This is a genomic window from Alphaproteobacteria bacterium (genome assembly GCA_002869105.1).
GTDB lineage: Bacteria > Pseudomonadota > Alphaproteobacteria > UBA7879 > UBA7879 > UBA7879.
Genome location: PKTP01000002.1, coordinates 1 through 57671, shown reverse-complemented (window position 1 = coordinate 57671; position 57671 = coordinate 1). Strand labels below are relative to the sequence as shown.

General features: G+C 43.7%; 50 protein-coding genes, 2 rRNA genes and 1 pseudogene (1 of these 53 running past the window's edge). 24 read left to right on the top strand and 29 right to left on the bottom strand.

Features of this window, described 5'->3' with window-relative positions; translation table 11 throughout:
* The 3 genes in view from rpiB to C0582_00565 are tightly spaced (at most 31 nt apart) and all read right to left on the bottom strand, a layout consistent with a single transcriptional unit that may run on beyond the window.
* A protein-coding gene (gene rpiB, locus C0582_00575) for a ribose 5-phosphate isomerase B (GenBank protein PLX30402.1) crosses the window boundary here: on the bottom strand, positions 1-252 show its 5' portion. 180 nt of this gene lie to the left of the window's left edge; only the first 252 of its 432 coding nucleotides appear in the window; its start codon is at positions 250-252; its stop codon lies off the left edge, out of view.
* Positions 253-283: 31 nt separating this feature from the next.
* The gene (gene rsmA, locus C0582_00570; GenBank protein PLX30401.1) at positions 284-1096 is read right to left on the bottom strand and encodes a ribosomal RNA small subunit methyltransferase A; all 813 of its coding nucleotides are present in this window, start codon (positions 1094-1096) and stop codon (positions 284-286) included.
* A 4-nt stretch (positions 1097-1100) separates the two neighbouring features.
* Complete coding sequence (locus C0582_00565; GenBank protein PLX30400.1) at positions 1101-2360, bottom strand: hypothetical protein; 1260 nt, start codon at positions 2358-2360, stop codon at positions 1101-1103.
* Between the two features lie 105 nt (positions 2361-2465).
* Between C0582_00565 and C0582_00560 the strand changes: the two genes are divergently transcribed.
* From C0582_00560 to C0582_00530, 7 genes are read left to right on the top strand one after another with little or no spacing between them, the layout of a single operon-like run.
* Entirely contained in the window at positions 2466-3587 is a 1122-nt protein-coding gene (locus C0582_00560; protein PLX30399.1) for a hypothetical protein, read from the top strand.
* 6 nt (positions 3588-3593) lie between these two features.
* Positions 3594-4679, top strand: a complete 1086-nt coding sequence (locus C0582_00555) for a hypothetical protein (GenBank protein PLX30398.1) — start codon at positions 3594-3596, stop codon at positions 4677-4679.
* Complete coding sequence (locus C0582_00550) at positions 4676-6964, top strand: hypothetical protein (GenBank protein ID PLX30397.1); 2289 nt, start codon at positions 4676-4678, stop codon at positions 6962-6964. The genes C0582_00555 and C0582_00550 overlap by 4 nt, the downstream gene beginning before the upstream one ends.
* Positions 6961-8274: a proline--tRNA ligase gene (locus C0582_00545; protein ID PLX30396.1), complete on the top strand. Its 1314-nt coding sequence runs from the start codon at positions 6961-6963 to the stop codon at positions 8272-8274. The genes C0582_00550 and C0582_00545 overlap by 4 nt, the downstream gene beginning before the upstream one ends.
* Entirely contained in the window at positions 8267-9529 is a 1263-nt protein-coding gene (locus C0582_00540; protein PLX30395.1) for a lipoprotein-releasing system transmembrane subunit LolC, read from the top strand. Before C0582_00545 ends, C0582_00540 begins: the two co-directional genes overlap by 8 nt.
* Positions 9522-10232 carry a hypothetical protein gene (locus tag C0582_00535; GenBank protein ID PLX30394.1) on the top strand — a complete coding sequence of 237 codons (711 nt, stop codon included), beginning with the start codon at positions 9522-9524 and terminating at the stop codon, positions 10230-10232. The genes C0582_00540 and C0582_00535 overlap by 8 nt, the downstream gene beginning before the upstream one ends.
* The gene (locus tag C0582_00530; protein ID PLX30393.1) at positions 10223-13666 is read left to right on the top strand and encodes a DNA polymerase III subunit alpha; all 3444 of its coding nucleotides are present in this window, start codon (positions 10223-10225) and stop codon (positions 13664-13666) included. The genes C0582_00535 and C0582_00530 overlap by 10 nt, the downstream gene beginning before the upstream one ends.
* A gap of 45 nt (positions 13667-13711) precedes the next feature.
* Here the strand turns inward: C0582_00530 and C0582_00525 are convergent, their stop codons facing one another.
* The 6 genes from C0582_00525 to fabD form a co-directional block, all read right to left on the bottom strand.
* On the bottom strand, positions 13712-14818 hold the full coding sequence (locus C0582_00525) for a hypothetical protein (GenBank protein PLX30392.1): 1107 nt from the start codon (positions 14816-14818) through the stop codon (positions 13712-13714).
* A 74-nt stretch (positions 14819-14892) separates the two neighbouring features.
* Complete coding sequence (locus C0582_00520) at positions 14893-15921, bottom strand: endolytic transglycosylase MltG (protein PLX30391.1); 1029 nt, start codon at positions 15919-15921, stop codon at positions 14893-14895.
* The gene (fabF, locus tag C0582_00515; GenBank protein ID PLX30390.1) at positions 15890-17167 is read right to left on the bottom strand and encodes a beta-ketoacyl-[acyl-carrier-protein] synthase II; all 1278 of its coding nucleotides are present in this window, start codon (positions 17165-17167) and stop codon (positions 15890-15892) included. The genes C0582_00520 and fabF overlap by 32 nt, the downstream gene beginning before the upstream one ends.
* Positions 17168-17175: 8 nt before the next feature.
* Positions 17176-17412 carry an acyl carrier protein gene (locus C0582_00510; protein ID PLX30389.1) on the bottom strand — a complete coding sequence of 79 codons (237 nt, stop codon included), beginning with the start codon at positions 17410-17412 and terminating at the stop codon, positions 17176-17178.
* A 99-nt stretch (positions 17413-17511) separates the two neighbouring features.
* On the bottom strand, positions 17512-18252 hold the full coding sequence (fabG, locus tag C0582_00505) for a 3-oxoacyl-[acyl-carrier-protein] reductase (GenBank protein ID PLX30388.1): 741 nt from the start codon (positions 18250-18252) through the stop codon (positions 17512-17514).
* Positions 18253-18262: 10 nt separating this feature from the next.
* On the bottom strand, positions 18263-19213 hold the full coding sequence (gene fabD, locus C0582_00500) for a [acyl-carrier-protein] S-malonyltransferase (protein ID PLX30387.1): 951 nt from the start codon (positions 19211-19213) through the stop codon (positions 18263-18265).
* Between the two features lie 79 nt (positions 19214-19292).
* Here fabD and C0582_00495 point away from each other — a divergent pair, with 79 nt between their 5' ends.
* From C0582_00495 to secF, 5 genes are all read left to right on the top strand, one after another.
* A complete protein-coding gene (locus C0582_00495; GenBank protein ID PLX30386.1) occupies positions 19293-20003 on the top strand; it encodes a hypothetical protein in 711 nt (236 codons plus the stop codon).
* Positions 19966-20799, top strand: coding sequence for a hypothetical protein (locus C0582_00490; protein PLX30385.1), 834 nt, complete (start codon positions 19966-19968; stop codon positions 20797-20799). Before C0582_00495 ends, C0582_00490 begins: the two co-directional genes overlap by 38 nt.
* 108 nt (positions 20800-20907) lie before the next feature.
* Entirely contained in the window at positions 20908-21216 is a 309-nt protein-coding gene (gene yajC / locus C0582_00485; protein PLX30455.1) for a preprotein translocase subunit YajC, read from the top strand.
* Positions 21197-22798 carry a protein translocase subunit SecD gene (gene secD, locus C0582_00480; protein PLX30384.1) on the top strand — a complete coding sequence of 534 codons (1602 nt, stop codon included), beginning with the start codon at positions 21197-21199 and terminating at the stop codon, positions 22796-22798. Before yajC ends, secD begins: the two co-directional genes overlap by 20 nt.
* A gap of 14 nt (positions 22799-22812) precedes the next feature.
* Entirely contained in the window at positions 22813-23709 is an 897-nt protein-coding gene (gene secF, locus C0582_00475) for a protein translocase subunit SecF (GenBank protein PLX30454.1), read from the top strand.
* 2 nt (positions 23710-23711) lie between these two features.
* On the opposite strand, the gene C0582_00470 is transcribed toward secF, so the two are convergent.
* The 8 genes from C0582_00470 to C0582_00435 are packed head-to-tail and all read right to left on the bottom strand — an operon-like array spanning position 23712 to position 29427.
* Positions 23712-25052 carry a hypothetical protein gene (locus tag C0582_00470; protein PLX30383.1) on the bottom strand — a complete coding sequence of 447 codons (1341 nt, stop codon included), beginning with the start codon at positions 25050-25052 and terminating at the stop codon, positions 23712-23714.
* A complete protein-coding gene (locus C0582_00465; GenBank protein ID PLX30382.1) occupies positions 25053-25376 on the bottom strand; it encodes a hypothetical protein in 324 nt (107 codons plus the stop codon). It lies immediately after the preceding gene.
* Between the two features lie 51 nt (positions 25377-25427).
* Positions 25428-25805 (bottom strand): hypothetical protein, encoded by a 378-nt coding sequence (locus C0582_00460; protein PLX30381.1) that lies wholly within the window; start codon positions 25803-25805, stop codon positions 25428-25430.
* Between the two features lie 57 nt (positions 25806-25862).
* The gene (lptB, locus tag C0582_00455; GenBank protein ID PLX30380.1) at positions 25863-26594 is read right to left on the bottom strand and encodes an LPS export ABC transporter ATP-binding protein; all 732 of its coding nucleotides are present in this window, start codon (positions 26592-26594) and stop codon (positions 25863-25865) included.
* Between the two features lie 24 nt (positions 26595-26618).
* Positions 26619-27512, bottom strand: a complete 894-nt coding sequence (locus C0582_00450; protein PLX30379.1) for a hypothetical protein — start codon at positions 27510-27512, stop codon at positions 26619-26621.
* Positions 27487-28140, bottom strand: coding sequence for a hypothetical protein (locus C0582_00445; GenBank protein PLX30378.1), 654 nt, complete (start codon positions 28138-28140; stop codon positions 27487-27489). Before C0582_00445 ends, C0582_00450 begins: the two co-directional genes overlap by 26 nt.
* Positions 28137-29123 carry a KpsF/GutQ family sugar-phosphate isomerase gene (locus C0582_00440; GenBank protein PLX30377.1) on the bottom strand — a complete coding sequence of 329 codons (987 nt, stop codon included), beginning with the start codon at positions 29121-29123 and terminating at the stop codon, positions 28137-28139. Before C0582_00440 ends, C0582_00445 begins: the two co-directional genes overlap by 4 nt.
* A 7-nt stretch (positions 29124-29130) precedes the next feature.
* Complete coding sequence (locus tag C0582_00435) at positions 29131-29427, bottom strand: hypothetical protein (protein PLX30376.1); 297 nt, start codon at positions 29425-29427, stop codon at positions 29131-29133.
* A gap of 72 nt (positions 29428-29499) precedes the next feature.
* On the opposite strand from C0582_00435, the gene C0582_00430 reads away from it, so the two are divergent.
* Together C0582_00430 and C0582_00425 are read left to right on the top strand one after the other, a co-directional pair.
* On the top strand, positions 29500-30333 hold the full coding sequence (locus C0582_00430) for a sulfurtransferase (protein ID PLX30375.1): 834 nt from the start codon (positions 29500-29502) through the stop codon (positions 30331-30333).
* A gap of 4 nt (positions 30334-30337) precedes the next feature.
* Complete coding sequence (locus C0582_00425) at positions 30338-31411, top strand: dTDP-4-amino-4,6-dideoxygalactose transaminase (GenBank protein PLX30374.1); 1074 nt, start codon at positions 30338-30340, stop codon at positions 31409-31411.
* Here C0582_00425 and C0582_00420 read toward each other — a convergent pair.
* Positions 31408-32094, bottom strand: coding sequence for a hypothetical protein (locus C0582_00420; GenBank protein ID PLX30373.1), 687 nt, complete (start codon positions 32092-32094; stop codon positions 31408-31410). The genes C0582_00425 and C0582_00420 overlap by 4 nt on opposite strands.
* Before the next feature lie 13 nt (positions 32095-32107).
* Positions 32108-32848, bottom strand: coding sequence for a cytochrome c oxidase subunit 3 (locus tag C0582_00415; GenBank protein PLX30453.1), 741 nt, complete (start codon positions 32846-32848; stop codon positions 32108-32110).
* Positions 32849-33053: 205 nt separating this feature from the next.
* Between C0582_00415 and C0582_00410 the strand changes: the two genes are divergently transcribed.
* The 3 genes from C0582_00410 (at position 33054) to C0582_00400 (ending at position 35200) form a co-directional block, all read left to right on the top strand.
* Positions 33054-34238: a hypothetical protein gene (locus C0582_00410; GenBank protein PLX30372.1), complete on the top strand. Its 1185-nt coding sequence runs from the start codon at positions 33054-33056 to the stop codon at positions 34236-34238.
* Between the two features lie 73 nt (positions 34239-34311).
* Positions 34312-34593: a 50S ribosomal protein L28 gene (locus tag C0582_00405; protein PLX30371.1), complete on the top strand. Its 282-nt coding sequence runs from the start codon at positions 34312-34314 to the stop codon at positions 34591-34593.
* A 79-nt stretch (positions 34594-34672) separates the two neighbouring features.
* The gene (locus tag C0582_00400) at positions 34673-35200 is read left to right on the top strand and encodes a hypothetical protein (GenBank protein ID PLX30370.1); all 528 of its coding nucleotides are present in this window, start codon (positions 34673-34675) and stop codon (positions 35198-35200) included.
* Here C0582_00400 and C0582_00395 read toward each other — a convergent pair.
* On the bottom strand, positions 35187-37139 hold the full coding sequence (locus tag C0582_00395; protein PLX30369.1) for an RNA polymerase sigma factor RpoD: 1953 nt from the start codon (positions 37137-37139) through the stop codon (positions 35187-35189). The two genes, C0582_00400 and C0582_00395, sit on opposite strands and share 14 nt — an antisense overlap.
* A gap of 203 nt (positions 37140-37342) precedes the next feature.
* On the opposite strand from C0582_00395, the gene C0582_00390 reads away from it, so the two are divergent.
* A complete protein-coding gene (locus tag C0582_00390; protein ID PLX30368.1) occupies positions 37343-39103 on the top strand; it encodes a hypothetical protein in 1761 nt (586 codons plus the stop codon).
* A gap of 33 nt (positions 39104-39136) precedes the next feature.
* On the opposite strand, the pseudogene glmS reads toward C0582_00390, so the two are convergent.
* The 3 genes and pseudogenes from glmS to C0582_00375 all read right to left on the bottom strand — a co-directional run bounded on the left by glmS (position 39137) and on the right by C0582_00375 (position 43573).
* A pseudogene (glmS, locus tag C0582_00385) lies at positions 39137-40963 on the bottom strand (glutamine--fructose-6-phosphate transaminase (isomerizing)).
* A gap of 5 nt (positions 40964-40968) precedes the next feature.
* The gene (gene glmU / locus C0582_00380; protein ID PLX30367.1) at positions 40969-42294 is read right to left on the bottom strand and encodes a bifunctional N-acetylglucosamine-1-phosphate uridyltransferase/glucosamine-1-phosphate acetyltransferase; all 1326 of its coding nucleotides are present in this window, start codon (positions 42292-42294) and stop codon (positions 40969-40971) included.
* 1 nt (position 42295) lies between these two features.
* On the bottom strand, positions 42296-43573 hold the full coding sequence (locus tag C0582_00375) for a peptidase M16 (protein ID PLX30452.1): 1278 nt from the start codon (positions 43571-43573) through the stop codon (positions 42296-42298).
* An 89-nt stretch (positions 43574-43662) separates the two neighbouring features.
* Between C0582_00375 and C0582_00370 the strand changes: the two genes are divergently transcribed.
* The 4 genes from C0582_00370 to dnaG are packed head-to-tail and all read left to right on the top strand — an operon-like array spanning position 43663 to position 47543.
* A complete protein-coding gene (locus tag C0582_00370) occupies positions 43663-44964 on the top strand; it encodes a tyrosine--tRNA ligase (protein PLX30366.1) in 1302 nt (433 codons plus the stop codon).
* Positions 44961-45293, top strand: coding sequence for a ferredoxin (locus C0582_00365; protein PLX30365.1), 333 nt, complete (start codon positions 44961-44963; stop codon positions 45291-45293). Before C0582_00370 ends, C0582_00365 begins: the two co-directional genes overlap by 4 nt.
* A gap of 23 nt (positions 45294-45316) precedes the next feature.
* Entirely contained in the window at positions 45317-45775 is a 459-nt protein-coding gene (locus tag C0582_00360) for a glutamyl-tRNA amidotransferase (protein PLX30364.1), read from the top strand.
* Positions 45717-47543 (top strand): DNA primase, encoded by a 1827-nt coding sequence (dnaG, locus tag C0582_00355; protein PLX30363.1) that lies wholly within the window; start codon positions 45717-45719, stop codon positions 47541-47543. Before C0582_00360 ends, dnaG begins: the two co-directional genes overlap by 59 nt.
* Positions 47544-47593: 50 nt before the next feature.
* Here dnaG and C0582_00350 read toward each other — a convergent pair whose 3' ends face one another.
* Positions 47594-50302, bottom strand: a complete 2709-nt coding sequence (locus C0582_00350) for a preprotein translocase subunit SecA (GenBank protein PLX30362.1) — start codon at positions 50300-50302, stop codon at positions 47594-47596.
* A gap of 61 nt (positions 50303-50363) precedes the next feature.
* Positions 50364-51815 (bottom strand): DNA recombination protein RmuC, encoded by a 1452-nt coding sequence (locus C0582_00345; protein PLX30361.1) that lies wholly within the window; start codon positions 51813-51815, stop codon positions 50364-50366.
* A 71-nt stretch (positions 51816-51886) separates the two neighbouring features.
* Between C0582_00345 and C0582_00340 the strand changes: the two genes are divergently transcribed.
* Both C0582_00340 and C0582_00335 read left to right on the top strand, forming a co-directional pair.
* The gene (locus tag C0582_00340; GenBank protein ID PLX30360.1) at positions 51887-53074 is read left to right on the top strand and encodes a nucleoside:proton symporter; all 1188 of its coding nucleotides are present in this window, start codon (positions 51887-51889) and stop codon (positions 53072-53074) included.
* Positions 53075-53142: 68 nt separating this feature from the next.
* Positions 53143-55125, top strand: a complete 1983-nt coding sequence (locus C0582_00335; GenBank protein PLX30359.1) for an excinuclease ABC subunit UvrB — start codon at positions 53143-53145, stop codon at positions 55123-55125.
* An 18-nt stretch (positions 55126-55143) separates the two neighbouring features.
* Here the strand turns inward: C0582_00335 and C0582_00330 are convergent, their stop codons facing one another.
* From C0582_00330 to C0582_00315, 4 genes are all read right to left on the bottom strand, one after another.
* Complete coding sequence (locus C0582_00330; GenBank protein PLX30358.1) at positions 55144-55929, bottom strand: TIGR02452 family protein; 786 nt, start codon at positions 55927-55929, stop codon at positions 55144-55146.
* A 23-nt stretch (positions 55930-55952) separates the two neighbouring features.
* Positions 55953-56330: a hypothetical protein gene (locus tag C0582_00325; GenBank protein ID PLX30357.1), complete on the bottom strand. Its 378-nt coding sequence runs from the start codon at positions 56328-56330 to the stop codon at positions 55953-55955.
* Positions 56331-56504: 174 nt separating this feature from the next.
* Positions 56505-56619, bottom strand: a 5S ribosomal RNA gene (gene rrf, locus C0582_00320).
* 66 nt (positions 56620-56685) lie between these two features.
* Positions 56686-57671 (bottom strand): 23S ribosomal RNA (locus C0582_00315); the annotation flags it as partial.

Below are 57671 nucleotides of genomic sequence, written 5' to 3'. Positions count from 1 at the left end.
CAGAGCCGCTCTTACACCTTTATACCGATTAGCAGCAATGGACATACCAAGCCCCGACCCACAAATAAGAATGCCTCTGGTAACTTTTTTTTCTTGAATGGCTTGGGCAACCTTCCTGGCATAAGGGGGGTAGTCCGTTGATTCGGCCGTAGGCGGGCCATAATCCTTAAAATCAACTTTTTCTCTCTGAAAAACGTTAAGCAAGAAGCTTTTAAGCTTAAAGCCAGCGTGATCACTTGCAATGCCAATCATGTCATTCTTTTTGATTAAGGTATTAAACTCTTTAAGCAGAGGCAAAATCTTTACCCATTTCTACAATTGTTTGCACGGATAGAGATTCAGGTCGACTGGTTGGCAAAACACCATGCTTTTTTAAAAAAATCTCGGGCATAGAAACCTTACCATTTAAGATGGATTTCATCATCTTGCGTCGTTGATGAAAAATCAATTGGGTGAATTTTTCTACATTTTGAAGATCGCTTTGGACAATTTCTATGTTGCGCTTTTTCAAACGCACAACACTCGACGTAACCTTTGGCTGAGGCCTAAAACAACTTGGTCCAACATCAAAAAGACGGTCACAGTCATAAAGCCATTGCAGCATAATCGATAAACGCCCATATGTTTTGGAACCATGCTTAGCAACAATACGCTGAGCAACTTCTTTCTGCACCATCAAAATCATTTCTTCGATGTGTTGTGACTTGATCAAGCTCATGATCAGCGGCGTGCTAATATTATAAGGCAAGTTACTAATTAAGCGATAGGGCTTAGATTCTAGAGTTTTCCAATTAATCTCTAAAGCATCTGCCTGAATTATTTCAACTTTAGGATATTTGATGCCGCCAAAGACATTCTGCAAATGCTCACAAAACCGCGGGTCTTTCTCAATTAAGATAACTTTAATAACGTTCTTTTTCACCAACAAATGCGTCAGTGAGCCAACCCCAGGACCTATTTCAACAATGACGTCATCAGAATTGTAGTGCAGAGACTCGACAATTTTTGACTGTTGGTTCGGATCAATTAAAAAGTTTTGGCCCAGAGACTTTTTGGCCTCAAACTGGCGCACCCATGAAAAGTTAAAAGTTGTCATTCATTTAAATACGAACGTCGATAAAAGATCGACGGCGAAGAGAGGTTAATCTTTTAGTGGACAATTCATTAAATTTTTTCTGTTCCAGATTCTCTCTTACGACCTGCTTTTTTTCCTGAAGATCGTCTGATTGGCCTTGGGTATGCTTTTCGCATACCATAAAGAAAAGAACAGAACGTCCTTCTACAGGAAGAGGGGGAGACACAACACCAACCTCTAAATTAGCTAAGACTTCATCCAGCCCGCCACTCAATTGTTCTGGATTGATGTTTTGGTGATAATGCAACACAGCGCCCTCAATTTTATCAGCCGCTTTTTCAAATGCTTTACATGATTTAACATTTGACATAATGGCCTCAAGCCTTGAAATTTCTTCTTCTTTTTGCTGGTCGGACATCATGAGCGGGAAAGGTACTTCCATTTGACGGACGGTTAACTTTTGCCGGGCATCTTCAGGTGATTGCCGCGCCCTCACTAATATAAGGTGCACAGCACCGTCATGGTGAATTGGCTGAGTCACAGCGCCAATTGGTGTTTGCTTAACCACTTCAGCGATCGCTTTTGGTAGTTGCTCTTCTTCAACCCAGTCAATGTCGCCTCCTCTGATCGCAGAGGGATTGTGTGAAAAGTCATGGGCAAGCTGACCAAAGCTCTGGCCGCTTTGAAGAAGCGTCACAATTTCTTGGGCCTTGTTCTCAATGGCAAGAGCCTCAATTGAAGAGTCATAAGGCAAAACAATTTCTGCAAGGAGGTAACGCACGCGATCACTGTTTTGTTTCAACCGCGCCATTTGATCAATTTCTTGATCGCTCAACTCCACAGAACTGGCTAAGTATCCAATCAGTTTTTGCCACGCAATTCCTGCCTTTAGCTGTTCCATAAGGCTCTCTTTTGGAATTTGATTTTCCTTAAGCTTTTTAAGAAGCTCGCCAGGCTGTAGATTATTTTGTTTTTCAATATATTGAAACTGTCGATTGATCTCATCTTCTTGCGCAACAATGTCGTATAAAGCTGTCTCTTCAAGCTGAAGACGCTCATCAATCATTTGCCTGAGGGCTTTTCTTTTGAGAAGCTCTATCTGATTTTCATCCGGCCGTTGCGGCACGCTCATTAAAATCAATTTCATTCTGTCATCGAGATCTTTGCTTGTGATAACACTCTTGTTAACGACAGCGACAATCTGCGTTGAGGCGTTTGTCAAGAACGGCACACAGAGGAGAAATATTAAATTCAAACTTAAGAAGAGTTTTTTTAGTTTGGACATTTTGAGAATATCGTCTAAAAATTGTTATCAACACTATTGTCACTGTTTAAAAATTTGTCAAATAGAAAGCACGCAAACCTCAATTTTTATGCTTAAATTTTCACCATGCCCCGCACATTAAACCGTTATCTTTTTATGAAAATCTTGCTTACATCCCTGTCTCTTGGGATTGTCTTGATTGCGGCTATTTGGATTTTACAGTCTCTTAAGTTTGTTGAGCTTGTTCTGAGCACGAAAGCATCTATGAAAATGTTTTTTAAACTTTCTCTTCTCACCCTTCCAGATCTTTTCTCTCTCATCATCCCGATATCTGTGTTTATATCAACGTTGATTATTTTAAATCGGATGATTAATGATCGCACGTATAGCGTGATGCAAAGTGCCGGTCTTTCTCGTTTTAAAATATGCATTCCCTTTATTCAATTTGGATTAATTGTGGTGCTTGTTTTGTACAGCATTAACCTCGTTATTGCCCCAGTTGCGCAGACAAAGATGCGAAAGCTTCAAAATCAACTCAAGTCAGCGCTGCCAATTGTTCTGATTCAAGAGGGGGTTTTTAATGAAATGGGCAAAATGGTTATCTATGTTCGTGAAAAGAAGGGGAACTACTTAAAAGGGGTCTTTGTCTCAAGCACAGAGCAAAAAAACAGAAGCAAACATCACGTTATCATCAGCGCCCAACAAGGGCATTTAATCGTTGACAGCCAAGATCCAAAAATCCTCCTGTTTAATGGAATGCGTCAAAGCACAGATCCGCGCACGAACAAATTATCGACTCTTTTCTTTGAAGAGACAATTGTTGGCCTGCAAAAAGATGAAGATAAAAAAACCACGTCAACCAGGCCTCAAGACATGCCTTTTTTCAAGTTGCTTTATCCGGATTCTCGTTTCAGCCACGCAGAGAAAAAGCGGATGAAAGCTGAGGCCCACCAAAAACTAACAACACCCCTGCTTGTCATCATATTTGTGCTTATTGCTGCTTATGCACTGACATCGGGGCAATTTTCAAGAAAAGGTCAGGTGAAAAAAATTACCTATGCCGTCACAGCTGTTGTACTGGTGCAAGCCGGTGTTTTGTTTATTATCAATCAAAGTATTAAGTTCCCTGAGGCAATTTTCATCAATTACTCGATCCTATCATTACTGATTTTATTGCTTGTCAATGGCTTAACAGGTATTTTAAGTCAGAAAAATCATTTAACCCTGCCACAACAAACGCTGATGTAAACGATCATGGTTCTTTTTTCTTATATCTTCAGACAGTATTTAAAGTGGTTCGCGGTTGTCTTACTCTCTTTCTCAAGTGTGATTATTTTATTGGATTATTTTGAATTATTCAGAAGAGCCCGTAATAAAAACGATATAGGATTTGCGATCATCAGCAAGATGGTTTTCTTTCATTTTCCTGATATCATTAAGCAGCTCATCCCCTTGATCGCCCTTTTTTCCTCACTGATTTTATTTATTAACTTAGGCCGCAGCTCTCAGCTTGTTATTATGCGCATGTCAGGATCATCCCTGAGACGACTTTTAATTCCGGTATTTGCTGTTATTGCACTCTACACCTCTTTTGATTTTATGTTTCTAAACAGCATTAGCGCCCAGCTCATGCAAAAATTTGAAAGCTACAACAATAGGCTCTTCAAGGGCAATGATAATACAATACGTTTATCCTCATCCGGGTTATGGTTAAGGGAAAGCAAAGAAAATCAATATACCATTGTACAAATCAAACGCATTCAGTTGTCAAAAGGATTGCTTCATGGTTTAAGTCTTTATGTTTTTAGTGATCAGAACACCCTCTTAAAAAGAATTGATGCTGATAAGGCAATGATCACACCTGATGGATGGCTTGTTATAAATGCCAAAGTTCTCAAACCCAACAGACAGCCAAAAATCATGGCATCCCTCAAATGGCAAACGGAGCTGGATCTAACAAGTATTGAAAGTCAATCATTGGGACCAGATACTATATCCTTTTGGCAGCTCAAGAATTACATCTCAATTTTAAGGAACGCCGGTTTATCAACGGTAAAATATGAGATGCTCTGGCATGGAACTCTCTCTCAACCCCTGCTCATTTTAACCATGGCCTTTCTAGGAGCGCTCGTATCTTTTTGGGCCATGCAACGCCGAATGAATATTCCAATCGTTTTAGTCATAATTGTGTTTGCTTATATCATATACGTCTTGTTTAATGTAGTCGGTGCAATGGGACGAAATTATACAATTCCTGTTTTTTTAGCAGCTTGGGCCCCTCCGATGATGAGCCTCTTTTTTATATCTGCATTGCTACTTCACTTTGAGGAGAAGGTATGATCAAACACGTTTTTATATCCTTTTTTATGTTGGCAAGCCTTCTGATGAGCCCTGCCATATGTGCTGAAATCAGGAGCAAAAAGCCTTTATATCTCTCGGCCCTCAGCGTGCAACACGACAAAACCCAAGAAAGTGTTGTTGCCTTAGAAGAAGTCACAATTTCAGATGGGGTTGAAACGGTAGAGTGTGAAAAACTTACCTATATAAAACCACAAAACAAACTCATCGCCGAAACAAACGTTCGTTATTTCACGAAAACCGGTGACATTATCACCGCTGATTATCTTGAGCTCTCCGATAACTTTAAAAACGGCATTATGGATCAGTTTGGCATTTTACTTGAAGATGACAGCCGGGTAACAGGCGAGAAAGGAAATAAAAAAGACGAGATTATCGAAATCGACAAAGGATCTTTCACGCCCTGTTATTTATGCGAAGATGATCCAAGCTCTCCCCCGTTCTGGGCATTAAGAGCCTCCAGCATTGTTCGTAACAAACCGTCTGAAATCGTAGAATATTACAATGCACGCATGGAAATCTTTGGTGTCCCGGTTTTTTACACCCCCTACCTTTATCATCCCGATCCCTCAATCAAAAGAAGATCTGGGTTTCTTTTTCCTGAAGTATCAAGAGGGAGTCGCTACGGCACAGCCATCGGTCTTCCTTACTTTTGGAATATGGGTCCTGATGAAGACATGACAATCACCCCCTTTCCCCTTGTAGAAAGTGGTGTTGGATCATTTCTTAAAATTGAACATCGCCGTCATTTTGGATATGGAAAAATCAAAACCCACGCAAGCATTGGTAATACCTACAACAAGGATAAGCGTGATATTGATCGTAGACATGATAAAAAAAAGGTCATGGGGCACTTATTTTCTGATGGAGAGTTTAACATTAATGAGCTCTGGCGACTGAGATATCAACTGCAAAAAATGGATTCTCAAACATACCTCAAAAGATTCCCTTTTTTAGAGGATCCTCAAAATCCAATTTATTCAAAAAACACACTTGATAGTTCCTTTCACCTTGAACGATTTGAGGGGAACAACTATGCCGATATTAGCGGTCACTGGTTCCAAAACCTACGGGAAAATGAACCACGCAAACAAACGCCGGCCGTCATCCCGTCGCTCTATTATCAACATGTGACTGATCCCGGCCAATATGGTGAGGTTTGGCAACTAACACTTGCAAATATTTTCTTAACCCGTCCAGAACCCGCGCCAGGGCGCATTATCCAGGGGATCCAAGAACAAGGCAGAGCGCGCGAGCTGAATCGCTTTGTTGCTGATGGACAATTTTATATCCCCTACATCACACCTGATGGCTCTATCTGGTCTGCGCAAGCAAATGTGAATACCCGTATTTACAGTTTTAGTGGGTATGAGCCTGGGTTGAACCGCCCAAGTCGCTCTGGAACCGAAGGATCTCTTTTCCCACAACTTACCCTTGGATGGCGCAAACCCCTATCAAACGTGATCGATGACAGGCATGAAGTTGTGATTGATCCAACAGTCTATTTTGTAACCAGTTCTAGGGGTGTCAACTCTGACCGATTCCCCAACGAAGACAGTCAAGAGTTCGAGTTCAGTGAAAACAACCTCTTCACCTCTAATCGGTTCCGTGGTTTTGACATGCTGGATGAAGGAACGCGTCTTAATTATGGTGTTCAATCTTACGTACTGAAAGATAGTCGAACCCTTGTTCGAGGCTTCTTAGGACAAAGCTTTAGCTTTAATGAATATTCACATATTAGAAATGCTGAAATGAAAGGATTACATAAAAAATTCTCTGACTATCTTGCCAGCCAGTACATCAGTCCTTTCCAAGACTACAGCATATCAACAAGTTTGTTATTAGATCGAACAACCTTTAAACCAAAAAGCGTTTCCGCCTCTCTTTATGCTGGCCCTCCCGTTTTTAGACTCTGGGCAACGTATTCATACGTTAAAGCGCGCTCAATTACGACGCCAAAGAAACCGAAATCACATCAATTGAACACCGGATTTTCTTCAGTTATGTCAAAAGAATGGTCCACAACCTCCTCATTGGGATATGATCTTATTAACCCCAAAAAGCTACTTTATGTAAAATTTGATCTTACCTATCAAAATGAATGCTTTGGGCTGATAACTTCTGTAAATCGAACTTTCTTCAGGTCAAGAACGCTTAGGCCACAGACAACGGTCATGCTAACCTTTAGCTTTAAACACCTTGGATCTGTTGGTAAAACCATTGTTGACGATAAGCCAGCTCCATTAAATCAAGGCACACAACCGTGAAACTAACAAACTTTTTTCTCCCTATTCAACGCAACAAGCCCCAAGAGGCGCAAATCCTATCACACCAACTTATGCTCCAAACAGGCATGATTAATGCCGAAGCAGCTGGCTTATACAGCTGGCTTCCTCTTGGTTTGCGCGTCCTAAAAAAAGTTGAAAATTTTATTAGAGTGGGGATGAGCTCAATCAATTGTCATGAACTTTTAATGCCAACTGTTCAACCTGCTGACTTATGGCGCAAAACAGGGCGTTATGATGCTTATGGGCCAGAGACCTTACGGTTTTTTGATCGCCACAATCGAGAGCTTTTATATGGCCCAACCAATGAAGATATGGTCACAGAAATCTTTGGTCGCGCGATTAAAAGCTATAAGCAACTTCCGTGCCGACTGTTTCAAATACAATGGAAGTTTCGTGATGAAATTCGTCCAAGATTTGGTGTGATGCGGGGGAGAGAATTCTTAATGAAAGATGGCTACTCCTTTGACTTAACGCCCCAAGAAGCTGAGGAAACTTATTGGCTCTTCCTTAAAACCTATGTCAAAATTTTTGCCACAATGGGCTTGAAAGTGATCCCAGTTAAAGCGCCAACTGGTCCGATAGGGGGCGATTTAAGTCACGAATTTCATATTATTGCTGGAACGGGTGAAAGCACACTTTACTATGATCCACGCTATGATTCTTTGGACCTAAGCCAAGATGACGCAGTGGAAGAGCTTCTTAATTTATACGCCGCCGAAGAAGAAATTCATGATCCGTCCAAACAAACGATCGAATTAAATCAAGCCCGTGGCATTGAAGTGGGTCATATTTTTTATTTCGCCGACAAATATACTAAAATCTTAGATACCGCCGTCACAACACAAGAAGGGCGCCCCACATACCCTCTTGGAAGCTCCTATGGTATTGGTGTTGGTCGGGTGGTTGCAGCATCCATTGAAGCCAGCCATGATGAGCACGGTATTAAATGGCCGCTTAGCTTAGCCCCGTTTGATGTTGGACTCATCTCTTTGGGAATGAAAAATGCTGAGGTTTTAAGAGAAAGTGAAAACTTATATCAAAAACTTCGGAATATGGGAGCAGAAGTTCTCTATGATGATACAGATGAAAGCCCTGGCAATAAATTTAATCGCATGGACTTGATAGGGCTTCCTTATCAAATGATCATTGGGCCTAAGTCCCTCACCAAAGGAGAGGTTGAAATCAAAGAGCGTGAAACGGGACACCGTCAAGATCTTTCCTTTGAAGCCGCTCTTAATTTTCTGAGTCATAAACTTAGTCAAGAAGTTGCCCGTCAACGCTATGGTTAAATGCATGAATCCATTTCTTTTAACCATTGCATGGCGCTATCTTACTGGCCGGAAGGGTGGTACCAGCTTTGTATCATTCATGACTCTTTTTTCATTTATTGGAACAGCGCTTGGCATTGCTGTTCTGATCCTTGTCATGGGTGTCATGACCGGCTTTCACAAGCAGCTATTAGATAAAATCCTTTCTTTCAATGCCCACGTAACCATCCTAAGCTCAACAGATAGGATTCATCAGTATTCAAATCTCGTTGAAAAGCTCAATCAACAGCCTGAAGTCACATCGGCTTTACCCGTTGTGGAAGGACAAGGCCTGCTGATCATGCCCAGATCATCATACGGGGTCTTGATCCGGGGGTATTGTCAGGATGATTTTACACATTTGAATACGCTCTCAAAAAAAATTATTCAAGGCAATGCTCTCTCTATTTTAAATGCTGAGGATACCATTCTTATCGGCAAACAGCTTGCTCGCCAGCTTTTCCTAACCGTTGGTGATCGAGTTAAAGTTATGTCCCCCCAGGGTCAAAAAACACCCTTTGGATTAGCACCCAAACAAAAAACATTTACGATTGGCGGCGTCTTTGATTCTGGTAAGAGTGATTATAATAAACTTTTTCTCATCACCTCCCTCAAATCTGCGCAACGTTTCTTCAGCCTTCAAGAGAGTGTATCGCTGATTGAGGTAAACGGTCCAGATCCTGAAAGATTACCCCCCCTTAAAAGTAAAATAAGAAACATGTTAAAACAGACAGGTCTTCATCAATTGGATTGGCAACAAAGGAATAAATTATTTTTCGCAGCCCTCGTCGTTGAAAAGAATGTCATGTTTATTGTTCTGTCTCTCATTATTTTGATTGCGGCCTTTAATATCACAACTGGATTGACCATGCTCCTGCGCGATAAAACCAGAGACATTGGCATTCTCAGAGCAATAGGCCTCACCAAAAATCAGATTGCGATCATTTTTTTATATATTGGCCTTTTGATTGGCTTTCTTGGGACAGGCCTTGGCGTTGGATTAGCGCTTCTCATCGGTCACTATCTTGAAGATATAAGACAGTTCTTGCAATCAATCACAGGCACAACAATTTTTGATGAAGAAATTTATTACCTCACCCGCCTTCCGGTTGAAATTCAACCATTAACAGTTTTAAAGATCGCTGGCATATCTATTGTTTTTACTTTGCTAAGCACCTTCTATCCTGTCTGGCGCGTTAAGAAATTGAATCCTGTTGAGGCCATTCGATATGAGTAAAGCCCAGCCCGTTCTTAGTCTGCACAACATCAATAAAAGCTATGCCATTGCTGGCCAAGAAATAAAAATACTCAACAATATTAACCTCGCCATTGGTCCCAATACATCCATGGGCCTTATGGGGCCCTCTGGCTGCGGAAAATCTACGTTGTTAAACATAGCAGGCTTACTGGATGCGGCAGATCACGGATTCATTCAAATTGGCCGCCATCAAATCCAACAAGGTAAGGCATTTCAAAAAGCATCAGACCAAAGCCTTTCTCAACTCCGTCTGGCGTCTATAGGATTTATTTTTCAATTTCATCATCTATTATCTGACTTTACAGCCCTTGAAAATATCATGGCCCCGATGCGGCTTTTGTCCACGCTTTCACGCAGTGAACAAACAGAACGAGCCCATTATTTATTAAACGCTGTGGATATGAGTCACCGTCTTAATCAATACCCTCAGCATCTATCCGGGGGTGAAAGGCAGCGGGTGGCCATCGCAAGGGCTTTAGCGAACAAGCCTAAGATCCTCCTTGCCGATGAGCCAACTGGAAATCTAGATGAAAAAAATGCCAGTGAGGTTTTTGAATTGCTTCTTCAAACAATCAAGCAAGAAAAAACATCTCTATTAATGGTCTCACACAATCAAAGTTTACTGGCACGCATGGACCAAACCTATCAACTTAAGAATGGGATTTTGGCCCCATGGAGCTAAAGAACCCCTTCATTCATCTTAGGGCCCACTCAGATTATTCATTGCTCGAATCCACGCTCAAACTAAAGAAAATCATAGAGCTCACCAAAGAAGAAAAAATACCAGCAGTCGCTGTCACAGATCACAACAATTTATTTGGTGCTTTAGAGTTTTCTCAACTCGCGATCAAGCAAGGTATCCAACCGATCATCGGTGCAGAACTGCTGGTCAAAAGACCAACCTCCATAAAAGATACAGCAACCCCTCAACATTTTGATACGCTTGTTCTTCTGGTTCAGAGCGAACAAGGATATAAGAACTTAATTAAACTTGTCAGTCAGGCCCATTTAGACGTTGCCATTAATGAAGTTCCTCATGTTACTTTTGAGCAATTAAAAACTTATCATGCCAGTTTAATCTGCTTATCTGCCAGCACGAAAGGGGCTATTACACGGCTTATAAATGAGGGTAATTTAAAAGAAGCAGAAAGTTACATCGACCTCTTAAAAGAGATTTTTGCTGATCAATTCTATCTTGAGTTAACGCGCCAAGGGTACCTAGAAGAAGTCAAGGCTGAACCTTTTATATTGGAACAAGCGCAGAAAAAATCTATCCCCATCGTCGCAACCAATCCCTATTATTTCCTGACACCCTCGATGCACGAAGCTCATACCGTTTTGATGTGTATTTCTGATGGAACATATATCCACAGCGAAGACAAACGCACTGTTTCCCCTGAGTCTTATTTTAAATCACAATCTCAAATGACACAGCTCTTTGAGGATTTACCCGAGGCGCTGGAAAATACAGCGCTCATCGCACAAAAATGCGCTTTTCATGTCCAAACGGCGGATCCAATGCTGCCACGATTTGAGAGCAGTTCGGGCTTGCCTGAACCAGAAGAAATGCGTCGCCAGTGCTTCGAAGGGCTAAAAATTAGACTTGAAACACTGGTTTTCACAGACACCCACACCCCTGAAGAAAAAAGTGAAATTAAAAAGTCCTATGAAGATCGGCTTGAACATGAACTTAAGATCATCAATCAAATGGGCTTTGATGGTTACTTCCTGATTGTTGCTGATTTTATTCAGTGGGCTAAAAAACAAAAAATACCTGTCGGTCCTGGTCGTGGGTCAGGTGCAGGATCACTGGCAGCCTGGTCCTTAACCATTACAGATATTGATCCCATACGATTCAATCTTCTTTTTGAACGCTTTTTAAATCCAGAGCGGGTGTCCATGCCCGACTTCGATATCGATTTTTGCCAAGATCGCCGTGATGAAGTCATCCAATATGTTAAAGAGAAATATGCCGCCAATCAGGTTGCTCAAATTATTACCTTTGGTAAATTACAAGCGCGCGCTGTTGTACGAGATGTCGGCCGCGTTTTACAAATGCCTTATGGTCAAGTTGACCGCTTGTGTAAAATGATTCCAAACAATCCAGCAGACCCCCTGACATTGCAGGAAGTCTTAGACAAGGATCCTGTGTTACGGCGCCTGGCTAAAAACGAACCAGATGTTCAAAAACTGCTTGCAACAGCCCTCAAACTTGAAGGACTTTATCGACATGCCTCTTCCCATGCGGCAGGCCTAATCATTGGGGATCGAAACTTAAGCGATGTCATCCCTCTCTATCGCGATCCCAAATCAGACATGGCCGTTACCCAGTTTAGCTTTAAACTCGTTGAACAAGCTGGCCTGGTCAAGTTCGACTTCTTAGGCCTCAAAACACTCAGCATTATTGAGAAAGCGGCTGATTTTATTCGCGAAAAACATGATAAAAACTTCGAGATCAGCCTCCTGCCCTTAGATGATCCCAAAACCTACAAACTGCTACAGAGCATCCAAACAACAGGTGTGTTCCAACTCGAGAGCACGGGAATGCGTGATGTGCTGCAGAAACTTGCGCCTGATCGCTTTGAAGAAATTACAACACTGGTTGCTCTTTATCGCCCTGGCCCCATGGATGACATCCCGCGTTATCTTGCTTGTAAACATGGCCATGAAGAAATTCATATCCCCCACCCCATGCTACAAGAAATTTTAGAATCTAGCTTTGGGGTGATGGTGTATCAAGAGCAAGTGATGCAAATCGCTCAAAAAATGGGGGGATATAGCATGGGCGCTGCTGATCTCCTCCGCCGAGCCATGGGGAAAAAGATAAAATCTGAAATGGATGCCCAGCGTGAGATTTTTGTTAAAGGAGCCATTGCTAATAAAGTTTCTGAGGAAGTAGCGAATCAAGTATTTGATCAAATGGCGAAGTTTGCAGGCTATGGGTTTAACAAATCGCACTCGGCGCCGTATGCCTTATTAGCCTATCAAACCGCCTATTTAAAAGCCAATTATCCTGTTGAATTCATGACAGCCCTCATGACCTATGATCATGCCAACACCGATAAGCTCACGCTATATCGACAAGAGTGCCAAGCCATGGGGATTGATATTCTCCCCCCCAGCGTCAATCATTCTGATGTTATGTTCAGCGTTGAAGGGGATAAAATGAGCTATGCCATAGCAGCTATTAAAGGAGTTGGAGAACATGCCGTTGATGAGCTTGTGACCAATCGTGCTGCAGAGGGGCCGTTCAAATCCATTTGGGATTTTGCCTCCCGGCTCAGCGGCAAAGTCGTGAACAAAAGATTGATTGAAAAGCTGATCATGGCAGGCGGGTTTGATGAGATAGAACCCAATCGAAAGTTACTCTTTGATAATCTCGACATCCTTCTAGAGTATGCCGCAACCCAAAGACAAGCCAAAGAAAAACAAAAAATTAGTCTCTTTTCTTCCAGTGAAACCAGTATTCAAAAACCAACCCTTACTCCTGTTAAAGCGTGGGATCAAATTGAAAAACTTCAAAATGAGCATGAAGCCTTAGGACTCTACTTATCATCTCACCCGATCCAAAGCTATCGCTCTCTCTTTCCCCATGCGTCCACCAGTCAAAATATCGAGGGCCGCGTTGATCAAACCATTCAACTCCTAGGTGTGATCACGGCCAAGCAAGCCAGGACAGGAAAGAATGGGAAGAAGTTTGCATTCCTAACCTTAACAGATGAATTTGGCACCTTTGAGGCAGCTCTTTTTGGCGAAAAATTTCGCGAATATGCCGACCTGATTGAAGCTGGGATGTTGGTTAAAATAGCAGCAAAGGTTCGCTCCTCTGATGGAGGCCAAAACCGCCTGATTCTAGAATCCTTAACAGACATCACCAAAACCAATGCCCAAACTGTGAAACATATTGAAATTAACTGCCAAGAAGAAACAGATTGGCAAAAACTCAAAGAAATCTTTAGCCTCCTTGAGAGCAATACAGGTACTGAACCCAGAATCATTATTCAAGCCCCTGACAATGGGTATGAATGCCACCTCGGTATCAAGGTCGATGCACAGCCGGAGCAACTGGAAGATGTGCATCAGGTGTCTGGTGTTGCTTCCCTTAAACTAGGTTGAATCAGTCTAAGGACTAACGACTATGAGAAAAGGAAAGTTATCTCTCTATGAAAGCCATCCCCCACTGACCCAGCTGAGCACAAATAAGACAGGGTTTTCACCATATCTGTGAACAACTGTCCTAGCCAGCCTCAGGTAAGAATCTTCTTTCATATATCGTGATAAATTTAAACAACCTTCAACTGTTTCACCCTTATATACTGAACTGGCGATACTGCTTTCTAATTCAGGTAAGTTCAATGCATAGTCACCCATTTTGTGCGCTGAAGCAGGGTTATACCTTTGATTTATGTCTGATAGAGAACCGACTGTAATTTTTGTCCCCAGCCCTCGATATCCAGTCAAAAATTCGGGCAAAATTCCGTGAACATAATCATATTTACTGACGATTCGAACGGGGTTAATAATTCGGTTTGTCAAAAGAGCATCCTCTACACTTGTAACTGACAGGGCTCGTGGCGCTGCAAACGTGATAAGCTCTGACCCTAGTTGGTGGTTAATAGTAGCATCCGCTGCCGCAATTTGTGCAAGTGCACCCCCTAAACTATGCCCGGTAAAAAGCAAATCTAAGTCTATGAGTTTTTTACCTTGTGCTTGCGCAATACTTTCTAGAATTAAAAACAATTGATCTTTCGTTTGTTCATATCTTTTCAAAAACCCAGAATGTCCAGAAAGACCAGTTTTTTGTGAATAATAGCCGCGAAAAGAGAGATCAGTCATAAGATCGTTAAGGTTTGTTGTTCCTTGATAGGCAACAACCAGAGATCCACATTTTTTGGTAAAGACAATTCCTTGATTATCTCCAAAGAAGGTTATGCTCGTTCCTTTTGCAAGCTCTGCTTCAAAAATATCCTGCTTATGATCCGGTCTGAACTGTCTTTTATAAGCCATATCTGCATAATGCCAGGCCTCTTGTACTTTAGAAAAATGAACGAATGATTCTCTGTTAACTGTTGGCAAAAGTTGTCCGGCTCCTGCACAGTCTGAAGAATTTATTTCAGTCCAATCGCCATCTAGGTACGTTTCTTCTTCAGCCTGAACGGCAGCTGTATCCAAAATAACAAAACCCTCTGCATCTTCGAAGTCATTTGCCTTAGATAAAAAAGCTGCAATCAAAAGTATTGACAATAATAAATATGTAATAGATCTCATAAATTACTCTAGTTTTAATCATAGATAGGGATTGTTGTGAAATATTTCAACCCTAATGAGAAAAAAACTGAGTTTTATTTTACTGTGGAAAGAAGACGATATTTTTTGACGTTTTGATTGTGTGCTTTAATCATCTGCGCAAAGGTGTGGCCACCTGTGCTGTTTTTAACAAAATACAACAATGTTGATTGTTGTGGCTTCAAGACAGCTTCAATGGATTTCCACCCTGGGTGGCAAATAGGACCTGGCGGCAATCCTTTATTTAGATAAGTATTATAGGGGCTCGGAAATTTTAAATCCAGTCTCGTAAGAGATCTATTAAGCATGCCCGTCCCTTGACTGACGGCATAAGAAACCGTTGGATCTGCTTGTAAGGGGATCCCTTTACGCAATCGATTTAAAAAAACACTGGCAATGATTGGCTTTTCCCAATCAAGGGCCGTTTCTTTCTCAATGATAGCGGCAAGAGTAACGACCTCTTCAAATGTTTTGAGAGGGAATGGCAGCGGTCCCCCCAATATATCCTTGATGCGTTTTTGAGCCTGATTGGCCATCATTTCCAATACTTTATCCTCAGAAATCGGAGGATAAAAATAATAGGTTTCAGGAAAAAAATATCTTTGTGGCTCTCCCTCCAAAGGTAGACTCTTCTCTATCCCCTGTATTTTGCTTAAGTAATTGATAATTTGTGCAGTCGTCCAGCCTTCAGGGATTGTTATTTTTAACAAGACACCAGAGTCTCTTGTCAGCATTTTTAAAAGGGAAAGCAGCGAAAGATGTGGCAAGAATTGATAAACGCCAGCCCTGATTTTTTTGTCAGCATTTGTTATTTTAAGGACTGCTCTAAAAACAAACTCAGAAGAAATTAAGTTTTCTGCCAGGAGTCGTTTAGAAACTTGGCGCGCGGTTTCATGTCTATCAACAACAAAAATAACAGGGTCTTTTATGGGTTTTAAGTACAATAGGTGCATCGCACAGTACAAAAAAAGCACAGATACACAAAAGCATAAAGTTGATAGGATAATGCGAAAAACAGACACTTTTAAGCCCTTCAAGAGCCAGAGATAACCGCTAGCTATGTTTTTTGAAAATGACGGATGCATTTGTGCCACCAAATCCAAACGAATTTGACATGGCAATTTCAACTTTCCGCTCTTTTGCCTGATGCGGAACCAAATCAATGCCTGCAGCTTCAGGAACAGGATTATCTAAATTCAAAGTTGGTGGAACGATGCCGTCACGAATACTCAAAACAGAGAAGATACTCTCTACCCCACCTGCTGCCCCAAGAAGGTGTCCAATCGATGATTTAGTTGAAGAAACAGAGAGGTTATCAAACTGATTGTTCATGATGGTTCGAATGCCAGCCAGTTCAGACAAGTCCCCAAGAGGCGTTGATGTCCCGTGGGCATTAATATAATCAACGTCGATTGGTGAAATCTTAGCATGTTTGAAAGCGCTTTTCATAGCGCGAACACCGCCATCACCATCTGGCGCTGTCGCTGTTGAATGATACGCATCCCCCGACAAACCGTAGCCAACTACCTCTGCAAGGATATTGGCACCCCTTTTAAGGGCATGTTCACGTTCTTCGAGAATCAAGATACCGCTTCCCTCCCCCATCACAAAACCGCATCGATCTTGATCCCAGGGGCGTGATCCTTGAGTTGGATTGTCATTGTATTTTGTCGCCAAGGCTCTTAGGGCTGCAAAACCCGCAATACCAAGGGGGCAAACAGATGCTTCTGTTCCCCCAGCCACCATCACATCCGCATCCCCAAACATAATGAGACGGGACGCATCCCCAATGGCGTGGGCACCGGTTGCACAAGCTGTTACAACAGAATGGTTGGGGCCTTTAAAGCCATGTTTAAGAGAGACTTGTCCAGAAGCAAGATTGATAAGGCAGGAAGGAATGAAGAAAGGGCTCACCCGACGGGGGCCTCTCTCATGCAGAGTTATAGCTGTCTGGCCAATTTTATCTAATCCGCCGATGCCAGCTCCAATCATAACGCCTGTGCGCTCAAGATCTTCTTCAGCCGTTGGTTTCCAGCCAGCATTTTCTAAAGCTTCGCCGGTTGCTGCAAGAGCCATAACGATGAAATCATCCATCATGGCCCGTTCTTTACCGGGAACAACGGCCTCTGGGTTATACAAACCCTTAGAAGCAGCATCCATCGCATCAGAACGGGGGACTTGCCCAGCTATTTGGCAGCTATAGTCTGCCGGGTCAAAATAGTCGATACGACCAAGACCCGATTCTCCCTGGAGAAGCTTTTTCCAGGTATGTTCTGCTCCCATTGCTAAGGGAGAGACCATTCCTACACCTGTAACAACAACACGACGCATGGGAAAAACTATTTTCCGTTAGCTTCTAAGTACGTAATGGCGTCTTTAACAGTGCGGATTTTTTCAGCATCTTCATCTGAAATTTCGCAGTTAAATTTTTGTTCAAAAGCCATAACGAGTTCAACAATATAAATGCTATCTGCATTCAAATCTTCTTGAAAGCTTGATTCTTCTTTGATTTTATATTTTTCAATTTGAAGGGTCTTAGCAACAATATCAATCACTCTTTGACGTACATCACTCATTGGGTTTCCTCTTGTTTCGTTTATTAAATTACAAAGTAGTTGTTAGCACACTTGGCTGTTGATGACCAGTCAAAAAATAACGCAGATCATTCACGGCGTTTAAATCATCGCCAGCCCACCATTAACGTGCACAGTCTGTCCCGTTATATAGCCCGCCTCTTGACTCGCCAGAAACACAACAGCTGCAGCAATATCCAAGGGGAGACCCATTTTTTGAGCTGGAATAGAGCCTAAAAGATTGTTTTTCTGGGTTTCATTAAGGGCATCAGTCATCTCGGTTGCAATAAAGCCCGGCGCTACTGCATTGACTGTAATGTTTCTGGATGCAAGCTCTTGCGCCAAAGATTTTGTCTGGCCAATCAGCCCCGCTTTAGCCGAACAGTAATTCACCTGACCTGGGTTTCCCGTCACACCCACAATCGAAGAGATATTAATAATGCGGCCAAACTTTGCTCTAATCATTTGCATTGTAACAGCCTGAGAAAGCAGAAAAGGCACCTTGAGGTTCACGGCAAGAACATCATCAAAATCAACTTCTTTCATCCGCATAGACAGGCCGTCACGGGTAATTCCAGCGTTGTTAACCAAAATATCCACGCCGCCCATCATCTCAACAGCACGCGGGACAATGGTTTTGACTTGTTCAAGATCTGTTAAATCCGCTACCAAAGCATGGGCTTTCCCATCGCCACAGTCAGCGCTCAGCGCATCAAGGCGCTGTTGACGGCGCCCGGTCATAACTACTTCAGCACCCTGCCTCGTTAAGGCGCGAACGATTTCTCCACCGATGCCGCCAGTTGCTCCCGTAACAAGAGCTTTCTTTCCCATTAAATCAAACATGTTCCTCTCCTTATTCTTTATTGTTAAAAAAGGCTTTAAGCGACTCTAAATCATTGATCGCCTGCGTTGCTATGTCAGGAGAAACACGACGAATCAATCCTGTTAAAACTTTACCGGCGCCAATTTCGATGGATTTTTCAATGTGATTAGCAGCCGCAAACTGAACGCTCTCAGTCCAGCGCACCCGACCACAAACCTGGCTCACCAAATTTTCTTTAAGGGTTTGAGGATTGCTCTCGGGTCTAGCTGTGACATTACAAATCACTGGAACCTTAGGGTCCATAAAAGTCTCTTGATCAATTGCTTCCCGCATTGTCAAAGCTGCTGGCTCCATCAAGGGTGAGTGAAAAGGCGCACTGACAGGCAGCTGCATGCATCGCTTAGCCCCCTTATCTTTGGCAACTTGCATCGCTAAATCAATCGCTTGAGCGTGTCCACTCAAAACATACTGGCCTGGACAGTTGTCATTCGCCAAAGCACAGACTTTGTTTGGCAATTCGTGCTGGACAATGGCGACCACACTTTCTGCCTCTTCCATGGACAATCCCAGAACAGCAATCATTTTTCCACGGCCTCTGGGTACAGCTTCCTGCATCGCTATCCCTCGCTTTTTAAGGAGCTTGGCTGCCTGAGAAAGAGAAATCACACCTGCTGCATAAAGCGCCGTGTACTCACCCAACGAGTGCCCCGCCACATACCTGTGGTCGGCCACCTTAAATCCAAATTCAGCTGCCATCACCTCTAAAAATGCGGCACTGACACACATAAGGGCTGGTTGCGTGTTTTCAGTAAGATTCAATTTTTCTTGCGGCCCCTCAAGAATCATTTGGGTCAGTGGCACTTGCAGAACATCTTCGACCTCTTCAAAAACCCGACGCGCCGTAGAAAAGTTCTCGTAAACATCTTTTCCCATCCCAACGGTCTGAGCACCCTGGCCGGGGAAAACTAAAAGTGATTTCATGATTGAATTACCTATGTCCTATGTTTGCCTTTCTATAGAAGAAACAAATTTTTGTTAAGAAATTTTTATTGTTGTTGTTATGATTAAAAAAAACAAACATATAAAAATGAAACGCTTTTCTTTACTCACACTCTGTTTAATGACATTTTACTGCACTACAGCCATGCCAGGTTCCGATGAAGAATGTGTTCTAGAAGCACGCGTAAGCGCTAAAAGAAGCAGCAACTCTTCTAAAGTTCCAGAAGCAACTCCCGCCGCAAAAAGATCGCATCAACAATCAGCCGCGGAAAGATGCAAAGAAATCATCACCACCTTTCTTGCTCAGCAGGAAGACTTTGTTACCAGTCCAAGCCTTGAAATGCATGAGACTTCTAGAACAATACCTCAAAAAGTTAGAAAGGAAACTCTCCGGGTGAAAGGCATCTTGGTCAAAGGTTTTCTTTTTTCCAGAAGGCAAGAAGAAATTGGAGCCTATGAAAACGGTTCAATGTCAGGTCTGTTTTTAAATTTTGAAAAATGCTTAAAACCACTTTCTAAATTAGTTGCGCCGCCCCTTTCAAAACTGGCGGGGAAAAAGGATCCAGATGAACTAAGTCGCCGCATACATCAGCTCTTTGAAACCTTTGATCAGGGGCCGCGCCAGCCCAAGTTTGAGTTTCTTAGCACTCTCATTTTTCAAAACGATCACAATCAAATTGGGCCTAGACTTGATAGATTTTTAACCTTTTGCGGGCACCAACACAAAAAACATGATGAAATACAAAAATCCTCTCGAAAAAGCGATTTCTAAACAAAACCTTCTGAGATACCATCAAGCCCTGCATGCGATTGGAGAAGCTTGCATTGACCGTTCTTTATCGGGCCTTGATGAAGCTGAGCAGCTGATGCGGCGCTCCTTAGACTCGACACTTCTGACCTCGCCTGAACGTTTAACCGCTGAGCAAGTTCAGTTAAACCGATACAAGCTCATCCATCAAGCCATGGAAGAGTATAAAAAATATCTCCTCATGGCTTTCACAGCAAAGATTTGTCACGGTTCTGCTAACAATACTGAAAGCCGTGAAGGGTTCCTCATCAATTTAATAAAAGTTCAACGCTCTTTAGGTCTGTCGTCTTGCGTCAGTCACTTGAATTATTATAAGTCATTCTGTGATCGTTTTGAAAAAAGCTTCTTAGAGATTATTGATTTTATTGTCAGCGAAATATCAGCTGAGGGCTTTTTAGGCTTTATCTCTGGCATTCAAGAAATTCCTGATGAAGGCCGTCAATGGCTTTATCAAAAAATAGTTCTTGAAGAACAAGATTTTGATGAAACGTTTTACAACCAGCTCACCATATGGAGCGAAGCAAGCTCACAACTCATTCCTGAAATAGAATCCAAAGGAACAGACAACACCTTTTTCATGGCTTTTCACAAGTCTGTTAGCCGGGGAGAAGAAGCCATAGAAGCCTATGAACCGCTGATGCGTTCACATGTTGCGGAACAAGCCAAAAAAGACCTTCAGTCTCTTGGATATGCCCATAACAATCCATATTACTTTGAAAAGTTTAGCCCTGAAATTCTGTATGGCTCTTTCTATCGTTAAGCCGACCGACCCGCTAAATGCTAAAAACCTTTGACGACAGAGCGATCTCTCAGTATTGTAGTCAAAAAAAACTCAGGAGTATTTTAAGTGAACCAACAAATTATCAGCATGGCCCCTCTTCTTCTTTTTGTTGTCATGTATTTTGTCATCATTCGCCCTCAAAATCGTAAAGCAAAAGAACATCAGAACATGATTTCTGCACTGGGCAAGGGAGATCGCATTGTCACCAACGGCGGTGTTATCGGCACCATCACTGATTTACAAGAAAAAGAACTGTCTATTGAAATTTCTCCAGGTGTGATCATGCAAGTTTCCCGTGCCATGGTTGCCACTAAAATTGAAGAGCCCGCAAAAGCAAAAAAAGCCGCTGCTCCCAAAAAAGCACCTGCTAAAGTAAATAAATCGGTTAAAAAGTAAGGCGCTTGGTGTGACCCTCTCTTTAACCCGTCTATTTTTTGTTATTGGTCTAAGCGTTTATAGTATTTTAACAACGCTTCCCAGTCTTCTTTCCCCAGAAACCTTGAACAAATACTGGCCGTCTTTTCTGCCTCAAGCAAAAATCAGTTTGGGTCTTGACCTACAAGGCGGATCCTCCCTTCTCTTGGAAGCGGACGTTGAAACCGTAATCCAAGAACGCGTCAGAAACCTTAAAAACGAAGTTCGTAAAGTTCTAAGACAGCATAAAATTCGATACCGCGATCTGGAAGCGAAAGAAGAAAAAGTGGTGTTTCAACTACGCGATGCCTCACAAAAAGAAAAAACTTTTAAGGCGCTCAGAAAACTAGGCCTGGACTTTTCCGTTCAGCTCAATATTGACCAAATAGAAATCAGATTCACCTCAGCAGCGCTCCAAGAGCAAGAAAAGGTCGTTCTAGATCAATCGATTGAGGTGGTTCGCCGCCGGATTGACGAAATGGGCACCAAAGAACCCCTGATTCAACGCCAAGGCACCAACCGTATTTTGCTTCAGCTTCCAGGGGTGAATTCACCGGATGATGCCAAACGCCTCCTGGGAAAAACAGCAAAGCTCACCTTTCATGCCGTTAAGCCCACAGAAGGATTGGGCACCATTCGCCTCAACCAAAAAATAACACATAATGGGCAAACAATGGATATCCCTCATATCCTTGATCAAGATCCGCTCATCACAGGCGACATGGTTATCGATGCAAAACCATACCTCAACCAGGAGCGGAATGAATGGCAAGTAAGTCTATCCATGGATCAAACTGGCGCGCGCATTTACGCTGATTTTACCAAAGCAAATGTTGGAAAACCGGTTGCCATTGTTTTGGATAACAAAGTCATTACAGCGCCCATCATCAATGAACCAATTCCAACAGGTAATAGTGTCATCAGTGGTCAATTCACACCAAAGAGCAGCCATGAGTTGGCGATGCTCTTACGTGCTGGATCGCTTCCAGCGCCACTTAAAATCCTTGAAGAAAGAACCGTTGGCCCTGACCTTGGTGCCGATTCTATCGCTGCAGGGAAGACAGCTACGCTTGTTGCCATTATCGCTGTGTTTGCTTATATGCTCCTTTACTATGGCTTCAACTATGGCGGTGTTGCCTGCGTGGCCTTATTCTTCAATCTCACCCTGTTAATAGCCGGCCTCACCCTATTGGGCGCAACGCTTACCCTTCCTGGTATTGCTGGTATCGCCCTTACTCTAGGAATGGCAGTTGATGCCAACGTTTTGATTTTTGAACGCATCCGAGAAGAGCTGAACCACACGAAGAGAGTGGCTGCCTCTATTCAATCTGGATTTTCCAGAGCTATCAGCACCATTGTTGATTCTAACTTAACAACATTGATTGGCGCTGGGTTGCTTTATCAATTTGGAACAGGCCCTGTTCGTGGATTTGCCGTTACTCTAACCATGGGGATTCTTATTTCTATGTTTACGGCCATCACCCTCACAAAAACGCTGCTTATCATCGTTTATAAATGGAAAGGGCCGCAACCCTTGAGCTTTGACATGAAGGAGGTCAAATAATGCTACTTCGTTATATGCCCCTCACCTTCAAGTCTGATATCGTTCGATTACGCTACCTTTCTTTTGTGTTTTCCCTGTTGCTCGTTACTCTTTCTGCTGCTTTTTATGGCCTAAAAAACTTCAATTACGGGATTGATTTTAAAGGCGGTATCATGATTGAAGTGCGGAGTAAAAACCCCATTCCTCTTGCGACGGTTCGGTCATATCTCAGCAAACTGAATATCGGCGATGTCACTGTTCAGGAATTTGGCTCTGCCAATGATTTATTGATTAAATTTGAACAACCTGAAAACGGTCTAGAAGGAAAAGACCTTGTGGTTAAAAAAATCAGCGACACCTTTAAAGATCAATTTGAAATCAGGCGGACAGAAACCGTTGGTCCCAAACAAGGAAAAGAACTCATTCAAAACGGTATCTTGGCCATCTTATACGGTCTTCTTGCCATTTTGGTCTACATCTGGTTTCGGTTCGAATGGCAATTTGGGTTGTGTGCTGTCATTGCTCTTCTCGAAAATGCCTTGGTTGTTTTTGGGTATTATTCCATTTTCCAAGTTGAATTTAACACAACCGCCATTGTTGCTGTCCTGACCACCATTGGGTATACCATCAATGACACGGTTGTGATCTATGATCGAATTCGTGAAAACCTTCGTAAGTACAAAAGAAAACCGATTCCTGACCTCATTAATCTTAGCATCAATGAAACGCTGTCCAGAACCCTGATGACATCTGGAACAACGCTCGTCGCGTTATTTTCACTCTACTTTTTTGGGGGAGAGGTAATTGCCAGCTACAGTCTGCCGATCATTGTGGGGGTTATCATTGGAACCTATTCCTCTATCTTCATTGCTGGCCCACTGTTGCTGAATTTCAACCTGCGCCTGTTACAAAAAGAAGAAGATACGCCTTAAGCTCAGCTATGTTGGCTCACAATTTCTTCAATCAAGGCTAGTTTTCTTTTAGGACTCTCATCTTGATCAGCTAGAATAGAGGCCAGTTGTCCCATACCATGGCGCAGATCCCCTAATTGCTGAGCTTCACTATATTCTTCATCGTCAAGCCTCTTTCCTTCGCGTTCCAACTCTTGCACAGTGGTTTCAAGGGCAGCATTCTCTTTCCTAACACTCTCTAACTCCCGCTCAGTTTCAGAGAATTTATCCAGCATTGCTCTCTCGGCGCTTCTCGCTTCTCGCTCAGCAAGCCGTGCCTCTTCAAGCTCTTTTTTCAAGTCGTCTTTTGATCCAGAAAGCGCCTTCTGGCCATCTCTTAACGAATCAACCTCTGAAAGAAGTGCAGTCTTTTCCTTGTTAATGCGGGCTATTTCTTTTTCCAAAGCGCTATTTTTGTCTCGAATCTCTCCAATTTCTTCTCGAGAATGCCCTAACTCGGCAAGTAGATTTTCTTTCTCCTCCATCCAACTCGATTGATTGGTGTCATGAGCCGTTTTCCACGCTATCACTTCTTCGTATGCATGCTTATATTTCTCTTTCTCAACTTCAAGCTCATCCAAATCTTGTTCACGAGCAGCTAATTGCGCCCGGTTTTCTCTGATCTTCTCCATCACAGTTTGAATCGCTGCTTCATACGCATCCACCCCATACTCCTTAGGTGTTGGGCTTGATTGATCGCCACAAAGCAATTGCCAAAGTTGATGCAAAAGATCTCTCTCGGTTGGCGTTATGTGGGTTGAAGAGGCTTGAACGGCCACATCAGCCCAGGATTTAGACTCCCTCTCCTTCTTTTCCCTCTCTTGCATGAAAGTCATCACATTCTGACGAACATCTGTCATTGCTTTTTTAAGGTCTTCACCAAGGCTTTTATGTTCTTGCTCTAATGCTTCTTTTACTTTTCTTAAATCTGCGACATCTCTTGTCATCTTCATTGTCTGATCATGAAAATTTTTTTTCAAAGCATCTTGTTTTTTTCTGGCGTCCTCTTGTTGGCGCAACAGTTGCTCTTGGGCTGTTTGTAATGCTAGATCATATTTTCCTTTATCTTCTTTTATTTGCGCCTCAAGTTCTGCAATGCGTTTAAGAACATCTTGATGCACATCTGGATCAACACCGTTTGAAGCAACAGCGGGACCTACTGCAGCGGCGCTCGATTGCCTTGCTTGCATGGTTTGACAATATTTAAGCAGATCCTCAAATTGTTCAGACATATGCATACAAAAGACCATGCCACAACTGGGTTTCTGAGCAGAATGTATACTGTGCCCTGCTAAAACCAATATCACAAAAATAAATTTTTTCATCTATCCTCCGCTTAAAAAGTATATCGAATCCCATAGCGAGCTGACCCCTGGCCGCAATTTTATTTTCGGGAAATAGTCAACGCCTGTTTGTGGATGAATGTCTGATATTTTTCTCACTCTACCAAAGCGATATCCTATGCTTGCCTCGCTTGAAATAGCTTTTGACCAATGATACAGCCATCCCATTTCTGTTGAATACTGAAAAATGGTCTTCTTATCAGAGCTAACGGCTAGCAAATTTCCTCTATGATAAAGACGTGACTGATAGGTCATTTTCGTTTGCCTAACACCCAGTCTAGCAAACACCTCATGACAGTCATTCATCTTAAATCGAAGGCCAGCGTTAATACTAAATGCAGGAGAAAATTTGATGGATTAATACGCTTGACTATAATCATAGCGACCAGCTGCCGGGGGATTATCAAAGAAACCAATAAAGTTAAGCGTTTTCCTTGAGTCATATTTTCTTGGATCATAGGTCACTTCAAGATCTGTGATCACCCCTGATGAAACGGGCACACTTAAACCCAAAGCAAGTTCTGAAGTTATCTGTATGTTTTTTGCTTGCCCCGAACCAATACGATCAAAATGCGCAGGATTACCAGCAGGATTAGGATTAGCTTGAATTAGTTTTGGATCAAACTGATGTCGGGCTTGGTTAACGCCCATTCTTAAAGCCACATAAGGACGTGGCTGAGCAAACGTTCCCCAACATGAAATGAACAATAATCCCAAATAAAGCCGCCCTATCATGATAATAGTATAGAGCTAATTTTATTTAGAAAATAGAAATAAATTCTTTTAGGAGGGTCAATGCGTGGTGTAGTGGAACTGTTCCCCCAGGTAAACTCGACGCACACCTTCATGGGCAACTATTTCTGGCCCCGTTCCTTCTTTCAAGATGACCCCATCATGCAGAATATAAGCGCGGTCAACTATGCCTAACGTTTCCCGCACATTGTGATCAGTGATCAACACACCAATCCCTCTCTCTTTCAGATGATGGATCAGCTGACGAATATCATTGACAGCAATCGGATCAATCCCCGCCAAAGGCTCATCCAACAGAATGAATTTGGGGTTCGTTGCCAAGGCGCGGGCAATTTCAAGGCGGCGGCGTTCCCCCCCAGACAGCGATAAAGCAGATGTCATTCTTAAATGAGAGATTGAGAATTCATCCAACAGGTCATCGACAATTTTCTGAACTTTGAATTCATCTTTTTCCCGAATCTCGGCAACAGCACGGATATTTTTCTCAACCGTTAGACCGCGGAAAATAGACGGCTCTTGGGGCAAATAGCCAATGCCAAGCCGCGCACGCCTGAACATAGGCAGCGGCGTGATATCAAAATTATCAAGGATAACCGATCCATAGTCGGCTTTAATAAGGCCACAGATAATATAAAAGCACGTTGTCTTGCCAGCACCATTTGGCCCCAGTAATCCAACCACTTCTCCAGAACGTACGGTCACGTTCACGCCTCGAAGAATGGGGCGCCCGCCGTATGATTTGCCGATATTTTCTGCTGTTATAATGCTCATAAGTATAGCTAAAATATTGAAAAACTATTGTGGCAGCAAGACAATTTTCACCCGTTTGTTCTTTTGTTGTTTTTTTGGCTGACCTTTGGGCGCTTTGTGCGCCGGAATTTCTGCATAGACCTTACTTTGCCCCTCATTTTTATAAACAATGGCATAGGCGCCACGTAGTTGTTTATTATCATCAGTCACCAAAACATTCCCCCACATCTCGATAACGTTCTCTCCAGATTTGAAGGACGCATGATCGCCTGTTGCAATTTTGGCAGGAAGAACAACTTTTACATGACCATGGGCTTCCACATAATCAATGGAATGCGCCATTTCACTTGAATCTGAAGCCGCACCACTCTGCACAGGTGATTTCTTCTTAGTTGGCTTGCCCCCCTCATTGCCAGCATCTCTAAAATAAAAGGTAAGTTCATCCCCATAAAGTTTTTGCGGAGACTTAATGTCAACCATTTCAACACTCCCTCTCGCCACAGCCTTTTTTTTCTGGGGATAATAATCAAGGTTCTTATGGGCCTTGATATTCGCTGATAGGCCAAATAGCTTTATCTGACGCCCCAAAAAAGATAACTGCTCTGTTGCAACATTATACTGTGCCTGATTTGAATAAATGGTTGCCTGCGGGGAGACAGAGATGACTTTTCCAGTGACCCGAAGCTGGGTTGGCTGCCGCTTGTCATTCTTTTTTTCATAAAAAACGGTCGCTTTATCGCCATAAATAGTTGCCTCAGATCGTGAGATGCTTACCTGATCATACGCTTCTAGGCGATTTTCAGAATCGAAAATATTGACCCCAGACGCCGCACTAATATCAATGGGTGGGTTGGACGCGCCACTCCCCATCTCTGCAAAAGAAGAGATCAACAGAACACACAAAATGAAAATTTTATTCCATATGTTTTTCATTTCCACCCTCAAAAGAATTAGACTCAAGCCGTATATTGGTTTGACCTTTTAAGTTCAAGACACCTTTGTGAATATCCATGTAAAGGCCCTGTGATTTGAAATAGCCATAAATCCCTTGTCCTTCAACCTTTGAATTTGTTTGAACCTGACCTTTATTGAAATCAACTTGGGCCGTCTCGGTAAAAATTGTAAAATCCTGGTTATGGGAAAGCGCCACTTGACCCGCTAAATCTGCAGACCCTTCTTTGCCAGAGACGATCACACCATTTTTAGATGTAATCGCAAGCCGATCACCGCTCTCATCACTCAAACGCAAAGAAGAAACAACATCTTCAAGTTGGATACGATCGATGTTGGATTCATTGATACCTTTTTTGGCGGTGATCACATACGGTCGATTTCTTTCATCCTCACTCACATAACGGGGATTAATAACTTCCTGAGATTGTACAACTGTTTTTTCCACTTTTTCATAAAACTTTTTATGCTCTGACCCAAATTCCATGCGCATAAAAATCTTTTCTAAACTTGGCCAGAAAATTAATCCCATCACCAGGAAGAATCCAGACAAGATCAAAATGAGCTTGATATGGCTGTGCTTCTTTTGTCTGTTTTTATACGCGTCTTCCATCATGTGGCTGTATCAATTCCTGCATTAAGACATTTGTGAATATCGATGAGGCCCACAAGGTTTTGATCTTTATCTTCAACAAGTAGGGCGGTAATTTTTTGTGTTCTCATTTCCCGCAAAGCATCTGCTGCCAAGTCATCTTTATCAATACATTTTGGATTTTTGGTCATGACGTCACTGGCTCTTTTTTCAAGCAGCGCTGAGTTCATATGCCTTCTTAAATCACCATCGGTGATCAATCCAATCAACTTACCGCAAGAGTCTGCAACAGCAACGCAACCCAGCCGGCCTTGAGACATGGTCACGACAACATCTGACATCACGGTTGCTTCTGTCACCAAAGGCATTTTATCTTTGGGAACCATAATATCCCGCACACACACCAGAGCACTGCCAAGTTTCCCACCCGGGTGAAACCGCTTAAAGTCTTTTGGGGTGAATCCCTTAGCAGTATGCAATGTAAGGGCAAGGCTATCCAGCAAAGCCAGCATCATGGTTGATGATGTTGAGGGCGCAAGCTTAATTGAGCATGCCTCTGCACATTTTGGCAGAAGAAGAACCTCCGTTGCATAGCGTGCCAGATGACTGTTGCTGTTTTGTGTAACCGCAATAAGCGGTATGTTCTGGCCATGACAATAAGAAATCAGATCTGAAAGCTCTCGCGTTTCCCCAGAGTTTGAAAGCGCAATCACACAATCCTGCTCTGAAATCATGCCAAGATCTCCATGGCTGGCCTCGGCTGGATGGATAAAAATGGACGGCATACCGGTGGAGGCAAAGGTGGCTGCGGCTTTCTTGCCAATATGACCACTTTTACCCATACCTGTTAAAATAACTTTGCCCGCGCAGTTTGCTAATAAATCAAGCGCTTTGACAAATGCCTCATTCAGTGTCTCTGCTAAAGAACTGAGCCCATCTCGTTCACAGACAATCACGCGGCGTGCCTCAGCCAAAACATCAAAATGGGGGAAACAATTTTCAGTCATCGTCAGTCTAGAATTGCGCAAGCGTGGCACCGGTTGGGTTCATACGTTGATAAAGCTGATCCGGTATTAAATCATCATTTCGATCCGTCCCAGCATCTGCCATGGATTCCATTGATTGTGGATCAGCCAAAGATCCTAATCCTCTTGCTTCTTGAGGGGCGTTTGGATCACTTTCATAAAGAACGATTTCCTTTTCAAGGGAAGCGGTTGCTGAACCCGCATCATGCTTTGGGGTCTCTTGAGATTGGCAAGAACACATCATCAGTGCAACGCCAACTAAGTAAATTGAATATTTTTCTTTCATAACTTGAACTCCGTATTGACACAAATTAACATTAAATTTAAATCTATCATACAACAAGGGTATTAGACATACATGTCCTGCTCACAATATACAAATCTTTCTGGCTATAAATTTGTCACGCTCTCCCATCTGACAGAGATTAAAGCGCTGTTGTTAAATCTCTGCAAGAAAAATCATATTAAAGGCACAATTTTGGTTGCCCCCGAGGGAATCAATATCAACCTTTCTGGAGCGGATGATCATGTTAAAGCCCTTTTAGATTCTTTTGCTGAAATTTCTTGGCTCGAAGGCTTATCCCTAAAAAAAACGTTTAGTGACTATATCCCCTTCAATCGGATGCTGGTTCGTCTTAAGAAAGAAATCATTGCGTTTGATCAAAAGGGTATTGATCCAAAATCAAATCCAGCTCCCTACATTGAGCCTGAAGAATTGAAGAAGTGGTACGATCAAAATAAAGACTTCATCATTCTTGATACACGGAATGATTACGAGGTAAAGATTGGAACGTTTAAAAATGCCCTTAACCCTGATCTGAAAACCTTCAAAAAATTTACAGAAACCATTCAAAGTCTCCCGCCTGAAGCACGAGAGCTGCCCGTTGTGACTTTTTGTACAGGTGGTGTGCGCTGTGAAAAAGCAGCCCCTTTTCTTAAAAAAGAAGGCTTTAAAAAGGTATATCAACTCGATGGCGGCATTATTAACTACTTTCAAAAGGTCGGCAAAGAGCATTACGAAGGAGACTGCTTCGTTTTTGATAAACGGTTAGCCATCACCCCCGACTGCAAACCCAACGGCATGGTTCAGTGTTATCGTTGCCGCTCTCCGCTCACTGATCAAGAGAGGCAAAGCCAGCATTACAAGCCAAATATTTCTTGTCCAAATTGCATCAACCGGGTGGCAAGCTAAGCCTATGAATCCTCTCTCAGGCGACGGCCCATTCAATCAAAAAACACAAGTGTGGCTTGAACACCACTTTCAAACGCCTCTCGTTGTTTTAACGCCTTCTTGTACAGCGGCTCTGGAAATGAGCATGCTACTCATGAATGTCAAACCTGGTGACGAAGTCATCGTTCCAAGTTTTACTTTTTCATCAACGGCAACAGCTGTTGTGCTTGTCAGTGCAACCCCTGTTTTTGTTGATTGTGATCCACAAACGCTGAACATTGACCCTGATAAGATCGCCGCCGCCATATCCCCAAAAACCAAAGGCATAATTATCATGCACTATGCCGGCGTAAGCTGTGACATGGCGCGCATTCAAAAAATTGCCAAAAGCCATGATTTATTTGTTGTTGAAGATGCAGCCCAATGTATCGGCGCTCAATATCAAGGCCAAAAGATTGGCACCCAAAGTTCAGCGGCTGCTTTCAGCTTTCATCATACAAAAAACATCTCATGTGGCGAAGGAGGATGTCTGGTCATTAACGATCCTGACCTGGTTGAAAGAGCCGAAATTATCAGAGATAAAGGAACCAACCGCCGCCAATTTTTCCGAGGTCAGGTTGATAAATACACCTGGGTCGATGTGGGATCTTCCTACCTGATGAGTGATCTACAAGCGGAATACCTTTTGAACCAACTACAATCCTTAGAAACCATCACGAAAAAACGTCTCGATGTCTGGCAGTCTTATCATGAAGGCCTACGAGACTTAGATGAAAAAGGCCTCATTCAACGCATGCATGTCCCAGAGGCGTGTGCGATTAACGGTCATATCTATTACTTCCTGATGCCAACAGCCTTCCAAGCAACATCTGTGATCAAAAATCTTCAAGAACAAGGGATTAAAGCAACAAGCCATTATGTCCCTTTACACGCCTCTCCAGCAGGAAAAAAGTTCGGGCGAGCGAGCGATGACATCCTCCATGCTTCAGATGTTGCGTCTCGCTTGGTGCGCCTACCGATTAGCCCTGATCTGTCAACTCAAGAGATGGAAAGAGTAATCACAGAAACAAGAGCCGCCGTACAAGCATCTCAAAACTAATCAGACTTTCTGCGCACCAACCACAACATCCGGACAAAAACAATCACCCAAACCAACGCCAAGGCATACCAAGTCATTGCATAGTTCAAATGGTTATTAGGAAGGCTCAGCGCGTTGGGGATCGGCACCGGTTGTTTGCCTGTATCGGGGCGAATATGATCCACATAGTAAGGCAAAAGATCAATCCCAAGTCTCTTACCAATGGTTTGGGGATCAATGCTTGAAAATTCCATTTTGTCTGGCGTATGGCCAGCAGAGAACCAATATCTTTTGGGGGCTTTGCGCAGACGTCCAATAAAATCTGCTGAATAGCGATCGCGGGTTGAAAACTGTTTGTGGCCGACCCAACCAAAATTAACCAGCATGTATTTTTTAGTCGGCAGCTCAACAATCCCTAAAATATGATAGCAAACGCGTTTTTTATTCGTGCGCGCAATGACATAGTAATTTCTTCCTGTTCCCCACATCCCCCGGACACGCACACGTCTGTAGAGATATTGCTCCAGTTTATTTTCAGGAATATCACTCAGTAAAACCGCTTTCTTTTGAGGCGCCTCTTCCAGGCGCTGCAAAATTTCTTGTTTCCAGTCATCTCTCTCGATCTGCCAGTTCCCAAGACTCAGCAATATCAGCGCGCCACATACACCAACAAGAGCCGCTAAATAAAATTTCTTATTCTTCATAAATCCCCCTACCTTACCGTCCCCACCAATAAATAAACACAAATAGAAACAACCAAACAACGTCAACAAAGTGCCAGTACCAAGCTGCCATTTCAAAGCCTACTTGCTTTTTTTCATCCATACAATGGGCGCGAACTCTAAAATAACAAACAGCTAGAAAGATGGTTCCAATAATAACATGAAGACCATGAAAGCCGGTTAACATATAAAAATTAGATCCATAAATGCCATCAGAGAGCGAGAATGCAGCATGGCTATATTCATAAATTTGAACAAATGTAAAAACCAGCGCTAAAAGGATGGTAATCCCAAGGCCCATCAAAAAGCTACCCCTCTCCTTTTTTTGACCAATGGCTTCATGGGCCCACGTTAAGCTGGATGCTGACAGCAAAAGAATGAGTGTATTTAAATAAGGCAATCGAAAGGGGTTGATCGTTTCAATATTCTTAGGAGGCCAAACACCTCCTATGGCCTCTGCAGGGAACAAGCTTGCACTAAAATAGGCCCAGAAAAAGCCAAAAAAGAACATAAACTCACTTAAAATAAAGATCAAAAACCCCAACTTAAGACCTGTTTTCACAACCGGGGTATGTTGTTTTTCAAAGTGGGACTCCAGAATCACATCGCGCCACCACCCTGCCAAACACGCCACGAATCCACCCAACCCAAAAAGTAAAATCGTTGTCCCAACAGGATAAGCATTAATTAGCAAAACAAACCCAACTCCTAAAACTAAAACAGATAAAGACGTCATCAAAGGCCAAACACTGGGCTCAACAAGATGAAAGGGGTGCTGGGATTTATTTGAATTTGGACGAACCACTTTTGAACCTCAACTGATCAAAACAATGATACTTAATTTACCGCGTTTCAGCAATAAAGCTCCTACAGCATTAAGAATAACATTTTTACCTTCAAATAAAGATTGAATTTTACCTAAAGCGTGCTATCAAGTAAAAATGATGAAAAAATTATTTTCTTCGCTTCTGAGCCCCCCTGTGCAGGTCACATTGATCATTGCTTTGATTTTTGTATTTGGCAATGCTTTGCCCTATTCTCTTTTACAAGCACTCCTCACAGCCTGTGTCTTTATTAAAACCATTTTAAGTTTTTGCCTGCCCTGGCTGGTTTTCTTCTTTCTCTTTCTCTCTCTCAGCCGGATGCAATCTGGCGTGATTAGTTTTGTTATTGTGCTGGTCTCTTTTTTCATCTTGTCAAATTTCATTGCCAACATGTTTGGATTCAGCGCCGCTCAAATTCTAAATGCTCACCCCGAGCTATGTCCACAGCGTCCCAGTGAAATAAGAAAAGCCCTAGTACCTTTTTTTGAGTTTCATATTGAACCCATCATTCCAACAAAAGGGGGCTTAGCTCTTGGATTCATTCTTGGATTCACGGCGCGTTATATGTCTGAAAAGACACTGGCATTCGGTCAACTTGTTGGGCGCCGGTTCATCGATCTCTTCATCAATAAGTTTTTTGTTCCCGTGCTTCCCCTTTTCATTGGTGGTTATGTTGCAAAATTAAACTATGAGGGTGCTCTTGATAACATGTTCCAAGACTATGCACCACTGGTTTTGCTTATCTTTGGGTTCCAGATGCTCTACTGTATTGTTTTGCTCCTTTTGGCGACCAAGTTCAACATGGCTGAATTTAGAAGACTGGTCAAAGACATGATTCCGCCCTATATCACCGGAATGATGACCATGTCAGGATCGGCTGCCTTACCACTATCCATTAAAGCTATTAAAAAACACCTTAAAGACCCCGACATGGCCGATGCTTTCTTACCTCCGGCAACCAATGTTCATCTTCTAGGAGATGGTATCAGCGTTCCCTTTTTGATCATTGCCACAGCCATTGCTTTTGGCCACAGCATTCCCGGCACCAGTGTTTTGATCATGAGCTCTCTCTACATGGCCTTTCTACGTTTTGGGATTGTCTCGATACCTGGTGGGGGGATTTTTGTTATGATTCCCATCCTAGAGGGCACTTTTGGCTTTACCGGAGAAATGACCGGTCTTATTACCGCCATTTATATTCTCTTTGATGTTTTTAATACTGCTAATAACGTTCTTGCCAATGGGGCGTCAGCGGTTTTGTTCAGCAATACCTGGACAGCGTTCAAATCAAAAAGAGGGTAAGGCTTTATTTTCTCTTGACCCGCTACCGAGAATCCATTAATAAATGCATGATATTTAAAATAAAGGTTTAATTATGTCTCGCCGCTGTTCCGTGACTCAAAAAGGTGTTCTTACTGGCAATAACGTAAGCCACGCTAATAACAAAACCCGTCGTCGTTTTTTACCAAATTTGAATACCATAAACCTTTACAGTGATCTGCTTAAAACGACTTTTAAGCTCAAGGTTTCCAACCACGGTTTGCGTACCATTGAACACAACGGTGGGTTAGATAAATACCTCTTATCAACCTCTACACGCAAACTGTCGCCAGAACTCCTCCGAATCCGCAAGAAACTTTTAGCTGCTTCTGCGTAACTTTGCTCAAATAGGGCTTTCGAAGATCAAAGCATAAAATCTGTTGGCTAAGCCCTTCACTATGTAATAAAATCATTACATATTAGCCTGGATCATAGTGAACACTAAAACATACAAAACAAAGCGCCGTCATGCCAATGGACTCACGCCCATAAGTACGTCTATCCAAGCAAGCTGCATTGAGAGGCTGGAACAAAATCAACTTCAAACCTACCAACTTTTTGTCAATTGGTCCCTGATTGTAGGAGCTGATCAGGCATCTGAAATAAGGCCTCTCAAAACGACCTCTATTCCAGGTGAACGGGGCTTTATTCTTCATGTTCAGCCGTGCAAGGCCGGGGCGGAGTTTCTGCTACAATATCAACAGCAGCCTCTGATAGAAGCCATCAATAATTATTTTGGGCAGTCGCTGATCAAAGCCCTGCGGATTGTCAAAGGGCCTTATCTGAGTGATCATCCCGAAAAGAAAAAAGAGCCTGAAATTATTCAACCACCAGCTCAAATGTCTGATGCGTTATCCAATAGCATTGGATCAGTAAACAACCCTGATCTCCAAGATAAACTTAAAAGCTTTTACCAAAGCTTCATGCAGTCTAAAAATCAATAAAGCTACGAAGCTTACGAGAGCGGCTTGGGTGCTTAAGTTTACGCAACGCCTTGGCCTCAATCTGACGAATACGCTCCCGGGTTACCTTAAATTGCTGTCCCACTTCTTCGAGTGTATGGTCTGTATTCATCCCAATACCAAAGCGCATACGTAAAACCCGCTCTTCTCGCGGCGTTAAACTTGAAAGCACACGCGTTGTCGAATCCCTAAGATTTGTGTGAATGGCGGCATCCAGAGGGATCACGGAGTTTTTATCTTCCAAGAAATCGCCCAGATAACTATCTTCTTCATCCCCAACAGGCGTTTCCAGGCTGATAGGCTCTTTAGCTATTTTCATCACCTTACGCACTTTTTCGAGTGGCATATTCAGCTTTTCAACCAACTCTTCATGGGTTGGTTCACGGCCTGTTTCATGAAGAATCTGGCGTGAGGTTCGAACCAACTTATTGATCGTTTCAAACATGTGAACGGGAATCCGGATTGTCCGTGCTTGGTCTGCAATCGATCGCGTAATCGCCTGACGAATCCACCACGTAGCATACGTTGAAAACTTATAGCCACGCTGATATTCAAATTTATCCACGGCTTTCATCAAGCCAATATTTCCTTCTTGAATCAGATCCAAGAACATTAAGCCCCGGTTGGTATATTTCTTAGCAATCGAAATTACCAGCCTTAGGTTTGCTTCAATCATTTCTTTTTTAGCGCGGTTTGAAAGCCTCTGGCCTTTTTGAACTTTCTGAGCGATCACTTTAAAATCACCCAGAGGCAAGCCAAAATGATCAGCAATGCCATTCATTTTTTCTCGAACTTGGCCAATCTCATCTTTTTTAGAGTCAAAGAAACTTTGCCACTCTTTTTTCTGCTTTTTAGGCTTGGCATCTGCCCAATTAGGAGCGTCTAGATGCTCTTGGTAGTGATCTAAAAAGTTTTCACGCTTGATTTTGTGTTCAAGCGCCATGCGCATAAGCTGGCCCTCATGTCCAATCAATTCCTTATTTAAGCTGCCCAACTCTTCAACAAGGCCTTCTATGCGGTGATTGTTAAAGAAGATCTCTCCCAGCAGATCCTTCATTTCTGACTCAAGCTCTTTCAGTTTTTTCTGCTGAGACTCAGTAATAGAGCTCTCTTGTCTGGTTTTTAAAAGTTTTTCTTGGTGTAAGGGGTGAATTTTACCGTAAAGATTTTTAAAGCGCTCAAAAAGATCAAGCATTTTTGGCATCAGAGACTCTTCCATAAGCGCAACAGAAATGCTCACCTCTTCTTCTTCGCTTTCTTCCGAAGATTCTTCCCCCTCTTCCTCAGAATTTTCTTCCTCTTCTTGATCTTCTTCTGATTCAGCGTTTAGAGCATCAAGGGCCTCATTTTCTTTGCCCTCTTTGAAAGCTTCATCATCATTAAAGGAAGCATCAATGGCAATGATATCTCTCAGGAATATTTCCCCGTCTTCAAAACCCTGAACCCATTTTGTTAATGACTTCATTGTGAGAGGGCTTTCACACAAACCCTCAATCATCATGTTCCGGCCAGACTCAATTCGCTTGGCGATCTCAATTTCACCCTCACGGGAAAGAAGCTCAACAGTTCCCATTTCCCGAAGGTACATCCGCACAGGGTCATCGGTATGCCCGGCAGCTTCTGCTTTTTTAGGCGCTTCTTCGCTTAAGTCAGCTACCTCAACCTTATCAACATCTTCGTCTATTTCTTCAACAGGCTCTTCATCATCGTCATCAATGTCGTCAATGTTGGTTTTTGGCTTAGGGCGCACACTTGGCTCAGAGTCATCCTCAGTAGGATCGATGCTGCTATCAACTGCCACATCACCATCTTCACTGTCTTCACTCAGATCATCATCTGCCTCGATGGGATCTCCCTCTTCGGCATCAATCTCTTTATTTTTGATTTTTTCTGAATCTATGTCTTTTGAAGCGACGGTCATGAATAGTCCTTAATGTGAAAAGCTCTTAAAACTACTATATACATAGGTACGTTGCAATAAAAGTCAAGGCTTTTCAAAAGGAGACGAGCAAATCACACCCCCAAAAAAACAAAAGAAAAATATATTGACCTATTTTTGATTAAAACTTGATTTTACTGTGCCAAATCGTTAAAAAAAACATTCAATCATTCTGAGCAGTTGCTTTGAAAAAACATCTATTTTATCTGCCCATGGCTGTGGTTTTACTCTCAGCTGTTGGGCTCTTAATCAACATCTCCACAACGATGATCTACAGCAACCTGCCCATGTACATGAAAAATGTCTTGGGGGCCTCTGCTAAAACAACAGCTTTCATTGATGGGATGGTTGAGTTTATTTCTTACCTCACAAGAATTGCCTCGGGTGTCATTAGTGACTTTATGCAGAACCGTAAAAAGGTTCTGGTGTTTGGCTATGGGTTGGCTGTTTTATCAAAGCCACTCTATTTATTTGCCTCTAATGTGATGATTGTTTTCATTGCCCAAGCTATTAATCGTTTTGCCAATGGCACAATTGCTTCGCCCAGAGATGCTCTTGTTGGGGATGTGACTTCTGAAAAAAGACGCGGTGCCAGCTATGGCTTCATGCGCTCTATGAAGACCATAGGGTCTGTTTTTGGTGCCTTTATTGGCATGGGCATCCTCTTTAGCTTTAGCAGCAATCATAACGCCCCTGATCACAATGACTTTCTCATTGTCTTTACCATTGCCACCATTCCCGCGTTTATCTCCTTCATCATTTTGGTTTTCTTCATTAAAGAACCAAAGAATCATCGCGAATGTTACGAGCATCATGACGCTCTACCGTCGCCGACACAGGATAATGGCCCCAGTGCCTTTTTAAAACGTCATCAAAACGGGGGTATTTTTGTCCTCAGCCTTATAACAGCACTGACAGCGACGCTCTTATCTTTTTATCACGTTCTATCTTTTGTTTCCTGGCCTGTTACTTTTTGCATTGGCTGGGGCTTAATGATTGCAGCATCAAGGCCTTATCCAAATTTGCATAGCATTCTTCTTCGCCTCTTTGGCTATTTACTGACTCTTAGCGCGATACTATCTCTGGTTTTTGCGTGTGATCAAACCATATCCGTCCTCATGTTGGGTTGCGGACTTTTAATCTGGTACCACGCGGCCAAAAACACTCCTACCCTCTTCGCACAAAAGTTAAGCTATGTGCTGGTTGGTATTTTTCTTGTTCTGCTGGGCTATTTCTCTTATGGCGAAATCGTTCATCTCTCCGACACCACATTGATCGCCCCATCCTCCTATGTTTCTCTGTTTTTAGCCTTGTTGGGGCTCGTCTTTCTTGGGTTGGGTCTTTATAACTTTCCTGAACCAGAAAACATTAAACGAGCCCGTCAGCGTCTCTCAATGCCCTTTTGGCTGATTATTATTGTGGCCGTTGTATTTGAAATGACCCATTTCAGTGAAAGCTTGCTTACCTGGCGCGCCAACGAAGCCGGCCTTCCCCAATCTCTGGGGCCTCTGGTGATGGTTGCTATGAACATCGGTCAATTCTTGGTTGCCTATCCACTGGGTTATCTTTCCGATCGATACAACCGCCGCTTGATTTTAATCACTGGTTTTATTTTCATGATCTTTGCCAACGTACTCATGGGCTTTGGCACCAACTTTTTTGTAGTCATGTTGGGCATCTTTTTCTGGGGCGCACAAATGAGCACCACCCAAAGTATTTTTCTATCACTCATCAGTGACGTGGTTGAAAAAGAAGCCAGGGCCACGGCCTTTGGTATCTTCTACTTCATGACCGGTCTTTGCTATTTAGCCAGCAGCACATTGGCTGGGCATCTTTGGGACACCTACGGTTATCAGTATTCGTTCTTCACCAGCATTGGTTTTGCCAGCGCAGCCATTGTCGCTGCCTTGTTCTTGCTCAATCCGACTTATCTGCAAAGAAAATAGCACCTGATACCACAGCCTTCTTCTCAGTCTTGATTATTCCACTGTAACAGATTTGGCTAGATTCCGAGGTTGATCAACATCCGTTCCTTTCTGCAACGCCACATGATAGGCTAATAATTGCAAGGGGATGGTAAACATAAAGGGCGATAAAAACTCGGAAACAACGGGGGTTTTAATTCGCTGAATATCTTGATCTATCATTTCTTGATGAGAAGGCTCATCGGCGATTAAAATAACCTTTCCTTCTCGGGAGAGAATTTCTTGAATATTCGAGTGCATTTTATCCATCAATAATTTCGAAGAAACCAATGCCACAACCGGCATGTTCTCATCAATCAAAGCAATGGGGCCATGTTTTAATTCACCGGCTCCATAGGCCTCGGCATGGATGTATGAAAGCTCTTTCAACTTTAGCGCGCCCTCAGCAGCCATAGGAAAACCGCTTCCGCGTCCTATATAAATGGCGTGATCCTTGTTAACAAAAAAGCGGGCTAAACTCTGGATATGCTCATCATGGGTCAATTCATCTTGCAATAATTGCGGCAAGGTCATCAAATCATCGAGCATTTGCCAAGGGACATGCGCATCAACGCGGCCTTTATGGGCTTGCGCTAGGGCAATGGTCAAACACCCTAAAACCGTGATTTGCGCTGTAAAGGCCTTGGTAGATGCCACGCCAATTTCAGGGCCTGCGTGCAATTCAATGGTGGCATCACACTCATGCGCTAACGTGCTTTCAGGCACATTAACCAAAGCCAAACATTTTTTACCTTGGCTTTTAGCATACTGCATGGCCGAAAGCGTATCGGCTGTTTCCCCTGATTGTGAAATAAAGATACATAAATCGACATCACCCAAAGGGGGCGCGCGGTATCGAAATTCTGAGGCAACATCCACTTCTGCTGCAATCCCGACATTTTTTTCAAGCCAGTTTTTACCCACAAGACCGGCGTAATAAGAAGTGCCACACGCCACGATCATCACCCGTCTCACAGCAGCCAAATCAATATTATCCAAAGGAAGATGTACAGCGTGATTTTCATGATCCGCATAGGCTGTCAAGATATCACCAACAACCGTAGGCTGTTCATAGATCTATTTGAGCATAAAGTGACGAAAATTCCCCTTACCAATTTGCACGCCGGTGGCTCGTGATTGTTTTACTGATCTATCAACCTGCTGATGGTTTTCATCATACAGTTGATAACCACTTGACGTAACAAAGGCATAATCACCATCTTCTAAATAACAAATTTGGTTGGTAAAGGGCGCCAAGGAAAGGGCGTCTGAACCCACGAAAAATTCACCATCTTTTTGAGCAATGGCCAAGGGGCTGCCACGGCGCGCACAAAAAATCGTATCCGGGTGATCGTGAAACAACACCGCCAGCGCAAAAGCACCTTCAAGTTGATACAAGCATCGCCGCACTGCAGCTTCAAGTGTTTTCTCCTCTTTCAGAAGAGCGCTCAATAAATGCGCAACAACCTCGGTATCTGTTTCACTTTCAAACACATGCCCTTTTTGTTCTAGGCTTTTCTTTAAATCTAGATAATTCTCAATGATGCCATTATGAACCACAGCCACCTTATCGGTTGCATGCGGATGCGCATTATTAACAGTTGGTTTGCCATGTGTTGCCCAACGTGTGTGGGCAATGCCTATTTTTCCGTCAATGGGATTATCCTGGAGTAAGGTTTCTAAATTTTTGATTTTACCTTGTGCGCGGCGCCTTTGAATCGCACCCTCAGAGATAATGGCAACGCCCGCAGAATCATACCCTCTATATTCAAGCCGCTTTAGACTTTCAATTAAGTCTGGAACAATATTTTGACGCCCAATAATACCAATGATGCCACACATTTTTTCTAGTCCTTTTTTTGCGCGTTGATTTTTTCTTGATAGGCCTTGCCTCTGCCCGCCAAGCTTGTCTGCCTGGAGCGTGCAACCGATAAGGCGCCATCATCAACAGAGTTTGTAATCGTGCTCCCTGCTGCAATCACCACATCATTTCCCAATTGGATGGGGGCAACAAGACTGGTATTGGATCCGATGAAACAATGATCGCCAATACGGGTTGGATGTTTATGGGCGCCATCATAATTACACGTAATGGTGCCAGCGCCAATATTGCTTGCCTGACCCACAACTGTATCTCCGCAATAGGATAAATGATTCACCTTACTATGGGGGCCCAAAGTGGTATTTTTAAGCTCAACGAAATTGCCAACTCTAGAGTGCATAGACAAATGCGTTTGGGGACGAATGCGGGCAAAGGGCCCAATTTCTACATTTTGCTCAACCTGGCATCCTTCGATGTGACTAAACGATTTAATGTGACATCCCGTTGCAATTGATACACCCGGCCCAAAAACAACATGGGGCGCGATCACAACATCTGCCTCAATTTGGGTATCATAGGAAAAGAAAACGGTTTGAGGCACCTGAAGCGTCACGCCTTTTTCCAGCATCGCCTCCCGAGTCATGTCCTGAAATATCTTCTCAGCTCTCGCTAAATCAGCCCGGCTGTTAATACCCTGAATTTCACGCTCCTCGGCGTGGCTATAGGTTGTTTTCAACCCTTGAGTGCGGGCATGTTTCACAATATCTGTTAAGTAAAATTCCCCACCTGTATTATCATCGGTCAAAAGATTTAAAAGACCGGGGAGCTTTTTTGCTGAAACCAATAAAATCCCTGAGTTGCAGAGTGTGTGTTTCCCCAGCTCACCCTCTGGCAGTTCTTTCGCCTCGATGATGCTCTCTACGGATCCATCTGCTGCAACATGAAGCCGGCCATATCGATTGGACTTCGTTACGGTTGCCGCTAGGATGGCAATGTCAGCCTGGCTTTTTTTCTTCTGATCAATCAATTTTTGCACTGTTTCTGGCTGAATCAACGGTACATCGGCGCACAAAATAAGTATGTCACCTTCTAACTTTTCAATCCACGTCAGCGCACTTTGCACCGCATGGCCCGTTCCCCTGGCGGGGGATTGAATAAATCGCGGGCATTTTTCGTTGAACTCAGGCAAGGTCGGTGAAGCAACAATCGCCATGTTTTGGGCGTTAACAGCTCGGGCCAATTGAATGACATGCTGAATCAGTGAAAGCCCAGCCACTTTATGCAGAGGCTTTGCTAGGCTTGATTTCATCCGCGTTCCTTCACCCGCAGCTAAGATTAAGGCATTCAACATATCAAGCACCCTTGCATAATTGATCCCGCATAGAGATCATCTGATCAAAAGCTGGCAAATCTTGACTTGGGCCAATGGTTGCAAGCGTCAGGTTACTTTTTAAAGTATGCGCCAAGGCTAATCGAACCTCATCCATCGATACTTGATCGATAAAAGAAACCAATTCTTGCGGGCTGTAGATGGTGCCCAAAAGCAAATAATTCGTCGCCAACCGCCTGCATCGTGATGTCGTGCTTTCAAATGCCATCAATATCGAGGCTTTAAGTTGGTTCTTGGCCCGGTCTAATTCTTGAACCGTCATACCTTTTTGAGCCTGCCCCAATGTTTCAAACAAGGTATTGATCAGGACTTGGCTTTCTTTTTGGCCAGTCCCGGCATACACCCCAAAGACCCCCGCATCAGAATAGCTTGAACTGAAGGCGTAAACAGCATAAGCTAAGCCTTTCTTTTCACGCACCTCCTGGAAAAGACGCGAAGACATGCCCCCGCCCAAAACTGTCGACAAAATCATCATCGGAAAATAGGAAGCAGATCTCAAACTACACCCGTTAAACCCAAGCAAAACATGAAGCTGATCAAGATCTTTCACTTTGTGAAACGCGCCACCACAATAAGTTGGCATTATTTTTTCTTCGACGCCGCCCTCTTTTTTGAGTCCAGAAAAATGTTTAGCGACCTGATCAACAAGCTGATCATGATCCAAGTTCCCCGCTGCTGAAACCACCATCTGCTCCGGTCTATAATGCGCTTTCATAAACCCCATTAAATCTTCCCGTTTCATTGATTTAACGGTTGCAACCGGTCCCAAGATAGACCTTCCGATTGCATGATCTGGAAAGCACTGGCTTTCAAAGTAATCATAGACAATGTCACTGGGGGTATCATTGGTTTGGCCAATTTCTTGAATGATCACCTCACGTTCACGATCCATTTCATGGGGATCAAACGTTGAGTTCTGCAAGATGTCCGCTAAAATCTCAACACCAAGATTCAAGTCTTTCTTGAGGAGCCTTGCATAATAAGCCGTGATCTCTCGAGAGGTGTATGCATTTAAATACCCACCCACTTGCTCAACTTCTTCAGCTATTTGCTGAGCGCTGCGGGTATGGGTGCCTTTAAAGGCCATATGCTCAAGAAAATGGGCAGCGCCATTGATTGATTCTGGCTCATTGCGACTGCCAACCCGCACCCAGACACCTAAAGAAACGGTTTCAACATGAGGGATGGTATCACTGATTACCGTGAGGCCGTTTGGCAATTTTGTTTGTGTAACTGGCATGGCTAATGTGATTGATTTATTTGAGGGATAAATGTAACGTGAGACTGAAAAAATGTAAAATAAAAAGAGTTTCAAACTATTTCTAATACATGACTCAATTTAAATCAAAAGCCCTACAAGAATTAAGCGATCGCGGTTTTATTTACCAGTGCACAGACTTAGATGCCCTCGATGCGGCCATGGCTGAAAAACCCATCACATTTTACTGTGGCTATGATGCAACAGCCGACAGCCTCCATATTGGCAATCTTCTCACCATTATGGCAGCACGTATTATGCAACGTCATGGGCACAAACCCCTGATGATCGTTGGCGGGGGGACCTCAAAAATTGGCGATCCTACTGGACGGTCAAAAGAGCGAAATCTCCTGGATGACGCTGCAGTTGATGGACATATCGACGGCATTAAAAAATCTTTACAACCATTCATTGATTTTAATGACGAATCCCCCAACGGCGCCTTGCTGTTAAACAATGACACGTGGCTCCAAGATCTCAAATATCTTGACTTCCTGCGGGCGTACGGCCCCCATTTCACCATCAATCGGCTCCTCACGTTTGACAGTGTACGTACCCGCCTTGAACGGGAATCCCCGCTCAGCTTTCTTGAGTTTAACTACATCCTCATTCAAGCTTATGACTTCTTATATTTGAATCGAAACTATACCTGCCAGCTGCAAATCGGCGGGTCAGACCAATGGGCCAATATGCTCAATGGCTATGAATTGATTCGCAAGTTAGAAAAATCACCCTCGTTTGCGCTGACGCTTCCCCTGATCGAAAATTCTGAAGGGGAAAAAATGGGCAAAACAGCCGCGGGCGCTGTGTGGATTAATTCAGATAAATTACCCGCTCTTGATTACTGGCAGTTCTGGCGCAACGTCTCCGATCAAGATGTTTTAAAGCTGGTGCGGTTATACACAGACCTCTCCATGGATGACATTCAACCCTATGAAAAGTTGAAAGGCGCTGATCTCAACAAAGCCAAAATTTTACTGGCGGATCAGACCACAACTTTAGCCCATGGCAAGGATGTGCTCTCGGCCATTCACGCAACTGTTGGCGCTCACTTTTCCAAAGAGGAGCAAAATCTTGAGGTTGATGGCCACGATGACGCCGGCAACCCCCTTATCAAAACGGCAGCGCCGATCCTCCAGCTAAAAGCTTCAGACATAGAGGCTGGCTATGGCTTGGTGCAAGCCTTGGTCCAACTCGGGTTTGCTAAAAGCAATGGTGAGGCCCGCCGCCTCATTCAAGGCGGTGGCTGCCGGATCAATGACGAGAAAATTGTAGAAGAGCGCTCCTTAAAAAACACTGACATCCGCACGCCAGGCGTCATCAAAATTGCCGCGGGTAAAAAGAAACTTGGCTACATCCAGGTGCTGTCATGACCTATGTTGTCACCGATAAATGCATCAACTGTGTCTACACGGACTGCGTCGAAGTATGCCCCGTTGACTGCTTTTTTGTAGGGGAGAACATGTTGGTCATCGATCCCGAGATTTGCATTGATTGTGGTGTTTGCGTGCCTGAATGCCCGGCTGATGCCATCATTCCCGACACAGATCCTCATACCGAAGATTGGGTTGCTTTTAATCAAAAATATGCCAAAATCTGGCCGAATATTCTCACCAAAAAGCCCCATCGTCCCGATGCCCAGCAATGGGAAAATACGCCCAATAAAATGAAATATTTTTCAGAAGAGCCTGGTCAAGGTTAACCCTTAAATCGAAAGGTAAAATTATGTTAAGAGACCGTATCCAAACCGATATAAAAGAAGCCCTTAAGCAAGGTCAAAAAGACAAGCTGGCTATTTTAAGAATGATTCTATCTGGCATCAAAGATAAAGATGTGGCTGTCCGCGTTGACACCACCAGCGCGACAGAAGCCCAGGATGAGTATATCCTCAAACTACTGGAAACCATGATCAAGCAGCGCCGTCAAAGCATCGACCTTTACACGCAAGGAAACCGTTCAGACTTAGCTGCAAAAGAACAAGCTGAAATCGCCGTTTTACAAGAGTTTTTACCACAACAACTCACCGAAGCTGAACAAGAGCAAGCCATCAAAGCCTGCATTCAAGAAGCGGGCGCTTCCTCTGTTCGAGACATGGGCGCTGTCATGTCATGCCTCAAGCAAAAATATGCCGGCCAAATGGATTTTGCCAAGGCCTCTGCGCACATTAAATCGCTGCTCAACTAACATGAAAAGTGGGAGTGCCATTCAAGATCAAATCCGTGAACGGATCACGCTCTCCGACCTCGTTGGCAAACGCGTTAAGCTCAAACGCGCGGGTAAAGAATTTTCGGGTCTGTGCCCGTTTCATGGTGAAAAAACGCCCTCTTTCACGGTGAATGATCAAAAGGGATTTTTTCATTGTTTTGGTTGCGGCGCTCACGGTGATGTCTTTGGCTTTCTGATGCAAGAAAGTGGTTTGAGTTTTCCTGAAGCGCTTAAGAGAGCCGCCGAGATTGCCGGGGTCCAACTGCCCACCACAATGGAAGCTGGCCCTCGTTTATCGCCAGCGCAATTACAAGCCCGCGATCGTCTATTCCAACTGATGCGGCATGCAGCTGATTTTTACGTTCAGAACTTGCAACGCCATGAAGCCACCGACGCCCAAAAATACCTTCAAAGCAGAGGCTTAACATCTCAAACCCTTCAGGCCTTCAGCATTGGTTTTGCTTCTCCCGGTCGCACCAAGCTCATGGATTATTTACAGCAACAAGGATTTGATCTGAAAGAAATAGAGGCAGCCGGATTGATCAGCGCCCGCGACAAGGGAGAGGCCGTCGATAAATTTCGGGGACGCATTATTTTCCCCATCCATAATGTCAAAGGCCAAGTGGTTGCCTTTGGTGGCAGGGCTCTGTTAAGCCAACAAGAACCTAAATATCTTAACTCGCCAGAAACAGAGCTTTTTCATAAAGGGTCGCTTTTATATCATTTCAAAAACGTTCAAGATCAAAGCGCTTCCGACCAATCTGTGATTTTGGTTGAAGGGTATATGGATGTTATTAAACTCTCCCAAGCCGGCTATCCAAAGGCTGTAGCGCCCCTGGGCACCGCGGTCACACCAGAACAAATTATTGCCCTATGGCGCCTTGATCGAAATCCTATTATTGTCATGGATGGTGATACCGCTGGCATACGTGCTCAAAAACGTGTGATTGAACGCGCCATGCCGCTGATCACGTCTGAAAGGACCTTGCGCTTTCTCACCCTGCCACAAGGACAAGATCCGGATAGTTTTATTGATGAAAACGGACTGCCTGCTTTTCAGTCACTGCTCACTCAATCAAAAAGCCTGGTGGATCAACTTTGGCATCTGTACTTTCTTTCCATCGATCAAGATACCCCCGAAAAGCGCACACAAATTGACAAAAATTTATGGGAATTAACCTCTTCTATTCAAGATCCTTCTTTACAAAAAAATTATCAAAGTGACCTGTTGCAAAAAACCAAAAGCCATCGATCCGCCTTGTATCAAAGACGTAACGTTTCCACGCCTCTCTCTCCACGCAAAAAAATCAAACATCCTCACAAAATTGATCTCAATCGTCGCTTGTTGCTTTACCTGGCCATCCGGTATCCAAATTTAGTCATCGATCATGAGGAAGATTTTTCAGAGATTGATTTTCCTGCCAGTCATCAGACTTTGCAAAAAGAATGTCTAGACTTTTGCGCCACTCAGAAACCAATCCATGAAGATGGTTGGCTCTCTCATCTTCAGGCCAAAGAAGCGTACCGTGATATTTTGTCCGAATTTGACATCACGTTTATCCGTAGCCATTTGCCGGGACTCCACAATGATCCTGACGCTTCAACGCTCACAGAAGTTTGGCAAAAAACCATGCAAGCACTCAACCAAGAAAAGCAGGACAAACTTGCGGAAGAGATGCGGCAAAGGTTTGAAGACGACCCAACAGAAGAAAATTGGAAACAGTTCTTAAAGCACACCAATACCTAGAGACATAGCGCTCAACGCTGAGAAGCTTTAGGAGAGCAACCTTTGGCCGTTTATATTTTTCCGTGGCACTGCTTGTATTTTTTGTCCGACCCACATGGACAAGGATCATTCCGCGCAACGCGTCCCCATGTCTGTGGTTTTTTCGGGTTAAAATCCTCCGACCGTTGCCGCGACATCACCGTGTGCGCTGCAGCTGCTTGATCGCCAGATGCCGCAAGGGCCGGGTCTTCAAATGATTCTGTCATTTCTCTTGGTTCATCAGGGATCAACTCTTCTTGCTGAAACGTTTCCATGAAATTAAAGTTAAACAAAATCATCAATGCTTGCTCTCTCAAGCGTTGTAACATTTCTTCGAACATCAAGAACGATTCCCGCTTGTATTCATTTAACGGATCTTTCTGTCCATAGGCACGCAAATTAATGCCTTGGCGCAATTGATCCATGGATAACAAGTGGTCTTTCCAGGTTTGGTCCAAAACACGGAGAAGAACAGACTTTTCAATTTCACGTAAGCCCTCTTCAGGAAATCCTTCAAATTTCTTTTTGTACGTATGGTCTGCTTCTTGCCTCAGGCGCTCATGCATCTCTTCATTGGCAATCCCTTCCTCTTCAGCCCACTTGTGAATGGGCAGATCCAAACCAAAAATCGTCTGCATCCCTTCTTTCATAGAGTCTAAATTCCACTGATCTGGCATACTCTTTTCAGGCATCGCTTGGCCCACTAAGTCATCAATAACCTCAAGGCGCATGTCCAACACAACATCACTGAGATCCTTGCTTTCCATAAATTCATGGCGCTGTTGGTAGATGATTTTTCGCTGCTCGTTCATCACATCATCGTACTTGAGCAAATGCTTCCGCATGTCAAAGTTACGGGCCTCCACTTTGGTTTGTGCCCGTTCAATGGCTTTGTTAATCCAGGGGTGAATAATCGCCTCACCCTCTTTAAGTCCAAGTTTCTGAAGCATGCCATCGAGCCGCTCAGAGCCAAAGATCCGCATTAAATCATCCTGGAGAGAAAGGAAAAATTTAGAGGCACCTGGATCTCCTTGTCGTCCAGAACGACCCCGGAGCTGATTATCAATCCGGCGGCTTTCGTGACGTTCTGTTCCAATGACATACAGCCCCCCAGCTTCCATAACCCGGCGCTTGGATTCAGCATGCTCTGCAACGATACGCTCGGTGATTTTTTTTATGTCACTCTCCGACTTTGCTTTCTCAATGGCGTTTTCAACCATCAGATCTTTGTTGCCACCCAGCTTAATATCTGTGCCTCGACCCGCCATGTTGGTTGCAATAGTGATGGTGCCAGGCACCCCAGCTTGTTCAATAATAGATGCCTCTTTTTCATGATGGTGGGCATTCAACACATTATGCTTAATGTGTTGACGTTTCAAAAAATCAGAAATTTCTTCAGACTTTTGAATGCTCGCAGTTCCAATCAAAACAGGTTGCTGACGGCCTTGACACTCTTGCACCACTTTCAAGATCGCTTGAAACTTCTCAGCCTCGGTTCGGTACACTTCGTCATCTAAATCTTTCCGAGCGATGGGAACATTTGTTGGTAGCGCCACAACTTCTAATCCATAGATATCAGCAAATTCCGCTGCCTCTGTCATGGCCGTACCGGTCATCCCTGAAAGCTTGGGGTATAAACGGAAAAAATTCTGGAAAGTAATGGATGCCAGTGTTTGATTTTCCATTTGAATGGGCATGTTTTCTTTGGCTTCGATGGCCTGATGGAGCCCATCTGACAAACGACGTCCCTCCATCATCCGCCCCGTGAACTCATCAATCAACATCACTTGATTGTCCCGGATGATGTATTCCTTATCACGCTGATAAAGCGTGTGCGCTTTTAACGCCTGATTCAAATGATGAACCATGCTGACATTTTGAATGTCATATAAAGATTCGCCCTTAAGAAGATCGGCCTTACGACTCAAGTCTTCGACTTTTTCCATCCCCTGTTCCGTAAAGTTTACATTGTGCTGTTTTTCATCCTTATCATAATCTTCAGGGGCCAATTGTTTCACAATTAGATTGGCCGACACATAAAGCTCGGATGTATCATCCGTTGTGCCTGATATGATCAAAGGTGTGCGCGCCTCATCAATCAAAATACTGTCCATCTCATCGACGATCGCATAATGAAATCCACGCTGAACCATGTCTTCTTTGTTAAATTTCATGTTGTCACGCAGATAGTCGAACCCAAGCTCGTTGTTGGTAGCATAGGTAATATCAGCGGCATAAGCGTCACGGCGCTGATCATCATTCATTTCATGAAAAATACAGCCAACAGTCAGACCCAAGAACCGATGAACTTGGCCCATCCACTCAGAGTCCCGTTTTGCCAAATAGTCGTTCACCGTCACAATATGAACCCCCTTACCCGGAAGCGCATTTAGATAAGCAGAAAGGGTTGAAACCAACGTTTTCCCTTCCCCCGTTTTCATCTCGGCAATCATGCCCCGGTCGAGCACCATCCCCCCCATCAACTGAACATCGTAATGACGCTCCCCAAGAACACGTTTAGCGGCCTCCCGAACCACTGCAAATGCCTGGGGCAAGATGCTGTCATGGGACTCACCCTTGGCTAAGCGTTCCCGAAAAGCCGTTGTTTTTTCTTTTAGCTCAGCATCAGATAGGCTGGAAATAGCAGGTTCAAGCGCGTTGATTTCCTCAACTTTTTTGCTCAAGCGTTTAATAATTTTATCGTTCTCTGAGCCAAAAATACGCTTAATAACACCTAACATACATATCCTCTAAATAATTTTGTGCAGTATACTAATACACCAACCGAATTGCCAGCATTGATCATGATTGATCAGGATTTTCACGGCCGAGGTTTTTCATTTTTTTATCCCCGGTTCCAATGCCTGCTGATATCACTTCTCGCTCACGCGTTTCGATGGGAGCTACCGTTTCCATGGTTTTCTTTGAATCAATACCAAGCCCCTCAAAACGCCGCGCACTCACCATTACCCGCTGCTCAAAAGACCCCACTGTTTGGTTATAAGACTGTAACGTCTGACCCAAGTGTCGTCCCATTTTACTTAAGTGCTGCGTCAAATCCGCCAAGCGATCGTACAAGGTTTGTCCAAGCTTGCTAATTTCACGGGCGTTTTCAGTCAGCTTTTCTTGTCGCCAGCCATAAGCCACGGAACGCAGCAAGGCAATCAGCGTTGTGGGGGTCGATAAAATTACTTTATTATCAGCGCCCAGTTCAATCAGACCTGGATCCTGTTGTAAGGCCGCACTAAAAAACTGCTCTCCTGGCAAAAACAGCACCACAAATTCTGGCGACGGCTCAAATTGGCTCCAATAGGATCGAGCGCTTAGTTGCTTGATGTGTTGGCGAATGAGGCGCGCATGGCTTTGATATTTCAAAGCTTTCTTTGTGGGATCATCGATTTCCATGGCCTCTAAATAAGCGCTCATTGGTGCCTTGGCATCAATGACTACTTTCTGACCACCGGGCAAATTAACAACCATATCAGGCCGAAGCGGGGCATTCGCGCCTGCTTCTCCGCGATGGTGTACTTGCTCCATAAAATCACAGTGGGCCAACATGCCGGCCATTTCAACCACACGTTTCAGTTGAATCTCTCCCCACCGGCCCCGAACCATTGGCGTTTTTAGCGCGTGCACTAAATTCACTGTTTCAGCCCGGAGCTCTTTTTGAGCAGTTAGCAAATGATCCACTTGGCTTTTAAGGCCTTCATATGCCCCAACTCGGTTTTTCTCGACCTCATTCAAGCGGGTATCAATTTTATCCAAACTCTCGCGCATCGGCTTAACAAAGTCAGCGATTGATCTTTGCCTTGAGCTTAAGTCTTGCTGCGCCCCTTGCTGAATTTTTTCAAACGTCAATTTGGCAACTTCAATAAATTCCTGGCTGTTTTTTGACAACGCCTGAGAAGATAAGTTCTGAAATGTTTCTTTGAGTCGATTTTCTGATTGCTCCATCAGCTTAATCTTTTCTTCAAAGTTTTGGCGTTCGTGTTTTTGGGCTGTTTCTAATTCTGCAATGAGTTTTTGCGCCTGGATAAACTCTTGCTGCAAGGCCTGAAATTTTTCAATTTCCTCTTTCGTTTGCATCAACTGCTCCACCAAGAGCTGATTTTTTTGAAGCAAACTCTCAACTTGCCATTTAAGCTTAGCTTGCTGTTGATTGGCTCTAAAAACAGCTAAAAAATAGCCCAAAACACCCCCTAAAAGTGTCAAAACAGGGGCAAAAACGATTAAATTTTGACTTATTTCACTCACATTTTCTCCTTTTTTGTCTCATTTAAGTAAAAAAAAATGGACTTTTTTATTCCCGGTGGCATGATCATAACATGGTTCAAGGATTACTCGGCATTGCCGTCATACTAATTATTGCACGACTCTTTTGTGACAATAGCAAACTGGTCCGCTATGGCCCAGTCTTAAAAGCCTTTTGCCTTCAAGTCACTGTTGCATTCTTGATCCTCCATTTCAAGGTCGTCCAAAAGGGTGTTGATCACATCGGCACAGGCCTGACTGCTTTGCGCAACGCCACACTGGCTGGAACTTCCTTTGTCTTTGGGTATCTGGGAGGCAATCCCTGTCCCTTCCAAATCACATCCAAATCCAGTACGTTTATTTTTGCCTTTCAAGCGCTACCGCTGGTCATTGTCGTCAGTGCCTTGGCCATGCTGCTCTTCCACTGGCGTGTCTTACCATTTTTTCTCCGCATTCTTTCTCGTATTTTCCAACCGCTTCTCGGCATTGGGGGCGCCCTTGGAACATGCAGTGCAGCAAAACTTTTCCTGAGCCAAACTGAAACACCTCTCTTGATCAAACCTTATATCAACAAGCTCTCAAAGGGAGAGCTCTTTTCTTTAATGACATTGGGCATGGCAACAACCGCTGGCAGTGTGCTTGTTATTTATGCGCTGATTTTAGGGGAATATGTTCCAAACATCATGATGCATCTGATCAGTGCTTCCCTCATCAACATCCCCGGTGCGATTGCCATTTCTCGTCTGATGGTGCCTCATGATCTCATTCCCACCGATGGCACGGCCAGCCACCCTTTTCAATTCCAAAATAGCCTGGATGCCATCTATGAAGGAACCAGCCAAGGCCTCAAACTCTTTTTGAACATTATTGCTGCCATCATTGTCTTCATTGCCCTGATCTACCTCGCCAATAGCATTCTGCAAACCATTGGCAATTTATTTGATCTTAAAATTTCTTTACAAATCATCCTTGGCTTGATCTTCAAACCCCTTGTATGGCTGATGGGCGTGCCCTGGGAAGAAACCACTCAAGCAGGGGCGATCTTGGGTCTTAAAACCATTATCAATGAAATGGTTGCCTTCGAGGCTTTTTCCAAAGTGCCTGCTGATCAACTGTCAGACAAAGCCCGGGTAATTATGACGTATGCCCTCTGCGGCTTTGCCAACCTCAGCAGCATTGGTATTCAAATTGCCACCTTGGGGGGGGGACCATTGCGCAAGATCGGCGCTCTCAGGTTATCTCTCTGGGGTTCAGAGCGCTGATTGCCGGTACACTCGCTTTCTTGCCTTAGCGGTACAATTGTTGGACTCCTCATGCTATTGTAAGCCTTATGGCAACCTTTAAAATCGAATCCTCTTTTCAACCGCAAGGTGATCAGCCCCAAGCCATCCAATCCCTGGTCAAAAGCCTTCGGGAAAACAATCGAAATCAAGTTCTTCTTGGGGTGACGGGCTCTGGCAAGACGTTTACCATCGCCAACGTTATTCAAGAACTCCAGCGCCCGACGCTGGTTCTAGCTCCCAACAAAACACTTGCCGCCCAACTTTATGGCGAGATGAAGGAATTTTTTCCCAACAATACGGTTGAGTATTTTGTTTCCTATTATGATTACTATCAGCCTGAAGCCTACGTTCCGCGTACAGATACGTATATTGAAAAAGAAGCTTCGATCAATGAACAGCTCGATCGGATGCGTCACGCTGCCACCCGCGCGCTCCTTGAAAAAGATGATGCCATCATTGTAGCCAGTGTCTCGTGCATTTATGGCATTGGTGGCGTTGAAACCTACAGTGGCATGGTCATTCCTATCAACAAAGGTTTGGAAATCACCCCCCAAAATCTCAGTCGGAAGCTCTCAGAAATTCAATACAAACGAAATGATTTCATGCTGCAACGCGGCACCTTCCTCATCAAGGGGGATACCTTTGAAATTTTCCCCTCTCACCTTGATGATCGCGCTTGGCGCCTCTCCTTCTTTGGCGATGAGATTGAAAGCGTTCAAGAAATTGATCCCCTAACAGGTGAGATTATGACCACTCTTGAGCAAGTCAAAGTCTATCCCAACAGTCACTATGTCACCCCTACGCCCACCATCCATCAGGCCATTAAACACATCCAAGCCGATCTTCAAGAGCGTCTTAAAGAATTTGAAGAAGCGGGAAAACTATTGGAAGCCCAACGTCTACGGGAGCGGGTCACCTTTGACATTGAAATGCTTCAAAGCACCAGCTTTTGTTCGGGGATTGAAAATTATTCACGCTATTTAACCGGCCGTCCCCCTGGATCAGCCCCGCCAACACTCTTTGAATACCTTCCCAAAGACGGCTTGCTGGTGGTTGATGAAAGTCATATTAGCGTCCCGCAGCTCAGCGCCATGTACAAAGGCGATGCCTCGCGTAAAAACACACTCTCCGAACATGGATTTCGTTTGCCAGCCTGCAAAGATAACCGTCCGCTCAAGTTTGAAGAATGGGATGAGTTGCGCCCTCAAACCGTGTTTGTTTCTGCCACGCCTGGGCCTTGGGAAATGGCGCAAACTCAGGGAGAATACGTCGAACAAGTCATTCGCCCCACCGGCTTACTAGACCCTGTTTGTGAAATCCGTCCCACCAAAGACCAGGTTGATGATCTGATCGCTGAATGTCTGAAACGGGCTAAAAAACAGGAACGTGTCTTAGTCACAACCTTGACCAAGAAAATGGCTGAGGCGCTCTCTGAATACATGTCGGAAGCAGGCCTAAAAGTGCGCTATATTCACTCAGATGTCGACACCCTCGAACGGATCGAAATCATCCGTGATTTGCGCCTGGGCATCTTTGATGTGCTAATCGGTATCAATCTTTTACGCGAAGGACTTGATATCCCCGAGTGCTCGTTGGTGGCTATTTTAGATGCTGATAAAGAGGGATATTTAAGATCAAAAACATCGCTGATTCAAACCATTGGCCGGGCAGCACGCAATCTGCATGGCATCGCGATTTTATATGCAGATCGCATGACCAAATCCATGGACGCTGCCCTTGAAGAAGCCAACCGCCGTCGCCACAAACAAGAGGCCTATAATCAAGAGCATGGCTTGACACCAGCTTCCATCCAAAAACGCATCCAAGATATTGGCGGCCAAATTTATGCGGGCAAAGAAGCGGAACGCAAAGCCAAGCAAGAAAGCTTGCTCACCCCGAAACAGGCAGAAAAGAAAATTGATTCCTTACGCAAACAAATGCTGAAGGCTGCCAGTGATTTAAATTTTGAACAAGCCGCTTCCATCCGGGATCAAATCAAAGAGATTGAACAAAATATTTTGAAAATATAAAGCTCAGGAAAAGTCTTCTCACTTATTGCTCTTGAAAGTTTTTTCAAATGTAACAAGATTTTCACCCCCGCCATAAATAGCAAAATGGATTTGGGATAAATTATTCCCCACCTCTTGAATGGCTTTTTGATATAGCCGTGCAACAACCGTAGGATCTCCCCCAAAGACACCACATCCAAAAGCACCTGCCACTAAAACGTCTGCACCAATCATCTTTGCAGCTTGGATCTGCCCTTTAATCTTAGCATACATCAAATCTTGATACTCTTGATCGCTAAGCACACTCCCTCTCAGGTCAACAGCTGGCACAGAGATGATATCGAGCTCAACAGGCTTTTCCAACTCTAGATCCTCATCATCACGAACAACCAGTCCCCTTTCCGTGATAAAGAGTTCCCTGTCTTGAATTGGGTATTGATCAGCGGCAAGCATTTGTTGTAATTCACTCTCAAGCGTTGTCGCTCGTCTGAGTGACCCTTCTTGGGCACCGCCCGGATAATAGGCGTTAGCAAAATTGATCACAGCAATACGTTTGTTTTCACCTCGATTTTGAAAGGTATTAGCCAACCTTAATGCTACAGATATCGTTGATTCATCGCTTAAGTTAATCATAGGGGATTTTTTTTCTTTAGAGTCTTGTGAAGGGCCCTTCAAATCTTCAAACGTATATTTTGCTGTTCTTGTTTGTAATGGCTGCGCTGCTGAAGAAGACGCATGGATTTGAGCTACGATTCCAACAAATAAAAACCCCATAAAGAGTAGATAAACATTTTGTTTCATAGTTTTTTTCATAATTTTTTCCATGCATTTTCATAAGTTATATTGTTTTACTCAGACTCCTTAGCTTTTTGCCAATACCGTAGCTTTTCCTCTCGCGGCAGCCCCTTAAGACTTTTCAACCCAACGGTCCTCAGTTGTTCTTCAATTTTCAACACCCGAGATTCAAGTTTATCAAGGCTTTGATCGATAATGTCCGCTTCGGAGAATCCCAAAAAATCGATAAGACAAAAAACCGCATGGGTCAAATCCCCTAGTTCATCTTTGATACGCTTATCACCCTCTTGATTCTCAATGGCTGATCGAACTTCTGCCAGCTCTTCTTCAATTTTTTCTAAAATCCCTTGGGAATCCGTCCAAATAAAATCGAGCTGATTTTTCTTTTCTTTAAATTCTTGAAGCCTTTGAAATATTTTCTGATCAGTCATAAGAAAGCTCTTTTGCCTACTATACGTATTCGTTAGATAATAATAGCATTAAAAGTAATAAAAGGAAGGCCTCCTACATAATGAAACATAGAAACGATAAATTTTTAGAGTAGAAATTATTAAGAAAAGAAGGAAATTAAAAAAGTTTAAAAAAGAGGGGTAAAACAAGAAAGGGTAAGGCAATGACCGACTCTCCCACGACTTAAGCCGCAGTACCATAGGCGCTGTCACGTTTCACTGCTGAGTTCGAAAAGGGATCAGGTGGGACCATGACGCTATCGTCACCTCACCCTTTCTTACCTTACAAAAACCAAACATTCGAAAAAGACTTCACACTACATGCACACAATGCATTAATGAATAAGTCAATGGAGTTATTAGTACTGGTTAGCTTCATGTGTTACCACACTTTCACACCCAGCCTATCAACGTTATCATCTATAACGACTCTCATAGGAAGAACTTATCTTGAAGGGAGCTTCCCGCTTAGATGCATTCAGCGGTTATCTCTTCCTTACTTAGCTACCCAGCGGTGCCCTTGGCAGGACAACTGGTACACCAGCGGTACGTCCACCCCGGTCCTCTCGTACTATGGGCAGCTCTTCTCAATTCTTCAACGCCCACGGCAGATAGAAACCGAACTGTCTCACGACGTTCTGAACCCAACTCACGTACCACTTTAATTGGCGAACAGCCAAACCCTTGGGACCTGCTCCAGCCCCAGGATGTGATGAGTCGACATCGAGGTGCCAAACCTCCCCGTCGATGTGAACTCTTGGGGGAGATCAGCCTGTTATCCCCGGCGTACCTTTTATTCGTTGAGCGATGGCCCTTCCACGCAGCGCCACCGGATCACTATGACCAACTTTCGTTTCTGCTCGACCTGTCAGTCTCGCAGTTAAGCAGGCTTGTGCCATTACACTCTCCAGTTGATTTCCGACCAACTTGAGCCTACCTTCGTGCGCCTCCGTTACTCTTTAGGAGGCGACCGCCCCAGTCAAACTACCCACCATGCAGGGTCCTGGATCCAGTTTCATGGATCTCAGTTAGATGTCAAAACCTAAAAGGGTGGTATTTCAAGGGTGCCTCCACGTCAACTAGCGCCGACGCTTCATAGGCTCCCACCTATCCTACACATTTAGATCCTAACACCAGTGCAAAGTTGTAGTAAAGGTGCACGGGGTCTTCTCGTCTAACCGTGGGAACTCCGCATCTTCACGGAGAATTCAATTTCACTGAGGTGATGTTGGAGACAGCGGGGAAGTCGTTACGCCATTCGTGCAGGTCGGAACTTACCCGACAAGGAATTTCGCTACCTTAGGACCGTTATAGTTACGGCCG

What these genes read in the sequence shown, in the direction of transcription:
- glmU (PLX30367.1), bottom strand. Translation starts at nt 42,294, where the DNA reads ATGTTGAATGCCTTAATCTTAGCTGCGGGTGAAGGAACGCGGATGAAA.
- C0582_00555 (PLX30398.1), top strand. Translation starts at nt 3,594, where the DNA reads ATGGTTCTTTTTTCTTATATCTTCAGACAGTATTTAAAGTGGTTCGCG.
- lptB (PLX30380.1), bottom strand. Translation starts at nt 26,594, where the DNA reads ATGAGCATTATAACAGCAGAAAATATCGGCAAATCATACGGCGGGCGC.
- C0582_00405 (PLX30371.1), top strand. Translation starts at nt 34,312, where the DNA reads ATGTCTCGCCGCTGTTCCGTGACTCAAAAAGGTGTTCTTACTGGCAAT.
- rsmA (PLX30401.1), bottom strand. Translation starts at nt 1,096, where the DNA reads ATGACAACTTTTAACTTTTCATGGGTGCGCCAGTTTGAGGCCAAAAAG.
- C0582_00560 (PLX30399.1), top strand. Translation starts at nt 2,466, where the DNA reads ATGCCCCGCACATTAAACCGTTATCTTTTTATGAAAATCTTGCTTACA.
- C0582_00530 (PLX30393.1), top strand. Translation starts at nt 10,223, where the DNA reads ATGGAGCTAAAGAACCCCTTCATTCATCTTAGGGCCCACTCAGATTAT.
- C0582_00365 (PLX30365.1), top strand. Translation starts at nt 44,961, where the DNA reads ATGACCTATGTTGTCACCGATAAATGCATCAACTGTGTCTACACGGAC.
- C0582_00550 (PLX30397.1), top strand. Translation starts at nt 4,676, where the DNA reads ATGATCAAACACGTTTTTATATCCTTTTTTATGTTGGCAAGCCTTCTG.
- C0582_00420 (PLX30373.1), bottom strand. Translation starts at nt 32,094, where the DNA reads ATGAAGAATAAGAAATTTTATTTAGCGGCTCTTGTTGGTGTATGTGGC.
- fabD (PLX30387.1), bottom strand. Translation starts at nt 19,213, where the DNA reads ATGAAATCACTTTTAGTTTTCCCCGGCCAGGGTGCTCAGACCGTTGGG.
- C0582_00410 (PLX30372.1), top strand. Translation starts at nt 33,054, where the DNA reads ATGATGAAAAAATTATTTTCTTCGCTTCTGAGCCCCCCTGTGCAGGTC.
- C0582_00370 (PLX30366.1), top strand. Translation starts at nt 43,663, where the DNA reads ATGACTCAATTTAAATCAAAAGCCCTACAAGAATTAAGCGATCGCGGT.
- C0582_00525 (PLX30392.1), bottom strand. Translation starts at nt 14,818, where the DNA reads ATGAGATCTATTACATATTTATTATTGTCAATACTTTTGATTGCAGCT.
- C0582_00535 (PLX30394.1), top strand. Translation starts at nt 9,522, where the DNA reads ATGAGTAAAGCCCAGCCCGTTCTTAGTCTGCACAACATCAATAAAAGC.
- C0582_00565 (PLX30400.1), bottom strand. Translation starts at nt 2,360, where the DNA reads ATGTCCAAACTAAAAAAACTCTTCTTAAGTTTGAATTTAATATTTCTC.
- C0582_00435 (PLX30376.1), bottom strand. Translation starts at nt 29,427, where the DNA reads ATGAAAGAAAAATATTCAATTTACTTAGTTGGCGTTGCACTGATGATG.
- yajC (PLX30455.1), top strand. Translation starts at nt 20,908, where the DNA reads ATGGCCCCTCTTCTTCTTTTTGTTGTCATGTATTTTGTCATCATTCGC.
- C0582_00325 (PLX30357.1), bottom strand. Translation starts at nt 56,330, where the DNA reads ATGACTGATCAGAAAATATTTCAAAGGCTTCAAGAATTTAAAGAAAAG.
- C0582_00440 (PLX30377.1), bottom strand. Translation starts at nt 29,123, where the DNA reads ATGACTGAAAATTGTTTCCCCCATTTTGATGTTTTGGCTGAGGCACGC.
- C0582_00350 (PLX30362.1), bottom strand. Translation starts at nt 50,302, where the DNA reads ATGTTAGGTGTTATTAAGCGTATTTTTGGCTCAGAGAACGATAAAATT.
- C0582_00460 (PLX30381.1), bottom strand. Translation starts at nt 25,805, where the DNA reads ATGATAGGGCGGCTTTATTTGGGATTATTGTTCATTTCATGTTGGGGA.
- dnaG (PLX30363.1), top strand. Translation starts at nt 45,717, where the DNA reads ATGCCGGCCAAATGGATTTTGCCAAGGCCTCTGCGCACATTAAATCGC.
- C0582_00495 (PLX30386.1), top strand. Translation starts at nt 19,293, where the DNA reads ATGATTAAAAAAAACAAACATATAAAAATGAAACGCTTTTCTTTACTC.
- C0582_00465 (PLX30382.1), bottom strand. Translation starts at nt 25,376, where the DNA reads ATGAATGACTGTCATGAGGTGTTTGCTAGACTGGGTGTTAGGCAAACG.
- C0582_00395 (PLX30369.1), bottom strand. Translation starts at nt 37,139, where the DNA reads ATGACCGTCGCTTCAAAAGACATAGATTCAGAAAAAATCAAAAATAAA.
- C0582_00430 (PLX30375.1), top strand. Translation starts at nt 29,500, where the DNA reads ATGTCCTGCTCACAATATACAAATCTTTCTGGCTATAAATTTGTCACG.
- C0582_00360 (PLX30364.1), top strand. Translation starts at nt 45,317, where the DNA reads ATGTTAAGAGACCGTATCCAAACCGATATAAAAGAAGCCCTTAAGCAA.
- secF (PLX30454.1), top strand. Translation starts at nt 22,813, where the DNA reads ATGCCCCTCACCTTCAAGTCTGATATCGTTCGATTACGCTACCTTTCT.
- C0582_00415 (PLX30453.1), bottom strand. Translation starts at nt 32,848, where the DNA reads ATGACGTCTTTATCTGTTTTAGTTTTAGGAGTTGGGTTTGTTTTGCTA.
- C0582_00375 (PLX30452.1), bottom strand. Translation starts at nt 43,573, where the DNA reads ATGCCAGTTACACAAACAAAATTGCCAAACGGCCTCACGGTAATCAGT.
- C0582_00330 (PLX30358.1), bottom strand. Translation starts at nt 55,929, where the DNA reads ATGGAAAAAATTATGAAAAAAACTATGAAACAAAATGTTTATCTACTC.
- C0582_00340 (PLX30360.1), top strand. Translation starts at nt 51,887, where the DNA reads ATGGTTCAAGGATTACTCGGCATTGCCGTCATACTAATTATTGCACGA.
- C0582_00490 (PLX30385.1), top strand. Translation starts at nt 19,966, where the DNA reads ATGAAATACAAAAATCCTCTCGAAAAAGCGATTTCTAAACAAAACCTT.
- C0582_00335 (PLX30359.1), top strand. Translation starts at nt 53,143, where the DNA reads ATGGCAACCTTTAAAATCGAATCCTCTTTTCAACCGCAAGGTGATCAG.
- C0582_00470 (PLX30383.1), bottom strand. Translation starts at nt 25,052, where the DNA reads ATGAAAAAATTTATTTTTGTGATATTGGTTTTAGCAGGGCACAGTATA.
- C0582_00540 (PLX30395.1), top strand. Translation starts at nt 8,267, where the DNA reads ATGGTTAAATGCATGAATCCATTTCTTTTAACCATTGCATGGCGCTAT.
- C0582_00425 (PLX30374.1), top strand. Translation starts at nt 30,338, where the DNA reads ATGAATCCTCTCTCAGGCGACGGCCCATTCAATCAAAAAACACAAGTG.
- C0582_00445 (PLX30378.1), bottom strand. Translation starts at nt 28,140, where the DNA reads ATGATGGAAGACGCGTATAAAAACAGACAAAAGAAGCACAGCCATATC.
- C0582_00510 (PLX30389.1), bottom strand. Translation starts at nt 17,412, where the DNA reads ATGAGTGATGTACGTCAAAGAGTGATTGATATTGTTGCTAAGACCCTT.
- C0582_00520 (PLX30391.1), bottom strand. Translation starts at nt 15,921, where the DNA reads ATGCATCCGTCATTTTCAAAAAACATAGCTAGCGGTTATCTCTGGCTC.
- fabG (PLX30388.1), bottom strand. Translation starts at nt 18,252, where the DNA reads ATGTTTGATTTAATGGGAAAGAAAGCTCTTGTTACGGGAGCAACTGGC.
- fabF (PLX30390.1), bottom strand. Translation starts at nt 17,167, where the DNA reads ATGCGTCGTGTTGTTGTTACAGGTGTAGGAATGGTCTCTCCCTTAGCA.